The 56,996-nt window shown below is 66.7% G+C and carries 48 protein-coding genes, 2 tRNA genes, 3 pseudogenes and 1 riboswitch (2 of these 54 running past the window's edge); of the genes and pseudogenes, 17 read left to right on the forward strand and 36 right to left on the reverse strand.

Features of this window, described 5'->3' with window-relative positions; all coding sequences use genetic code 11:
- Positions 1–52 carry the 3' end of a hypothetical protein gene (locus FHS28_RS15895; protein ID WP_088452183.1) on the forward strand. The gene continues 317 nt to the left of window position 1, outside the view, so only the last 52 of its 369 coding nucleotides appear in the window; its start codon lies off the left edge, out of view; the stop codon is at positions 50–52.
- A 255-nt stretch (positions 53–307) separates the two neighbouring features.
- On the opposite strand, the gene FHS28_RS15900 is transcribed toward FHS28_RS15895, so the two are convergent.
- Positions 308–384 (reverse strand) — tRNA-Pro (locus FHS28_RS15900).
- Between the two features lie 113 nt (positions 385–497).
- Positions 498–1,427: a polyprenyl synthetase family protein gene (locus FHS28_RS15905; RefSeq protein ID WP_088452185.1), complete on the reverse strand. Its 930-nt coding sequence runs from the start codon at positions 1,425–1,427 to the stop codon at positions 498–500.
- A gap of 698 nt (positions 1,428–2,125) precedes the next feature.
- On the opposite strand from FHS28_RS15905, the gene rplU reads away from it, so the two are divergent.
- The 4 genes and pseudogenes from rplU to proB all read left to right on the forward strand — a co-directional run bounded on the left by rplU (position 2,126) and on the right by proB (position 5,426).
- Positions 2,126–2,437 (forward strand): 50S ribosomal protein L21, encoded by a 312-nt coding sequence (gene rplU / locus FHS28_RS15910; protein WP_088452187.1) that lies wholly within the window; start codon positions 2,126–2,128, stop codon positions 2,435–2,437.
- Positions 2,438–2,475: 38 nt separating this feature from the next.
- A complete protein-coding gene (gene rpmA, locus FHS28_RS15915) occupies positions 2,476–2,733 on the forward strand; it encodes a 50S ribosomal protein L27 (RefSeq protein WP_058934001.1) in 258 nt (85 codons plus the stop codon).
- A gap of 189 nt (positions 2,734–2,922) precedes the next feature.
- Positions 2,923–3,984, forward strand: a pseudogene (gene cgtA / locus FHS28_RS15920) (Obg family GTPase CgtA); the annotation flags it as partial.
- Between the two features lie 320 nt (positions 3,985–4,304).
- Positions 4,305–5,426: a glutamate 5-kinase gene (gene proB / locus FHS28_RS15925; protein WP_088452191.1), complete on the forward strand. Its 1,122-nt coding sequence runs from the start codon at positions 4,305–4,307 to the stop codon at positions 5,424–5,426.
- 371 nt (positions 5,427–5,797) lie between these two features.
- Here the strand turns inward: proB and FHS28_RS15930 are convergent.
- Positions 5,798–6,445, reverse strand: a pseudogene (locus FHS28_RS15930) (RNA pyrophosphohydrolase); the annotation flags it as partial.
- A 110-nt stretch (positions 6,446–6,555) separates the two neighbouring features.
- On the opposite strand from FHS28_RS15930, the gene FHS28_RS15935 reads away from it, so the two are divergent.
- From FHS28_RS15935 to FHS28_RS15945, 3 genes are all read left to right on the forward strand, one after another.
- Entirely contained in the window at positions 6,556–8,310 is a 1,755-nt protein-coding gene (locus FHS28_RS15935) for a proline--tRNA ligase (RefSeq protein ID WP_088452193.1), read from the forward strand.
- 115 nt (positions 8,311–8,425) lie between these two features.
- Entirely contained in the window at positions 8,426–9,532 is a 1,107-nt protein-coding gene (locus FHS28_RS24670; protein ID WP_184294999.1) for a DUF418 domain-containing protein, read from the forward strand.
- Between the two features lie 223 nt (positions 9,533–9,755).
- Positions 9,756–10,358 (forward strand): lytic transglycosylase domain-containing protein, encoded by a 603-nt coding sequence (locus FHS28_RS15945; protein ID WP_246410235.1) that lies wholly within the window; start codon positions 9,756–9,758, stop codon positions 10,356–10,358.
- 175 nt (positions 10,359–10,533) lie between these two features.
- Here FHS28_RS15945 and FHS28_RS15950 read toward each other — a convergent pair whose 3' ends face one another.
- The 6 genes from FHS28_RS15950 to hemA all read right to left on the reverse strand — a co-directional run bounded on the left by FHS28_RS15950 (position 10,534) and on the right by hemA (position 16,586).
- Positions 10,534–11,118, reverse strand: a complete 585-nt coding sequence (locus tag FHS28_RS15950; RefSeq protein WP_088452197.1) for a UbiX family flavin prenyltransferase — start codon at positions 11,116–11,118, stop codon at positions 10,534–10,536.
- 5 nt (positions 11,119–11,123) lie between these two features.
- On the reverse strand, positions 11,124–11,438 hold the full coding sequence (gene grxD / locus FHS28_RS15955) for a Grx4 family monothiol glutaredoxin (RefSeq protein WP_088452199.1): 315 nt from the start codon (positions 11,436–11,438) through the stop codon (positions 11,124–11,126).
- A gap of 374 nt (positions 11,439–11,812) precedes the next feature.
- Complete coding sequence (locus FHS28_RS15960) at positions 11,813–12,514, reverse strand: hypothetical protein (RefSeq protein WP_088452201.1); 702 nt, start codon at positions 12,512–12,514, stop codon at positions 11,813–11,815.
- Between the two features lie 245 nt (positions 12,515–12,759).
- Positions 12,760–13,611 carry a peptide chain release factor N(5)-glutamine methyltransferase gene (prmC, locus tag FHS28_RS15965; RefSeq protein ID WP_184295002.1) on the reverse strand — a complete coding sequence of 284 codons (852 nt, stop codon included), beginning with the start codon at positions 13,609–13,611 and terminating at the stop codon, positions 12,760–12,762.
- Entirely contained in the window at positions 13,611–14,696 is a 1,086-nt protein-coding gene (gene prfA / locus FHS28_RS15970; RefSeq protein ID WP_088452203.1) for a peptide chain release factor 1, read from the reverse strand. Before prfA ends, prmC begins: the two co-directional genes overlap by 1 nt.
- Positions 14,697–15,017: 321 nt before the next feature.
- Positions 15,018–16,586, reverse strand: coding sequence for a glutamyl-tRNA reductase (gene hemA, locus FHS28_RS15975; RefSeq protein ID WP_088452205.1), 1,569 nt, complete (start codon positions 16,584–16,586; stop codon positions 15,018–15,020).
- A 129-nt stretch (positions 16,587–16,715) separates the two neighbouring features.
- On the opposite strand from hemA, the gene FHS28_RS15980 reads away from it, so the two are divergent.
- Entirely contained in the window at positions 16,716–17,000 is a 285-nt protein-coding gene (locus tag FHS28_RS15980) for a hypothetical protein (protein ID WP_088452207.1), read from the forward strand.
- Here FHS28_RS15980 and miaB read toward each other — a convergent pair.
- From miaB to FHS28_RS15995, 3 genes are all read right to left on the reverse strand, one after another.
- On the reverse strand, positions 16,951–18,357 hold the full coding sequence (gene miaB, locus FHS28_RS15985) for a tRNA (N6-isopentenyl adenosine(37)-C2)-methylthiotransferase MiaB (RefSeq protein ID WP_088452209.1): 1,407 nt from the start codon (positions 18,355–18,357) through the stop codon (positions 16,951–16,953). The genes FHS28_RS15980 and miaB overlap by 50 nt on opposite strands.
- Positions 18,358–18,495: 138 nt before the next feature.
- The gene (locus FHS28_RS15990) at positions 18,496–18,966 is read right to left on the reverse strand and encodes a hypothetical protein (protein WP_246410167.1); all 471 of its coding nucleotides are present in this window, start codon (positions 18,964–18,966) and stop codon (positions 18,496–18,498) included.
- A gap of 65 nt (positions 18,967–19,031) precedes the next feature.
- On the reverse strand, positions 19,032–19,811 hold the full coding sequence (locus FHS28_RS15995; RefSeq protein WP_184295005.1) for a L,D-transpeptidase: 780 nt from the start codon (positions 19,809–19,811) through the stop codon (positions 19,032–19,034).
- A gap of 335 nt (positions 19,812–20,146) precedes the next feature.
- On the opposite strand from FHS28_RS15995, the gene FHS28_RS16000 reads away from it, so the two are divergent.
- The 4 genes from FHS28_RS16000 to FHS28_RS16015 all read left to right on the forward strand — a co-directional run bounded on the left by FHS28_RS16000 (position 20,147) and on the right by FHS28_RS16015 (position 27,949).
- The gene (locus FHS28_RS16000) at positions 20,147–23,371 is read left to right on the forward strand and encodes an efflux RND transporter permease subunit (protein ID WP_221194033.1); all 3,225 of its coding nucleotides are present in this window, start codon (positions 20,147–20,149) and stop codon (positions 23,369–23,371) included.
- On the forward strand, positions 23,361–24,626 hold the full coding sequence (locus tag FHS28_RS16005) for an efflux RND transporter periplasmic adaptor subunit (protein WP_088452213.1): 1,266 nt from the start codon (positions 23,361–23,363) through the stop codon (positions 24,624–24,626). Before FHS28_RS16000 ends, FHS28_RS16005 begins: the two co-directional genes overlap by 11 nt.
- Positions 24,627–24,637: 11 nt before the next feature.
- A complete protein-coding gene (locus tag FHS28_RS16010; protein ID WP_246410168.1) occupies positions 24,638–26,074 on the forward strand; it encodes an efflux transporter outer membrane subunit in 1,437 nt (478 codons plus the stop codon).
- A 450-nt stretch (positions 26,075–26,524) separates the two neighbouring features.
- Positions 26,525–27,949, forward strand: a complete 1,425-nt coding sequence (locus FHS28_RS16015) for a pectate lyase family protein (protein ID WP_221194002.1) — start codon at positions 26,525–26,527, stop codon at positions 27,947–27,949.
- A gap of 144 nt (positions 27,950–28,093) precedes the next feature.
- Here the strand turns inward: FHS28_RS16015 and FHS28_RS16020 are convergent, their stop codons facing one another.
- The 21 genes and pseudogenes from FHS28_RS16020 to FHS28_RS16120 form a co-directional block, all read right to left on the reverse strand.
- Positions 28,094–28,297: a hypothetical protein gene (locus tag FHS28_RS16020; RefSeq protein ID WP_088452219.1), complete on the reverse strand. Its 204-nt coding sequence runs from the start codon at positions 28,295–28,297 to the stop codon at positions 28,094–28,096.
- A gap of 68 nt (positions 28,298–28,365) precedes the next feature.
- Complete coding sequence (locus FHS28_RS16025) at positions 28,366–29,397, reverse strand: hypothetical protein (protein ID WP_088452221.1); 1,032 nt, start codon at positions 29,395–29,397, stop codon at positions 28,366–28,368.
- Between the two features lie 109 nt (positions 29,398–29,506).
- A complete protein-coding gene (gene cobT, locus FHS28_RS16030) occupies positions 29,507–30,553 on the reverse strand; it encodes a nicotinate-nucleotide--dimethylbenzimidazole phosphoribosyltransferase (RefSeq protein ID WP_088452223.1) in 1,047 nt (348 codons plus the stop codon).
- A gap of 119 nt (positions 30,554–30,672) precedes the next feature.
- A complete protein-coding gene (locus tag FHS28_RS16035; protein WP_088452225.1) occupies positions 30,673–32,133 on the reverse strand; it encodes a cobyric acid synthase in 1,461 nt (486 codons plus the stop codon).
- Positions 32,134–32,192: 59 nt separating this feature from the next.
- On the reverse strand, positions 32,193–33,551 hold the full coding sequence (locus tag FHS28_RS16040) for an aminotransferase class I/II-fold pyridoxal phosphate-dependent enzyme (protein ID WP_184295008.1): 1,359 nt from the start codon (positions 33,549–33,551) through the stop codon (positions 32,193–32,195).
- A gap of 116 nt (positions 33,552–33,667) precedes the next feature.
- Positions 33,668–34,702, reverse strand: coding sequence for an adenosylcobinamide-phosphate synthase CbiB (gene cbiB / locus FHS28_RS16045; protein WP_375140763.1), 1,035 nt, complete (start codon positions 34,700–34,702; stop codon positions 33,668–33,670).
- A gap of 10 nt (positions 34,703–34,712) precedes the next feature.
- Positions 34,713–35,282 carry a cob(I)yrinic acid a,c-diamide adenosyltransferase gene (gene cobO / locus FHS28_RS16050; protein ID WP_088452231.1) on the reverse strand — a complete coding sequence of 190 codons (570 nt, stop codon included), beginning with the start codon at positions 35,280–35,282 and terminating at the stop codon, positions 34,713–34,715.
- The gene (locus tag FHS28_RS16055; RefSeq protein WP_221194004.1) at positions 35,273–36,685 is read right to left on the reverse strand and encodes a cobyrinic acid a,c-diamide synthase CobB; all 1,413 of its coding nucleotides are present in this window, start codon (positions 36,683–36,685) and stop codon (positions 35,273–35,275) included. Before FHS28_RS16055 ends, cobO begins: the two co-directional genes overlap by 10 nt.
- A gap of 22 nt (positions 36,686–36,707) precedes the next feature.
- The gene (locus tag FHS28_RS16060) at positions 36,708–37,493 is read right to left on the reverse strand and encodes an ABC transporter ATP-binding protein (protein WP_088452235.1); all 786 of its coding nucleotides are present in this window, start codon (positions 37,491–37,493) and stop codon (positions 36,708–36,710) included.
- Entirely contained in the window at positions 37,490–38,506 is a 1,017-nt protein-coding gene (locus FHS28_RS16065; RefSeq protein WP_088452237.1) for a FecCD family ABC transporter permease, read from the reverse strand. Before FHS28_RS16065 ends, FHS28_RS16060 begins: the two co-directional genes overlap by 4 nt.
- Complete coding sequence (locus tag FHS28_RS16070; protein WP_088452392.1) at positions 38,506–39,420, reverse strand: ABC transporter substrate-binding protein; 915 nt, start codon at positions 39,418–39,420, stop codon at positions 38,506–38,508. The genes FHS28_RS16065 and FHS28_RS16070 overlap by 1 nt, the downstream gene beginning before the upstream one ends.
- A gap of 128 nt (positions 39,421–39,548) precedes the next feature.
- On the reverse strand, positions 39,549–40,106 hold the full coding sequence (cobU, locus tag FHS28_RS16075; RefSeq protein WP_088452239.1) for a bifunctional adenosylcobinamide kinase/adenosylcobinamide-phosphate guanylyltransferase: 558 nt from the start codon (positions 40,104–40,106) through the stop codon (positions 39,549–39,551).
- 33 nt (positions 40,107–40,139) lie between these two features.
- Positions 40,140–42,044 (reverse strand): TonB-dependent receptor plug domain-containing protein, encoded by a 1,905-nt coding sequence (locus FHS28_RS16080; RefSeq protein ID WP_221194006.1) that lies wholly within the window; start codon positions 42,042–42,044, stop codon positions 40,140–40,142.
- A gap of 108 nt (positions 42,045–42,152) precedes the next feature.
- Positions 42,153–42,446, reverse strand: a riboswitch (cobalamin riboswitch).
- A gap of 78 nt (positions 42,447–42,524) precedes the next feature.
- Positions 42,525–43,268, reverse strand: a complete 744-nt coding sequence (locus FHS28_RS16085) for a hypothetical protein (protein WP_184295011.1) — start codon at positions 43,266–43,268, stop codon at positions 42,525–42,527.
- Positions 43,269–43,516: 248 nt separating this feature from the next.
- Positions 43,517–44,128 (reverse strand): annotated as a pseudogene (gene pth, locus FHS28_RS16090) (aminoacyl-tRNA hydrolase); the annotation flags it as partial.
- A gap of 100 nt (positions 44,129–44,228) precedes the next feature.
- Positions 44,229–44,846: a 50S ribosomal protein L25/general stress protein Ctc gene (locus tag FHS28_RS16095; protein WP_088452247.1), complete on the reverse strand. Its 618-nt coding sequence runs from the start codon at positions 44,844–44,846 to the stop codon at positions 44,229–44,231.
- A gap of 110 nt (positions 44,847–44,956) precedes the next feature.
- Positions 44,957–45,919, reverse strand: coding sequence for a ribose-phosphate pyrophosphokinase (locus tag FHS28_RS16100; protein ID WP_058934026.1), 963 nt, complete (start codon positions 45,917–45,919; stop codon positions 44,957–44,959).
- Between the two features lie 68 nt (positions 45,920–45,987).
- Positions 45,988–46,064, reverse strand: a tRNA-Gln gene (locus tag FHS28_RS16105).
- A gap of 38 nt (positions 46,065–46,102) precedes the next feature.
- Positions 46,103–47,170, reverse strand: coding sequence for a 4-(cytidine 5'-diphospho)-2-C-methyl-D-erythritol kinase (gene ispE / locus FHS28_RS16110; RefSeq protein ID WP_088452249.1), 1,068 nt, complete (start codon positions 47,168–47,170; stop codon positions 46,103–46,105).
- 218 nt (positions 47,171–47,388) lie between these two features.
- A complete protein-coding gene (locus FHS28_RS16115; RefSeq protein ID WP_088452251.1) occupies positions 47,389–47,997 on the reverse strand; it encodes an outer membrane lipoprotein LolB in 609 nt (202 codons plus the stop codon).
- Complete coding sequence (locus FHS28_RS16120) at positions 47,997–49,982, reverse strand: tetratricopeptide repeat protein (protein ID WP_221194010.1); 1,986 nt, start codon at positions 49,980–49,982, stop codon at positions 47,997–47,999. Before FHS28_RS16120 ends, FHS28_RS16115 begins: the two co-directional genes overlap by 1 nt.
- 156 nt (positions 49,983–50,138) lie before the next feature.
- Between FHS28_RS16120 and mutM the strand changes: the two genes are divergently transcribed.
- The 3 genes from mutM to FHS28_RS16135 all read left to right on the forward strand — a co-directional run bounded on the left by mutM (position 50,139) and on the right by FHS28_RS16135 (position 52,608).
- Positions 50,139–51,005, forward strand: a complete 867-nt coding sequence (mutM, locus tag FHS28_RS16125; protein WP_088452254.1) for a bifunctional DNA-formamidopyrimidine glycosylase/DNA-(apurinic or apyrimidinic site) lyase — start codon at positions 50,139–50,141, stop codon at positions 51,003–51,005.
- A 28-nt stretch (positions 51,006–51,033) separates the two neighbouring features.
- Positions 51,034–52,095 (forward strand): A/G-specific adenine glycosylase, encoded by a 1,062-nt coding sequence (gene mutY / locus FHS28_RS16130; RefSeq protein ID WP_088452256.1) that lies wholly within the window; start codon positions 51,034–51,036, stop codon positions 52,093–52,095.
- A gap of 183 nt (positions 52,096–52,278) precedes the next feature.
- On the forward strand, positions 52,279–52,608 hold the full coding sequence (locus FHS28_RS16135) for a hypothetical protein (protein ID WP_184295015.1): 330 nt from the start codon (positions 52,279–52,281) through the stop codon (positions 52,606–52,608).
- A gap of 145 nt (positions 52,609–52,753) precedes the next feature.
- Here FHS28_RS16135 and rapZ read toward each other — a convergent pair whose 3' ends face one another.
- Genes rapZ through FHS28_RS16150 form a run of 3 tightly spaced genes read right to left on the reverse strand, consistent with a single transcriptional unit; the run spans position 52,754 to position 56,358 of the window.
- Positions 52,754–53,665 (reverse strand): RNase adapter RapZ, encoded by a 912-nt coding sequence (rapZ, locus tag FHS28_RS16140; RefSeq protein ID WP_088452260.1) that lies wholly within the window; start codon positions 53,663–53,665, stop codon positions 52,754–52,756.
- The gene (gene recN, locus FHS28_RS16145) at positions 53,662–55,443 is read right to left on the reverse strand and encodes a DNA repair protein RecN (RefSeq protein ID WP_088452262.1); all 1,782 of its coding nucleotides are present in this window, start codon (positions 55,441–55,443) and stop codon (positions 53,662–53,664) included. The genes rapZ and recN overlap by 4 nt, the downstream gene beginning before the upstream one ends.
- Positions 55,444–55,482: 39 nt before the next feature.
- A complete protein-coding gene (locus FHS28_RS16150; RefSeq protein WP_088452264.1) occupies positions 55,483–56,358 on the reverse strand; it encodes an NAD kinase in 876 nt (291 codons plus the stop codon).
- Positions 56,359–56,428: 70 nt separating this feature from the next.
- Between FHS28_RS16150 and hrcA the strand changes: the two genes are divergently transcribed.
- On the forward strand, positions 56,429–56,996 hold the 5' portion of the coding sequence (hrcA, locus tag FHS28_RS16155; RefSeq protein ID WP_088452266.1) for a heat-inducible transcriptional repressor HrcA. 461 nt of this gene lie beyond the right edge of the window; 568 of the gene's 1,029 nt are visible here — the first part of the coding sequence; the start codon lies at positions 56,429–56,431; its stop codon lies beyond the right edge, outside the window.

Below are 56,996 nucleotides of genomic sequence, written 5' to 3' on the forward strand. Positions count from 1 at the left end.
GAGAGCCGTGAAGCAGTTCTTTGACGCGCACCCTCTGCCGCCACGCGGGTAAGCGGCGTCTCCCGGCATGACCGGACGCTTACGCAGGGCTGCCATGAGATGTGCCCGCACATCAAGCTGGAGAATTCCCCGGCGGAGTTTGGGCTGCATCATCAAAGCATGAGCTCGCTGCCCCTAGTTCAGGTAAAGAGGTCGAGTAACCTTCAACCCGGATTGACGTCATGTTTGTACGGCGGAGCGGGCCGGTCAAACCCCAAACGCAAAAAAGCCCAAGCACTCTCGCACTTGGGCTTTCCTGAAAAATTCCTGGTCGGGGTGAGAGGATTCGAACCTCCGGCCTCTACGTCCCGAACGTAGCGCTCTACCAGGCTAAGCTACACCCCGATGGTGCCTGTCTCTCATTCAGCCAACCCGGTACTGCTTCGTCCCGAACCTGCCTCACAAGCCAACAGCTTTTGTCTCAATCCGCTTGAGTTGTCTTAAACCGATTCATCGCTTCAAGAACTTCTCTCTACCGACTGAGCCGCAAATTCTAGCAGACTTTCTCGCCACTTGTTAAGAGGCAAGTGAGACAAACATTCTTTCGCGTGTTCGATCTCCGCCCGCGCTGCATCCCGGGTCGCTTCCAGGGCCCCGGTGCGGCGCACGATGGCCACGATGTCCTTCAGTCGCTCCACCTCGCCATGCTCGATGGCATGGCGGATCAGCGCCCGTTCCTGCTCGGTGCCACGCTCCATGGCGATCAGCAGCGGCAGCGTCGGCTTGCCCTCGCGCAGGTCGTCGCCCACGTTCTTGCCCAGCGATTCGCTGCTGCCTTCATAGTCCAGCGCATCGTCGATCAGCTGGAACGCCGTGCCCAGTGCGCGGCCATAGCCGGCGCAGGCATCTTCCAGTGCCGTCGGCGCATCGGCCAGCACCGCGCCCAGGCGCGCGCTGGCTTCAAACAGCTTGGCCGTCTTGTAGCGGATGACTCGCAAGTAGCTGTCCACCGCCACATCCGGGTCATGCATGTTCATCAGCTGCAGCACTTCCCCTTCCGCGATCACGTTGGTCGCGTCCGCCAGCACTTCCAGCACCCGCATGCGGTTCACCGACACCATCATCTGGAAGGCGCGGGAATAGAGGAAGTCGCCCACGAGCACGCTGGCGGCGTTGCCGAACATCGCGTTGGCCGTCTGTTTGCCGCGGCGCAGTTCGGATTCGTCCACCACGTCGTCATGCAGCAGCGTGGCGGTGTGGATGAACTCCACCACCGCCGCCAGCTCGCGGCTGGCCGGGCTGTCCGCCCCCAGCGCATTGGCAAACATCAGCACCAGCTTGGGCCGCATGCGCTTGCCACCCGCATGGATGATGTAGGCAGAGATCTGGTTGATCAGGGCAACGTCGGAAGACAGGCGGCGCGCAATGACCGCGTCCACTTCTTCCATCTGCGCATTCAGCGCAGCGAGAACCTCGGCAACAGGGGTAGAGGCAATGGGCTGCACTCTTGGCTCACAAAAGGGGGAAGTGGCGATTATAGAAAGGTCGGCCGCCTCCCCGTGGGAGCTGGGCGGTTTCTCGCACGCTTCTTGATGGGACCCCCACAGTCCCCGCTCAGGGGCCGGGTCTTGTCAGCACCAGGAAAGACTCGGTAGGGCTGAATGGTTTGAAGCGGCTGTAAGGCTTGGGTCGGTGTCCACGGAGCCGGTGGCAGCCCGAGGCGACTGGAAGGCGAGGGTAGGGCGAGGGCGGCGAGGGGAAGGGTCGTCGCGGCGCCGATCCGTGATGAAGTGCACGGCCGCAATCCGGACCGCGATCCCGGCGGCTGACCGAACCCTGCGCTGGAATGATCCCCACCGTCTCCCGAAGGGCCGCCGCGCCCCGGCACGATTCCCCTGAAACCCCCGCCCTGCCGCCCCCGCAGGGCTTTTGGCTTGCCTGCGGGAAAGCCCTTGTGCTAGGATCTGCGGCTTCCGCGCTTTTAGCGGAAGTGTTGTCTTTGGCGAAGAAAAAGTACCAGTGACCTTGGCGCCGCATCGACCTGTGCATGTGCACATGTCAGTTGCAGCAGTTCCAAGCGCCTGGGAGCGCCGGCCTCCACAGGGGAGGCTGAGTGAAGTCAAAGCTGTATGTTGAAAGGGCTGATATGTACGCGGTCATAAAAACCGGTGGCAAGCAATACAAGGTTGCTGCTGGCGAGAAGATCAAGGTAGAACAGATTGCTGCGGAAGTTGGCCAAGAGATCGTGATCGAGCAGGTGCTCGCCGTGGGTAACGGCGCTGACCTGAAGATCGGGACTCCCTTGGTTGCTGGCGCAAGCGTGAAGGCCACCGTGGTGGCGCATGGCAAGCACGACAAAGTGCGTATCTTCAAGCTGCGTCGTCGCAAGCACTACAAGAAGAGCCAAGGCCATCGCCAGACCTACACCGAGCTGGAAATCAGCGCGGTCAACGGCTGAGCCCTCGGCTGATCCACGCAACCATTAAGGAGTAATCCATGGCACAGAAAAAAGGCGGCGGCTCAACACGAAATGGCCGCGATTCCAAGCCCAAGATGCTGGGTGTGAAGGTGTATGGCGGTCAAGCCGTGTCGGCTGGCTCCATCATCGTCCGTCAACGTGGCACCAAGTTCCACGCTGGCACCAACGTGGGCATGGGCAAGGACCACACGCTGTTCGCTCTGATCGACGGCGAAGTGTCCTTCACCGTCAAGGGCGAAAACAACCGTTCCACCGTCGTCGTTACGCCGGTCTGAATCTGTTGTTGAGTTCCTGATGCGCAGCCGCCGGGCTTGTCCCGGCCTGCGCAACGCCAGAGCCCCGGCATTGCCCGGGGCTTTTGTTTTTCTCACGAATGCGCCTTGCGTGATTCGTGAAACCTCGGGCCGCGCGGGAGCGCCGGACCATGAATTACGATTGTTCCGCTGCGGGACAGAAGGCCATCCATGAAATTCGTTGACGAAGCCACCATCGACATCGCCGCCGGCAATGGCGGCGCAGGCTGCGCGAGTTTCCGTCGCGAGAAGTTCATCCCCTTCGGCGGGCCGGACGGCGGCGATGGCGGCCGCGGCGGTAGCGTGTTCGCAGTCGCGGACCGCAACCTGAACACCCTGATCGACTACCGCTACGCCCGTCGCCACGAAGCGCGCAACGGCGAAGCGGGCCGCGGTTCCGACCAGTTCGGCGCCGCCGCGGAGGACATCATCCTGCGCATGCCGGTCGGCACCATCGTGCGCGACCTGGAAACCGACGAAGTCATCGCCGAACTGCTGGAGCCGGACGTGCCGGTGCTGCTGGCCAAGGGCGGTGACGGTGGTTTCGGCAACCTGCACTTCAAGACCAGCACCAACCGCGCCCCGCGCCAGAAGACCCCCGGCTGGCCCGGCGAGGTCAAGAAGGTGAAGCTGGAGCTGCGCGTGCTGGCGGACGTCGGCCTGCTGGGCCAGCCCAATGCCGGCAAGTCCACGCTGATCGCTGCGGTGTCCAACGCCCGTCCGAAGATCGCCGACTATCCCTTCACCACGCTCTATCCCAACCTGGGGGTCGTGCGCGTGGGCCCGGAAAAGAGCTTCGTCATCGCGGACATCCCCGGCCTGATCGAAGGCGCGGCGGAAGGCGCGGGCCTGGGCCATCAGTTCCTGCGTCACCTGCAGCGCACCCGCGTGCTGCTGCATGTGGTGGACCTGGCGCCGTTCAATCCTGATGTGGATCCGGTGGCGGAAGCCAAGGCCATCGTCAAGGAACTGCAGAAGTACGACCAGACCCTCTATGAGAAGCCGCGGTGGCTGGTGTTGAACAAGCTGGACATGGTGCCGGCCGAAGAGCGCGAAGCCCGGGTGAAGGACTTCATCAAGCGCTTCAAGTGGAAGGGCCCCGTCTTCGAGATCTCCGCGCTGACGCGTGAAGGTTGCGAGACGCTGATCCGCAGCATCTACGACCACGTGGCCGCCATCAAGGCCCCGCCGCCGGAAGATGCAGACGTGCGCTTTGACGAGCCGGTGCCGGAAGCGCCCAAGGCCTTCCAGGAAACCCGTGCCACCCGCGCTGCGAAGGCCAAGGCGCTGAAGCTGGCGAAGGAAACCGCCGCCGAGGCGAAGGCCGCGGAGGCCGCTGCTGCTGCGGAAGCGGAGGTTGACGCCGCCGATGCTGCACCGGCCAAGCCTGCCGCCAAGGCCGCCACGAAGTCGGCCGCCAAGCCCGCCGCCAAACCGGCGGCCAAGGCAGCCGCCAAGCCGACCGCCAAACCTGCAGCCAAGAGCGCCAAGGCCAAGAAAGCTGAAAAGGCGGAGAAGGCGCCCGAGCGCGATCCCCGTTTCGATCCCGCACCATGACCACCAGCGTGCTCCAGGGCGCCCGGCGCATCGTTGTCAAGGTTGGCTCTAGCCTGGTGACCAACGAAGGCCGCGGCGTGGATGCCGAGGCCATCGGCAACTGGTGCCGGCAGCTGGCGCAACTGGCGCTGGAAGGCCGTGAAGTGGTGATGGTGTCCAGCGGCGCCATCGCCGAGGGCATGAAGCGCCTGGGCTGGTCCACCCGGCCGAAAGAGCTGCACGAGCTGCAGGCCGCCGCTGCGGTCGGGCAGATGGGCCTGGCCCAGATGTACGAGACCAAGCTGCGAGAGCACGGCCTGACCAGCGCCCAAGTGCTGCTCACCCACGCCGACCTGGCCGACCGTGAGCGTTACCTGAACGCGCGCTCCACCCTGCTGGCGCTGCTGCAGCACCGCGTGCTGCCGGTGATCAACGAGAACGACACGGTCGTCAACGACGAAATCAAGTTCGGCGACAACGACACCCTCGGTGCGCTGGTGGCCAACCTGGTGGAAGCCGATGCGCTGGTCATCCTGACCGACCAGAAGGGCCTGTACTCCGCCGACCCTCGCAAGGACCCGACCGCCCGATTCATCGACCAGGCCGTGGCGGGCACGCCCGAGCTGGAAATCATGGCCGGCGGCGCAGGCAGCAGCATCGGCCGCGGCGGCATGATCACCAAGATCCTCGCGGCCAAGCGGGCGGCCAGCAGTGGCGCGTCCACCGTCATCGCCTGGGGCCGTGAGCCGGATGTGCTGCTGCGCCTGGCCCATGGCGAAGCCATCGGCACCGCGCTGACCGCCAGCACCGCCAAGCTCGCGGCGCGCAAGCAATGGATGGTGGATCACCTGCAGCTGCGCGGCTCGGTCCGGGTGGATGCCGGCGCAGCGATCAAGCTCAAGGACGAAGGCAAGAGCCTGCTGCCCATCGGGGTGCAGGACGTCGTCGGGGACTTCCATCGTGGCGACGTCATCGCAGTGCTGGATCCCGCGGGGCGCGAACTGGCGCGCGGGCTGACCAACTATTCCAGCGCGGAAGCCCGCCTGATTGCCCGCAAGCCGTCGTTCGACATCGAGCGGACCATTGGCTATGCGGCAGAGCCGGAACTGATCCACCGGGACAATCTGGTGTTGCGCTGAGCAGCGGACTGCGCGCCGAACATCCGGCGCGCGCCCAATAAAAAACCCGCCGAGTCTTCAGGACTGGCGGGTTTTTTTACGAGTGCAAAGTGCGCAGGGTCGATCGCTGATTTTCGTCAGTCGTCGTTGGGCGGTTCCGTCCGCCTCACCACGGGAAGCAGCGCATCCTCGGCGCCAGCCGAAGGGGTATGCGCCTCTGCACGTGGTGCTTCCACACGGGAAGGCTCGACGCGTGCCGCAGCCCTTTGAGGCGTCTCCATATGCGCATCCGCCGCACGTGCGGCAGCATCGCCCCGGGTGCTATTCGCATCGTGGGTTCCAGCGGCATCACGGTGTTCCGGCGCGTCATGCCGCGCCTGCACGTCGTGATGCCCAGGCGCACTGTGGTGCCCGTGCACATCATGCCGACCATGGCCCTCGTCATGCGACCCGCCAAACCCGTCAGGCGGTCCTCGCCCGCCGCCCTCGTGGCGATCATGCCGTTCCGGCCGATCGCCGCGCGGGGGCGGACGCATGCCCGCCCGCAGGTAGCGGTTGTGGTGGTTCAGCCGGGGCAGGAAGCGCGCCAATTCCGTCAGCGCCATCTGGTAGACGCCGCGTTTGAACTCGATCACGGCTTCCAGCGGCACCCAGTATTCGTTCCAGCGCCAGGCGTCGAACTCGGGGTGGTCGGTGGCGCGCAGGTTCATGTCACTGTCGCGGCCGGTCAGCTGCAACAGGAACCAGATCTGTTTTTGCCCGCGATAGTGCCCCCGTGCGTCCCGCCGGATGAAATGGTCTGGCACTTCGTAACGTAACCAGTCCCGCGTGCGCGCAATGATGCGCACATGGTCTGCAGTGAGGCCCACTTCCTCATGCAGCTCTCTGAACATCGCCTGCTCGGGCGTTTCGCCATGCTTGATGCCCCCTTGGGGGAACTGCCAAGAATGCGTGCGTATGCGCTTGCCCCAGAACACCTCGTTCTTGTGGTTGAGCAGGATGATGCCGACGTTGGGCCGGAAGCCTTCACGGTCGAGCATAATCACCTCAAATCATTCGTTGAGTCGATTATTGCACCGGGCTCGAGAGCCGGGGCGATTGTCGCTAACCCTCAGTCCCACCGCTCTTTTTTCCCGCGTGCCGACGGCCCATGAAAGCATCCCAGTTCTTCATTTCCACCCTCAAGGAAGCCCCCGCTGACGCGGAAATCGCCAGCCACAAGCTGATGATGCGCGCCGGCATGATCAAGCGCCTGGGCGCTGGCCTGTACAACTACATGCCGATGGGGCTGCGGGTGATCCGCAAGGTCGAAGGCATCATCCGCGGGGAAATGAACCGCGCCGGCGCGGTGGAACTGCTGATGCCGGTGGTCCAGCCCGCCGAGCTGTGGCAGGAAACCGGCCGCTTCGAGAAGATGGGCCCCGAGCTGCTGCGCGTGAAGGACCGCCATGGTCGCGACTTCATCATCCAGCCCACCTCGGAAGAAGTCATTACCGACATCGCCCGTCAGGAGCTGCGCAGCTACAAGCAGCTGCCCAAGAACTTCTATCACATCCAGACGAAGTTCCGGGACGAGCGCCGCCCCCGCTTCGGCGTGATGCGCGGCCGCGAATTCACGATGAAGGACGCCTACTCCTTCGACCGTGACGTGGAATCCGCCGGCCGCAGCTACGAGAACATGTACCAGGCCTACTGCCGCATCTTCGAGCGGCTGGGTCTGGAATACCGCGCCGTGGCCGCCGACACCGGTGCCATCGGCGGCGACCGTTCGCATGAGTTCCAGGTCATCGCCGAGACCGGCGAAGACGCCATCATCTACAGCCCCGAAGGTACCTACGCCGCCAACATCGAGCTGGCTGAGGCGCTGCCGCTGCTGTCCGAACGTGGCGCGGCGTCGCAGGCGTTGACCAAGACGCCGACCCCCGGCAAGTCCACCTGCGCCGATGTGGCCGAGCTGCTGAAGCTGCCGCTGACGCAGACGGTCAAGTCGCTGGTGCTGGCTGCCGACGAGACGAACGAAGCGGGCGAGATCGTCAAGTCCCAGGTCTGGCTGCTGCTGGTCCGGGGCGATCACGACCTGAACGAAGTGAAGGCCGGCAAGCTGGAAGGCCTCAAGGGCGGTTTCCGCTTTGCGACCGCCGCCGAGATCGACCAGCACTTCGGCTGCAAGCCTGGTTATCTGGGTCCGATCGGCCTCAAGCGGGAAGGCGAAGGCAGCGTCAAGGTGGTGGCGGACCGTACCGTCGCCCTGATGGCGGATTTCGTCTGCGGCGCCAATGAGGTCAACGCCCACTACACCGGCGTCAACTGGGGCCGTGACCTGCCCGAGCCCGACGTGGTGGCGGACATCCGCAACGTCGTCGCCGGTGATCCCTCGCCGGACGGCAAGGGCGTGCTGGCCATCCAGCGCGGCATCGAAGTCGGCCACGTGTTCTATCTGGGCACGAAGTATTCGGCGGCGATGAATGCCACCTACCTCGACGAAAACGGCAAGCCGCAGCTGATGGAGATGGGCTGCTACGGCATCGGCGTGACCCGCATCCTGGGTGCTGCGATCGAGCAGAACCATGACGAGCGCGGCATCATCTGGCCGGACGCGATTGCTCCCTTCACCGTGGTGGTGTGCCCCATCGGCATGGACCGCAGCGAAGAGGTGAAGACCGCCGCCCACAAGCTCTATCAGGACCTGATGGACCTGGGCGTGGACGTGCTGCTGGACGACCGCGGCGAGCGCCCGGGCGCGATGTTCGCGGACTGGGAGCTGATCGGGGTGCCGCACCGCGTGGTGATCTCCGACCGTGGACTGAAGGAAGGCCAGGTGGAGTACCAGGGCCGTCGCGATGCCGCCGCCACCAAGCTGGCGCTGGCCGACGTGGTGCCGCATCTGCAGCAACGCCTGAAGTGATGGCGCGCGAGGCGGGGGAGCGGCGTGTTCATCACGCCATCGTCCGCGCCGCCTCGCGTGAACCGCAGCGCGTACGTCGCGTCCCGCGTCATCAGCGAAAAGGCGTGCCCACCCTGTGAGCCACATCGCTTCATCGGCTCCCCGCATCGCGGTGATCGACGCCTTGCGTGCCTTGGCGCTGATGCCGGTGGTGATCGTCAACTGGGTCGGTTATCCGGCCTTGCCGGACATGGGGCCGCTGAGCCCGCCGGCACCGGCGGACTCTCCGTTGGCGCAAGGGCTGTCCTTCCTGCTGCATGCGCTGGTGGCAGGCAAGGGCATCAGCCTGCTGGCATTCCTCTTTGGCTACAGCCAGGCGCTCTCTCACCGCGCGCGGTCGGTGGATGCGCTGCCGCACCGGCAACAACGCCTGCAGCGCATGGCGGTGCTCGGTCTGCTGCATGGCTGCCTGATCTACATGGGCGACATCCTCACCACCTACGCCGTCTGCGGCTGGGTGATGCTGGGCTGGATGGCGCGCCGGCTGAGTGAGGTGCGGGTGCGGCTGCGGGTCATCGTGGTGCTCAATGGGCTGATCCTGCTGCTGGCGGTCGTGCTGGCGCAGATGCCGGTCACCACACCCACCTCCCTGCCGCTGACCACACCGATGTCATGGGCCAGCTGGGTCATCCAGAACGCGGCGCACTACCTGATCATGCTGGTGAGCTTTGTCATTCTGGGCTTGCCGCTGCCGCTGCTGCTGATGACGCTGGGCCTGATGGCGGGTCGGCTGCGGTTGTTTTCGCATCCGCGCTGGCGCCCGGCGCTGGCGGCCTGGGCGCGTCGCTGGGGCTGGCCGGCGGTGGTGCTGAACGTGGCCTGTGTCACGTTCCTGTGGCCTGGATTGTCGGTGGGCGATGTTCGGGACAGCAGTCGCTACGCGATCGGTTATCTTTATCCCACCCTGTTGCTGCTCAGCGCCGTCGTACCGGCGCTGGTGCTGATGTTGCATCGTCGGCCGCGGTGGCTGCGGCTGCTGGCGCCGATGGGTCGTCATACGTTGACGATCTACATTGGCAGTTCGGTCGTGAGCCTGCTGCTGTTCAGTGGCGCGGGCCTGGCCTGGCAGCCGGGGACCGCTGCGACCCTGCTGCTGGCGCTGATCTACTGGGGCGGCGGCCTGCTGCTGTCGCATCTGCTGGGCTCGCGGCGTCTGCCGCTGGAAGCGTGGCTGTCTCGCTGAACGGCCGATGAGCTGCCGTTGAACTGGCGATGAACTGCCACGGAACTGGCGATGAACAGCCCTTGAACTGCAATTGAACTGCAATCGACTTGCCGCTGAACTTGCGTTGAACCTGAGGAAGAACGTGTCTGGATTGCGATCGGTTCTGCAGCCGCTGAGCGGCGCTGCGCCTGCCGATGTGGAGGGCGGGCTGCCTGACAGCCCGGCCCGCCGCCGCCTGTTGCTGGGCGCTGGGGCCACAGTGCTGACGGCTGGTTTGGGCGGTCTGCCCGCGCCTGCGTGGGCGGGTGCCCAGGTGGAGGAGCCGCTGGCGGATGCGGTGCGCTCCGCCCTGTCGGCTGCGATCGCCTACGACGCGCCGCCGAAGCCGCATTTCGATGGCATCGAGTCGCGGCTGGTGTATTTGCGCTGGCTGGGCGAGATGAGTGAGCGGCTGAAGCGCCAGAAGGCGGAGGCGCAGACGCGGATCGAGTTTCTGGAGACCGTCTGGTATGAGAGCACCCGGGCGGGGCTGGAGCCGGCGCTGGTGCTGGGGCTGATCCAGGTGGAAAGCGGATTTCGCAAGTACGCCATCAGTGTGGCGGGCGCGCGGGGCTACATGCAGGTGATGCCGTTCTGGACGCGCCTGATCGGGGACGGTCAGGCCTCGCGGCTCTTTCACATGCAGACCAACCTGCGCTTTGGTTGCGTGATCATGCGGCACTACCTGGACCGGGAAAACGGTGACCTGTTCCTGGCGCTGGGGCGCTACAACGGCAGTCGCGGAAAGCGGGAGTATCCGGACCTGGTGTTCGGTGCCCGCAAGCGGTGGTTGCCGCCGGCGTGATTGCCCAGGCAGGTGCGTGCGACCCAGGGGCGGCGAGCTCGCTGACGGCTGAACTGGGCCGCTAAACAACTAAGCTGCTGAACCGCTGAACCGCTGAACCGCTGAACCGCCTGTGATTTGGTGAGCTTGAGTCGGTTGGCGCTGACAGGGCGCCTCGCCCGATCAGCCTTACCGATCAGCCTTGCTTGAGCCCCAGCCAGGCCTGTGGCGTCGCCCCGGGGAGCTGGCACAGGTCGAGCACCCGCTCAACCGTCTCGGCCACCATCTCGTCGATGGACGCAGGCTTGAGATAGAGCGCGGGCAGTGGCGGGAAGATGATGCCGCCCATCTCGGTCACCGCGGTCATGTTGCGCAGGTGGGCGAGGTTGAACGGCGTCTCGCGCACCATCAGGATCAGCCGGCGGCGTTCCTTGAGAGTGACGTCCGCCGCGCGGGTCATGAGGTTGTCCGAGAGACCGTGAGCGACGGCGGCCAGGGTGCGCATGGAGCAGGGCGCGACCACCATCGCGGCGGTGGAAAAGCTGCCGCTGGCGACACAGGCGCCGACATCCCCGGGCGCGTAGGACCGGTCGGCCTCGCGCTCGAGGGCATCGCGGTTGAGGCCCAGCTCGTGATGGGCGTTCAGAACGCCGGCGGGGCTCAGGATGAGATGGGTTTCGGCGCCGAGGGCGCGGGCGCGACGCAGCAGCTGCAGCCCGTACGCCGCTCCGGTGGCGCCGGTGATGCCGACGACAAGCCGGGGGCGGACGGGTGCGGTCATGCGGATCAGGCCTTGGTCAGCAGTTGCTGCAGTTCGCCGCTTTCGTACATCTCCATCATGATGTCCGAACCGCCGACGAATTCACCGCCGATGTAGAGCTGGGGGATGGTGGGCCAGTTGGCGTATTCCTTGATGCCTTGACGGACGGCTTCGTCTTCAAGGACGTTGAAGGTCTTGAGGTCGCTGGCGCCGCTGGCCTTCAGGATCTGGATGGCGCGGCCGGAGAAGCCGCACATCGGGAACTGAGCGGTGCCCTTCATGAACAGCATGACGCGATTGTTCTTCACCAGGTCATCAATGCGTTGTTGAACGTCGCTCATGGGGAATCCTTTCTTGAATGCGGGAGGGCCGGGGGCGGCCCATGGGCTCGATAGGGGGATTATCGGGCAGGCGCCATGTCCCGTGGCGGTGGGGGTGCTTGACCGCCTTTTGCCGCGTGCCAGGTTGGCTTGTAGGGCTGCCGATGGCGACCGATGACTTCGCTCAGAAAGGCGCCGGCCCAGGGCCCCTTTGCTCCATGTCATTCCTGTCCGGCTACGCCGGCCATTCCCTTCTTTACTTACGCAAAGGGGCCCCGGTCCGGCTTATTCTTCGAAACCGCTGACTTCGACGAGCGCGTTCTGGCGTCGGGCAACGCGTGTGGCCACCCATCAGCCCTGAATTGCGCAGCGTGCAGCGCTCGGACGACCAGGCGTCAGAAGCTGTAGCTCACGCCCAACTGCAGGACCGGCTTGAACCGCACATCCCGACTCATGTCATCCAGCGGCGCGCTGTTCCCCAGCCGAAGGCCAGGTGCACCGCCCGCCAACATGCCAAGGTCGGCGCTGAAACCCCAACCCCCTCGGAGGGAATAGCTGGTGTAGCCCAGCCCCACATACGACATCGACAGACTGGGCTCCCGCTCAGCCGCCGTCAGCAAACTCAGGCTGCGCTGCCCCACGGAGAGATAAGGCGACAAACTCGCCCCCCGCCCCAGCGCCATCCCCGAGCTGCTCTGCACCAGCGACAACGGCCCCACCAGCAAGCCGCCCGTCGCTCGCAGCCCTCCACGCGTGCCCTGACCCAGGCCAGAACCGGTGAGGTAATAGTCACCCAGCAGATTGGCGCTGAGAATGCGGCTGCCATTGCGTGCGTCATAACTGCCGCCCGCATCGTCCAGCGCCTGATTCATCTGCACCCGCGCCTGCCAATGGCTGGTCGTGCTGCCGGAGCCGCCCGGGCTGCCGTCATCCAGACTGGCGCCGCCGCCAAAGCCCTGGCCCCCATACGCTCGGCTCAGGCTGCCGCTGTAGGCGTTGGATTTGAGTTGCAGTCCCTGCTGGGCCCAGACGGCACCGGCCGACGTCATACCGGCCAGGACCAGAACCAGGCGCAGGAGCACAGGTGCGGCGCGCATTGGAGGTCTCCCATACAGGAACCGATCTCCAGCTCGATCACCGACGGGGTGGATCCCCGCTCAGTCGGCCGGATTCAAAGCTCCGATGGAAGTCATGCTACGCGGTGGTCCCGCGCTTGTGTAGCCCGAGTTGAAAGGGGATTCATCGGCTGTTGCAGTTTTGGCCGGCCAGGCGAAGCCGCAGCGTCCCGCCCATGGCGCCCACTGTTGCCCCGGCGCCTCAGCCTGTGGCGCGCAAGCCGCACTCACCGTCCGTCGGCCCGCCGAGCACCCGCCCAGCACCCACCGGTGACCCGCGGCTGGCCGCCCAGGTCGCGTCGAAGCGACACGTCCCCAAAACCCCGCTCATGCAGCAGCGACGCCACAGATTCCGCCTGATCCCAGCCATGTTCCAGGAGCAGCCAGCCCCCCGGAACGAGAAGCGCCGGCGCGTGCTGCGTCAAGTGACCAAGGTCACTGAGTCCGTTACCTTCCGGCGTGAGTGCCGAGCGCGGTTCGTGACGCAATGCACGAAGATGCTCGTCGTTCCCGGCGACATAGGGTGGATTGCTGACAATCAGATCGAACGGTGGCTGGCCCGACAGCGGTTCGAACCAGCTGCCCAGATGGGCCTGGACGGGCAACCCCAGCCGCTCGGCATTGCCGACGGCCACTTTCAAGGCACCGGCGCTGGCATCCACCATATGCACCGCCGCATCCGGACGCTGGGCGGCGATGGCCAGTGCAATCGCGCCGCTGCCGGTCCCCATGTCCACCACCCGCGGCGCGGTCAGGCCAGCCAGCCGCTCCAGCGCCCACTGCACCAGCACTTCCGTGTCCGGGCGGGGAATCAAGGTGTCGGGCGTCACCGCCAGTCGCAAGCCGAAGAACTCCTTCTCGCCAACGAGGTACGCCAGCGGTACCTCATCCAGCCGCTTCACCAGCCAGTCCTGGAAGCGTTCCAGCTGCGCCGGGGTCAGCGGGTCGGTGTCATGCGAGATCAGCCAGCTGCGCCCGCACTTCAGCACTGCCTGCAGCAGGTACTGAGCTTCTGCGCGCGGCAGCCCGGCCTGAATGGCTTGTTGCAGCGCCTGTGCGACGGTCAGGGGCATGTCCATCACCGCCCCTCCAGCGCCGCCAGCTGCTCGGCCGCCTGCGCCTGCTGCAAGCCTTGAATCACGTCGGCCAGGTCCCCGTCCATGATGGCGCCCAGCTTGTACAGCGTGAGGTTGATCCGGTGATCGGTCAGCCGCCCCTGGGGGAAGTTGTAGGTGCGGATACGGTCGCTGCGGTCGCCCGAGCCGATCAGGCTCTTGCGCTGCGCCGCTTCCTTGGCCGCCCGTTCATTGCGGTCCTTGTCCCGCAGGCGGGCCGCCAGCACGGACATCGCCTTGGCCTTGTTGCGGTGCTGGCTGCGGTCGTCCTGGCATTCAGCCACCAGCCCGGTCGGGAGGTGGGTGATGCGGATCGCGCTGTCGGTCTTGTTCACGTGCTGTCCGCCAGCGCCACTGGCCCGGAAGGTGTCGATGCGCAGATCGGCCGGATTCAGCTGAATCTCTTCCGCTTCGTCCGGCTCGGCCATGACCGCCACCGTACAGGCGCTGGTGTGGATGCGACCTTGCGACTCCGTGGCCGGCACCCGCTGCACCCGATGGCCGCCCGACTCGAACTTGAGCCGGCCATACACACCGTCGCCTTCCAGCCGCAGCACCAGTTCCTTGTAGCCGCCCAGGTCCGACACATTGGCGGACAGCACTTCATGCTTCCAGCCCTGTGTCTCGGCGAAGCGCATGTACATGCGGGCCAGGTCGCCCGCGAACAGCGCCGATTCATCCCCGCCGGTACCGGCCCGGATTTCCAGGAAGGCCGGGCGCTCGTCATCCGGATCCTTCGGAATCAGCGCCAGTTGCAGCGCCTGATCCAGCTCCGCAATGTCGGCCTCAGCGCTGGTGATCTCGTCGCGGGCCATGGCGATCATCTCCGCGTCCCCGCTGTCCAGCAGTTCCCGGGCTGCCGCCAGGTCCGCCTCGCGCTGCTGGTAACGCCGGTAGCGCTCCACCAGTGACGACACCTCCGCCTGCTCGCGGGTCAACGCACGGTAGCGCTTCATGTCGGCCGCGACACTGCCGTCCGCGAGCGTGTTGTCCAGTTCGACCAGACGGAAACCAAGGCGTTCGAATTGTTGGCGAAGGGTGTCGTTCATGGCCAGGAGGCGAGGGCGGAAGCCTGCGGTTGCGGTGCGCGGCGCTGCTCAGTGCAAGGCCGTGAGCGCTGTGGTTGTCGCCCCGACGGGGGGCGGGCAGGATCCCTGAAGGGGGAGGGCAGAGGCATCTGCAGTGAGGCATCACCGACATCGGGATAGGGTGTGCCAGGAATGCTGGAGGCCAGTGCTGGACGGGTGCAGCGATTCAGGTGCTGCGTCGGCAATGTGGCAGCGGCCGAGGCAATGTCAGCGCTGGGCGCCGGTGAAGCGCTTCGATCCATCGCTGGCGTCGCGGGCCGCCGGGAACATCGAGGGACGTCGCTAAGACTCGCGCGTGCGCAGTGGGCTGGGCACTGCGGTGCCATCGTCCGCCATCAAGGCGGCAACGATGGTGGAAGAGTTCGACGCCGAGCTTGTGCCGGCGGCAGCGGAAGAAGTGCCCGAGGAGCCCGAGGAGCCCGAATGACCTGAATGACCCGAGATGCCGGCTGTGCCGGTCATTCCGAAAGCGCCGCCAGCCGGGCCTGAAGCCGCTGGAACTGCCGACATCGGCAGGTCCGTTGGCGTGTTGCGCAGGAAGAGCCGGGACACCGTCTGCGCCATTGCCAGCCGGTGGTCGCCGTCGCTGGCGTTCAGCTCCGCCATGGCGCCGTGCAACATCTTCTGCGTCAGGCCGCGGGAGAGGGCTTCGAGCACGGTGTCGATGTCCTGGCCCTTGGCCAGCAGCTTGCGGGCGCGCTGGATCTCCGCCTGCCGCCAGCTGTCCGCCTGCTGATGCAGGGCCTGGATCAGCGGAACGGTGTGCCGCTGGCCCAGCCAGTGCACAAAACTCTGCACACCGTGTTCAATGATGGCCTCGGCCTGCTGCACCGCCGCCTGGCGCTTTTCGCCGGCGGTCTGCACCAGTTGCGACAGGTCATCCACCGTGTAGAGATAGATGTCGTCCAGCTGGGCGACTTCGGGTTCGATGTCTCGCGGCACGGCCAGGTCCACCATGAACATCGGGCGGTGCTTGCGGCGCTTGAGAGCGCGCTCGACAGCGCCGAGGCCAATCAGGGGCAGGCTGGATGCGGTGCAGCTGATCACCGCGTCAAATTCGTGCAGGCGCTGCGGCAGGTCCACCAGACGGATGGCTTCGGCGCCCAGATGCTGGGCCAGCTTCTCGCCGCGCTCCAGCGTGCGGTTGGCCACCGCCAGCCCCTTGGGACCCTTGGCTGCGAAGTGCGTGCCCACCAGTTCGATCATTTCGCCGGCGCCGACCAGCAGCACGCGGATGTCCGACAGGTTCTCAAACAGCTGGGACGCCAATCGCACCGACGCAGCGGCCATGCTGATGGAGTGGCTGCCGATCTCGGTGGAACTGCGCACTTCCTTCGCCACCGAGAAGCTGCGCTGGAAGAGCTGATGCAGCGTGGTGCCCAGCGTGCCGGCCTGATCCGCCTCGCGGACGGCCTGCTTGAGCTGACCCAGAATCTGCGGTTCGCCCAGCACCATCGAATCCAGGCCGCTGGCCACCCGGAACGCATGGCGGGCGGCCTTGCCGTCTTCGGCCACATAGGCGTGGTCCAGCAAGGTGGCGCTGCCCACGCCGCCAATGCCGGCCAGCCATTCCACCGCCGGGCGGACCATGTCCGGATGCCCGGCCACATAAAGCTCGGTGCGGTTGCAGGTGGAGAGCAGGGCGGCTTCGGGCAGCTGGGCCTGTCCGCCCGCCTGACCCCGGCCGGCGGACGACGACAGCAGCGCGCCCATGCCGCGGGAGGCGCCCTGGCCGAGCTGGTCGGTGAAACGCTGGAGGGTGGGAGCGAGCTGCTCCAGGGTGAACGCAAAGCGTCCGCGCAGGTCCAAAGGCGCGGACTGATGGTTCAAGCCAAGAGCAAAGACCGTCATGATGGCGCCGATTATAAAATTCCTGCCGAACTCACGCACCTGTCAGGGGCAACGCATCCGGGTGATCCGTCAAGGATGCGGCGACTTACCCCCGGACGGACCCCCGTCATCCAACCCAATGGGTCACTCTTGAACTTTCTGGACGTCGTCTGGCACCTGTGCAACCTCTTCCTGCCGGCCTGGGCCGTGGCGGCCCTGATGGCCGGGGCGCTCAAGCTGCTGTGGCGGGACCGGGCCCGCGGCATGACCTGGGCGCAGCTGGCGCTGTGGGGCGCGGCCGGCGGCTCGATGGCCGCCGTCTTCGCGGTGTTGCTGATCGGCCGGGACGGCAGCATGGCCGGTTACGCGGCCATCCTGCTCGGCGTCACGCTGCCGCAGTGGGGCCTGACGTGGCGAGCGTCTCCGCATAGCTGAGACCTTCCGCGCCGCCCACCGCCCTTTCGCCTTCCGCCAGCGGCACCTCGCCGCGCAGCGAGTGCGCGAAGGCTTCGGTGATGCGCAGCGGAATCAGCTGGTGCATCAGCCGCTCATGGCCCTTGAAGTTGACGATGCGGTTGCACTCGGTGCGGCCCATCAGCTCGGTGGCATCCCGGCGGGCGTGTCCTGACACCAGCACCGGCACCGTCTTGCCCACCAGTTCCTGGTTGTAGCGCAGGGCGGTGGCTTCGATCTCGGCCTGCAGTTCCTGCAGACGACGCACCTTCACCTCATGCGGCGTGTCGTCGGCCAAGTTGGCGGCCGGCGTGCCGGGGCGCGGGCTGAAGATGAAGCTGAAGGACGCGTCGAAACCGACGTCGCGCACCAGCTGCATCGTTTTGGCATGGTCCTCGTCCGTCTCGCCGGGGAAACCGACGATGAAGTCGCTGGCGATCCGGATGTCCGGCCGCACGGCCCGCAGGCGCCGCACGATGCTCTTGAACTGCAGGGCGGTGTAGCCGCGCTTCATGGCGCTCAGGATGCGATCGCTGCCGTGCTGCACCGGGAGGTGCACATGGTTCACCAGTTGAGGGATCTTCGCGTAAGCGTCGATCAGGCGCTGGCTGAACTCATTCGGATGGCTGGTGGTGTAGCGGATGCGTTCGATACCGGGGATCTCGGCCACATATTCCAGCAGCAGCGCGAAGTCGGCGATCTCGTCCGAGTCCCCCATGCGGCCGCGGTAGGCATTCACGTTCTGGCCCAGCAGCGTCACTTCCTTGACGCCCTGATCGACCAGGCCGGCCACCTCTTCCAGCACGTCCTCGAAGGGGCGGCTCACTTCCTCGCCGCGGGTGTAGGGCACCACGCAGTACGAGCAGTACTTGGAGCAGCCTTCCATGATGGATACAAAGGCGCTGGCGCCTTCCACCTTGGCGGGCGGCAGGTTGTCGAACTTCTCGATTTCCGGGAAGCTGATGTCCACCTGCGGCCGCAGTTGCTCCTGGCGCTGGGCCAGCATCTGCGGCAGACGGTGCAGGGTCTGCGGGCCAAAGACCACGTCCACATAGGGCGCGCGTTCGATGATGGCGGCGCCTTCCTGGCTGGCCACGCAGCCGCCCACGCCGATCAGCGTGCCCTTGGCCTTCAAATGCTTGATGCGGCCGAGGTCGGAGAACACCTTCTCCTGCGCCTTCTCCCGCACCGAGCAGGTGTTGAAGAGGATCAGGTCAGCTTGTTCCACATCGGTGGTCGGCTCATAGCCTTCGGCGGCGCGCAACACATCGGCCATCTTGTCCGAGTCGTACTCGTTCATCTGGCAGCCGAAGGTCTTGATGAAGACTTTCTTGGTCATGGCAAGGGCTCCAGGCCCGGTGCTGTGTCAGCCCGGGCCGTGCAGGAATTCAGCAGAAATCGCGAGAGTCAGCGAATGTCTGCGGCAAGCAGAAAAACGCCGGGGGGATTCACAGACGGCAGAGGCGGGAAGTCAGCGTCACCACCAGGACGACTTGGTCCACTTCTGGTTGGCCGCATCAAACGACCATTCAGAGGCTTCCTTGACGGTGGTCGGCCAGGGTTTGTTCTCAAGCTCGACGCTGTTGAGCACCCAGACGTCCATGATCAGTCCGCTGAGGTCGGTGGTGTAGTGCACCACCAGCTTCTGGCCGGAGAGGGTGGCCGACAGGGCCACCATGTCGTTGGCGTCCTTGATGCGGGCACCGGGCGCAAGACGGGCGTCGCGTCCGTTGAGGGTGACTTCAGGCGGCACGCCGACCACCAGCGTGCCCCGCAGGGCCTTGGCCGGGAAAAAGCGATGGCCGATGGTCGCCTGAGCCTGCGCGGTCTGCGGCAGGAGGGCGGTGCCAACGGTGGCGGTCAGGACGGCGATGCTGGCAGCCAGGGCGCTCATGGCACGACGAGGTGCGCGAAGGCCGGGCTGGGCGGGCATGGCACAGCGATACATGGGGTAGATCCAGTGGCTGCGAAAAGGCGTAAGTGTACCGGCTGTGCCCGCGCCAGGGGGCGCTGTCAGAGCCGCCCGGTGTCCTGGCGTAACACCGGACGCGACATCGGCGACAACCTGTCAGCGGCCGCCGGAGCGGCATTGAGCGCCACCGGCGGCTCGGCGGGCGGCAGCGGTTCGGGCAGCACATAGACCACGCCCGGTCCTGCGCCGAGCACCGGCCGGACCACCTGGTCGAAGAATTCGCCGGTGACGATCACGCAGCCCAGCGAGATCCGGTTGTCGTCCGGCGACGGCGAGGCCAGCCGTTCGGCACGTCGCTCGCTGGCCGGGGCGGGCCGCAGGCGGTGGATGGCGAAGGCGGCGTCGTAATCCACCCAGATGACGGTTTCGCCTTTGAGATTTGGGCCCGGCTGGCTGTCATAGCGGCCGGACGGGGTCGTGCGGAGTGCCGGCGGGATGCCGGTGGCCACCATCTGGCCGACATTGGGATCCAGCGTGTCGCCACGGGCGAGGCCGAGCAGGGCCGGCGCCGAGCCGGCGAGGCGGCCATCGGCGCGAAACACCAGCAGCCGGGCTTCCTTCTTGTCCACCACGGCGAAGGGCAGGCCATGCGCATCACCGCCTTGCAGGGCGACACGCACCATCTGCCGGGCTTCCGGCGACACGGCGGCCGCTTCCAGCTGCGCCTGCACGGCGGTGGCGGACAACCTCACGGCATGGGCCGGCTCTGCGGCCAGCGCCATGCTGATCAGGGCAGCGCCGATCAGCGTCTGCACCGGGAGCCGGGGCTCCCACTGGCGCCGCGAGTGATGGCGGCGTCCCAACAACTTCCAACCCTTCATGACGACTGCGGTCCTTGCAATGAAGACTGCATGGCCGTCTTCCGCGGCGGATATTAATGAGAGACGCGCTTTTCAACCCGGTGATCTGACCGCCGATCGCCCGGGAATGTCCCGAGGTTCCACAAGGTTGAACAAGCTGTCGGAAAGTACCGCCCGCGGTACGAAAAGCGCACGTCCGCGCAGCGCGTGCGCATGGTGCGCAAGACCTGCCTTGGGCGTGCTGCAATCGCGCAGCCGTCAGGGGGTGGCCGGGTGGCATTACCCGCCAGCAACAAGCCGGTCTGTCCGGCTACAGAGAATTCAAGAATGAGAAAAACCCGGGGAATCCAATCATGCTGATGGGTGCCGTCCATGTGGCGCTGAGGCGGCCCTATACCTTTCTGGTGCTGGCACTGCTGCTGCTGATCATTGGACCGCTGGCGGCACTGCGCACGCCGACGGACATCTTCCCGGAGATCCGGGTGCCGGTCATTGCGGTGGCCTGGCAATACACCGGTCTGCCGTCCGACCAGATGGCGGGGCGCATTTCCACGCTGTTCCAGCGCACCTTGACCACGACGGTCAATGACATCGAGCACATCGAGGCGAACAGCTATCCCGGCGTCTCGGTGGTGAAGATCTTCTTCCAGCCGGGCGTGAATGTGGCGGTGGCCAATGCCCAGGTGACGGCAGTGTCGCAGGTGGTCACGCGCCAGATGCCGGCGGGCATCACGCCCCCGCTGATCCTGAACTACAACGCGGCCACGGTCCCCATCCTGCAATTGGCGCTGTCGGGTCAGGGTTTGTCCGAGCAGCAGCTGTTTGACCTGGGTTTCAACACCATTCGCACCCCGCTGGTGACGGTGCCGGGCGCGGCCATTCCCCTGCCCTATGGCGGCAAGCAGCGGCAGGTGCAGATTGACCTGAATCCGGCGGCCTTGCAGGCGCGGGGCCTGTCCGCCCAGGATGTTGCCAATGCACTGGCCACCCAGAACGTACTGACGCCGATTGGCACGCAGAAGATCGGGGAGCTGGAATACACGCTGCAGCTCAACAGTGCGCCATCCGCGATTCAGGAGCTGGGGCTGCTGCCGGTGAAGGTGGTCAATGGCAGCACCCTCTATCTGAAGGACGTTGCCGACGTACATGACGGCAATGCCCCGCAGACCAATATCGTTCATGTTGATGGCGGCCGGTCGGTGCTGATGTCGGTGCTGAAGAACGGCGCGGCGTCGACGCTGGCGATTGTGGATGGTGTGCGCGCCAAGCTGAATGACCTCAAACCCGGCCTGCCGGACACGCTGGAGGTCAAGCCGATCAATGACCAGTCCATCTTCGTGCGTGCCGCCGTCAAGGGTGTTGCGATTGAAGGCGCGATTGCCGCGGCGCTGACCAGCGCGATGATCCTGCTCTTCCTGGGCAGCTGGCGTTCGACGGTGATCATTGCGGTGTCGATTCCGCTGTCCATCCTCGGCTCCATCATTGCGCTGGCTGCGGTGGGCGAGACGCTCAACCTGATGACGCTGGGCGGCCTCGCGCTGGCGGTGGGCATTCTGGTGGACGATGCCACCGTCACGATCGAGAACATCAACTGGCATCTGGAGCATGGCAAGGACGTGGAGACGTCCATCCTGGATGGGGCGCGGCAGATCGTCACGCCGGCATTCGTGTCGTTGCTGTGCATCTGCATCGTCTTCATCCCGATGTTCTTCCTGGAAGGCGTCTCGCGTTTCCTCTTCGTGCCGATGGCCGAAGCGGTGATCTTCGCGATGGTCTGTTCTTTCATCCTGTCGCGCACGCTGGTGCCGACGATGGCCAAGTATTTGCTCAAGCCGCATGCGCCGCTGACGGACGGTCACGGTCATCTCGCGAGTGCGCCGTCGCGCAATCCGCTGGTGCGGTTCCAGCGCAATTTCGAAGCGCGCTTTGAGCGGGTGCGCGAGTCCTATCGCGGCCTGCTCACGGCGGCACTGACCCACCACCGCGGTTTCCTCTTCGGCTTCGCTGTGCTGGTGCTGGCCTCGTTTGCGCTGGTGCCCTTCATCGGCAGCAATTTCTTTCCGCAAGTGGATTCGGGCCAGATCCTGATGCATGCGCGGGTGCCGGTGGGCACGCGAGTGGAGGAAACCGCGGCGCGCTTTGCGCAGATTGAAGCGGCCATCCGCCGGGTGATTCCGCCTGAGCACATCGAGACGCTGGTGGACAACATCGGCCTGCCGCCGTCCAGCATCAACCTCACCTACAACAACACCGGCGTCATGGGCTCGCAGGATGGCGACGTGCAGATCGCGCTCAAGGAAGGGCATGCGCCGACGGCGGACTATGTGCGCCAGCTGCGCGAAGTGCTGCCGCGTGAGTTCCCGGACACCACCTTCTCGTTTCCCCCGGCGGACATCGTCAGCCAGATCCTGAACTTTGGCTCACCGGCGCCAATCGACGTGCAGATTCGAGGACGGGATGTGGAGGCCAACTATGCCTATGCACAGCAGCTGCTCAAGCGCATCCAGGCGATCCCCGGTGTGGCGGATGCACGCATCCAGCAGTCCAACAAGGCGCCGACCTTCAACGTCAATGTGGACCGCACCCAGGCGCAATTGCTGGGCCTGAGCACCCGCGATGTGGCCAACAGTCTGGTGGTGAACCTGGCCGGCAGCAGCCAGGTGGCGCCGACCTATTGGCTCAATCCGGCCAATGGCGTGAGCTATGCCATCGTCATGCAGACGCCGCAGCATCAGCTCGACTCCCTGGCGGCGCTGGGCAATCTGCCGGTGGGCAACGGCAGCGCGCCGGGCACGACCACGCTGGGCGGCATTGCTTCCTTCGAGCGTGGGACCGGCAGCGCGCTGGTCAGCCAGTATGACGTGCAGACGATGGTGCAGATTCACGCCACCACACAAGACCGGGACCTGGGTGCGGTCGCCCGCGACATCCGCCAGGCGCTGGCGGACACGGCAGCCGCGGTGCCCAAGGGTTCGAACGTCCAGTTGCTGGGGCAGGTCAGGACGATGGACCGAGCCTTCTCCGGCCTGCTCTTCGGATTGCTGGGCGCGGTGGTGCTGATCTACCTGCTCATCGTCGTGAACTTCCAGTCCTGGCTGGATCCGGCCGTCATCGTCTCGGCGCTGCCGGCGGCGCTGGCGGGCATTGTGTGGATGCTCTTTGCCACCCACACCACGCTCTCGGTGCCTGCCTTGACGGGCGCCATCATGTGCATGGGCGTGGCCACGGCCAACAGCGTGCTGGTCATCAGCTTCGCGCGGGAACGGCTGGACGCGCTGGGAGATGCCACGGCAGCGGCACTCGAAGCGGGCTTCGTGCGTTTCCGTCCGGTGCTGATGACGGCACTGGCGATGGTCATCGGCATGCTGCCGATGGCACTGGGCCTGGGCGAAGGGGGTGAGCAAAACGCGCCGCTGGGCCGTGCGGTCATCGGCGGCCTGATCTTCGCCACCTTTGCCACGCTGGTCTTTGTGCCGGTCGTGTTCAGCCGGGTGCACCGTCACCATCGTCCCAGGACCTCCGATCCATCCGCCGAGGCAGCGCCGCTGCTGCCGGCAGGAGATGCTTTCCATGCGAACTGAAGCCCCTTCCACGCCGCGCCTTCGCGTGGCGGCCGCCGTCGCCGCCGCGGTGGCGGTGATCATCGTTGCCACGGGCCTGTGGGCCCGGCAGTCCAGTGCGCAGCAGCTCAAGGCGGCGGCTGAGGAACGCGGCCAGCCGACGGTGCGCCTCATTGCGCCCAGGCCCATGACGCAGGATGCACTGGAGCTGCCGGCGCGCATCGAGGCCTGGTCCCGGGCGCCGATTTATGCGCGGGTCAGCGGCTATCTCAAGCGCTGGCAGGCGGATATCGGGGCGCCGGTCAAGGCCGGGCAACTGCTGGCGGAAATCGAGACGCCGGACCTTGACCAGCAACTGGCGCAGGCCCGGGCTGAACTCACGACGGCGCGCAGCAATGCGGCGCTGGCGGCGAGTACGGCGAAGCGGTGGCAGTCGCTGCTGGAGTCGGATTCCGTCTCACGCCAGGAGGTCGACGAGCGCAGTGGAGACCTGGCGGCCAAGCAGTCGATGGTCAATGCCCTGCAGGCCAACGTGGACCGCATCCAGGCACTCAAGCAGTTCACCCGGCTCACGGCGCCGTTTGACGGCATTGTCACCGCGCGCAACACCGACGTCGGGGCGCTGATCAACATCGGCGGCGCGCCGGGTAGCGAGCTGTTTGTGGTGTCCGATGTGCGCAAGCTGCGGGTCTATGTGAATGTGCCGCAGCGGCAGGTCACGCGGGTGCAACCCGGCGCGAAGGCGCTGCTGTCGGTGCCAGAGCGACCGGGCCAGACCTTTGGGGCGACAGTGGAGTCGCTGTCTCGGTCGATCAACACCGGCACCGGCGCGATGCTGGTGCAACTGGTGGTGGACAACACGCGGGGTGAACTGCTGCCGGGTGGTTTTGCGACGGTGCGATTCTCCGGAGATGTGTCCGGCAGGACGGCAGCTGCCGTTCCGAATTCCGCCAACGCCAGCGCCACCGCAGCTGCCGGGGGCAAGGCAAGTGAGAACGCTGCTGCCGCCATTGCGCCGCCGACCAGCGTGAGCCTGCCGCCCAGCGCGGTGATCATCAACAAGTCGGGCGTCCAGGTCGCGACGGTGGATGCGCAAAACCGTGTCCAGCTCCGCAAGGTCACGATTGCCCGCGACCTCGGCACGGTGCTGGAGATTGGCACGGGCCTGACCGCGCAAGACCGGGTCATCGAGAACCCGCCGGACGGATTGGCGACCGGTGATGTGGTGCGAGTGAACGCCGACGGTGCGGTACCTGCTGCCAAGGGGCAGTCGTGAGGCGCCTGTCGATGAGCCCGATGGCTGCGGCGGTGCTGGTGCTGATGGCCGGTCTGACCGGTTGCGCCCAGGCGCCCCGCACGAAGATGCCTGCGATGGACCCGGCGCCGGCGTTCAAGGAAGCGAGAGGCGGCGAATCCTCGTGGGTCACCGCGTCCGCGGAGGCGCCGCTGACCTGGGACGGCTGGTGGAAGGCTTATGGTGACGAGGACCTCGACCGGCTGGAGCAGCAGCTGATCGCCAACAGCCCGGACCTGGGCGCCGCATTGGCGCGGTATGACCAGGCTCGTGCGGCCACTGAGACCTTGCGCGCGGTGCAGTCACCGACGGTCAACAGCTCGCTGAACGTCACCCGCAACCGGCAGTCCGAGCGTCGGCCGCTACGGGTGCTGGGCCCCACGTCGCCCGATTGGTACAACAGCGCCACGCTGGGCCTGGACGCCAGCTTCGAGCTGGACCTCTGGGGCCGGGTCCGCCAGCAGGTGGCGGCGGGTGTGGCGACGGAAGCAGCTTCGCAAGCGGATCTCGCCGCGGCGCGCCTGCAGTTGCAGGCCCAACTGGCCGACACCGTCATGGCGCTGCGCGGCCTGGACCGTGATGACACGCTGTTGAAGGAAGCGGAAGAGGCCTATGGCAAGGCGCTGGATCTGGTCCAGCGTCGTCACGGGGCGGGCATCTCGTCGGGCCTGGACCTTGCGCGTGCGCAGGGTCAACTGGAAGCGGCACGTTCGCAGAGGCAGCAGTCGCAGGCGCAGCGCGCGGTGCTGGAGCATGCGATTGCGGCGCTGGTCGGCGCCAATGCATCCGCCTTTGACATGAAGCCGCGGACTGAAGAGTTGCGTACGCCGGTGGTTCCGGTCGGCATTCCTTCCACGCTCTTGCAGCGGCGCCCGGACATTGCGGCCGCGCAGCGCCGTGTGGAGGCGGCGACGGCGACACTGGGCGTGGCCCGGACCGCGTATTACCCGTCGTTTGTGCTGGGCGGGCAGGGCGGATTTCAGACGAGTGATCTGAGCCGCTTCATTGAAGCGCCGAATCTATTTTGGGCGCTGGGTCCAGCCATCAGCTTCAATCTTCTGGATGGTGGTCGTCGCAAGGCGGAAGAAGCGCGGGTTCACGCGGTGCTGGAGGAAACGACGCAGCGCTACCGAAGCACGGTGCTGACGGCCTTCCAGCAAGTGGAAGACCAATTGGTGCTGCTGGACCGGTATGGGCAGGCATTGGAGAACGAGCGGGCCAATGTGGCTGCGGCGGACCGTTCACTGGCATTGGCCACCAACCGCTACAAGGCGGGTGCGGCCAATTATCTGGAAGTGGTCACCTCCCAGACGGCCGGATTGACGGCCAAGCGCAGCGCGAATGATCTGGCCACCCGTCAGCGCCGGGCGTCCATTCAGTTGATTCGCGCATTGGGGGGTGGCTGGCCGCCGCCTGACGGCAGGTCTTGATTGCTGAGCGCTTGACCATGATGGCATGGGTGTGGTGCGCGGTCCCGCCACACCAGACCACCTCCAGCCCACTCCCACCCCACTTCAAGCCACGTCGACCAAAGCCCCCACCTCGAGTGTCAGTATCCGTAAAACCCAAATCACTCGCGATACAAACACTGGCCGCGCGCCGTCTGTCCCGATAGCCTGCGCGTCGATCTCGGCAAGGCACCCTTAGGTCGCCGCTCCGAATCAAGGCCGACCCGCCTTTCAGCGCAGTCCGGTGGCCCCTGCAGAGCCGCCTTTCCAATGCGCTGACGGGACCGGTCATTCCCTGTCCACCAAGCAAGCCCGTTGAACTGTCTGGAGCGGCAGTCGCGGGTCTGACGCGAGCCATGGAGCGAATCCCTGATGGCTCGGGTCAGCGCGAGCGTGGGCGGATTACGAAACGACAGCACTCTGGGAGTTTTCATGAATGCAATGCAACCGCGCCACCGTCTGGCGCTGATCGCTATCGCTTGTGGCGCCTTGGCTCCGGCCGCTTTTGCGGCGGACTGGCCGTCTGGTTTTTCCAAGTGCGCTGAAGAGGGCGAGACCTGCAAGCTCGGCTCGACCAGTACCACCCGTCAGGTGAGTTTTGGCCTGAAGGACAAGTGGGTGTTGAAGACCTTCACTGGCACGTCCATCGCCTGCACCAGCGCCAACTTTGGCAAGGCTGACCCGAATGCCGGCAAGGCCGAGAAGTGCGCGGTGGGCCCTGTGAGCGCGGCACCGGCGCCGTCGCCCGCCCCCGCACCGTCGCCTGCTCCTTCGCCTGCACCGGCGCCGTCCCCCGCACCGGCGCCGTCGCCTGCCCCCGCACCTGCGCCTGCTCCGGCCGGCGCCAGCGGTGGTTTCGCCGGCACCGTCACCGGTGGCGGCAGCAAGGCTGCGATCACTGTGTCCAATGCCGCCGACATGCAGGCCGCCATCAACAACTACAGCGGCACTGGCGGCCTGGTCATCAACTACAACGGCACGTTTGACTTCAAGACCATTCCGGATCCTTGCACTCAGTGGAAGAAGCCGGCCGGCGCCATTGTTGAAATCAAGAACAAGAGCGACATCACCATCCAGGGCACCAACGGCTCTGCAGCCAACTTCGGTCTGGCGGTCAAGGCAGGCTCGAACAACATCATCATCCGCAACATGACCATCGGTCTGCTGCCCGGCTCCATCGATGCCATCGGCATCGAAGGCCAGAGCGGCAAGTATCCGGGTTACATCTGGGTGGACCACAACACCCTGTTCAGCTCCCTGGCCGAGTGCTCGGGCGCGGGTGACCTGGAGTTTGACGGTCTCATCGACAACAAGGCCGGCGCCCACCACATCACCTACAGCTACAACTACATCCACGACCACCACAAGGTCGGCCTGATGGGTTCCAGCGACAGTGACACCACCGACCGCTACGTCACCTTCCACCACAACTACTACTACAACGTCGGCTCGCGCGTGCCGCTGCAGCGTGGTGGTTACACCCACATCTACAACAACCTGTTCTCCAAGATCGTCACCTCCGGCGCCAACATCCGCATGGGTGGCTACTCGCTGATCGAGGCCAACTACTTCGAGAACTCGCAGAACCCGGTCACCTCGCGTGACAGCTCGGCCATCGGCTATTGGGAACTGCGCAACAACAATATCAAGTCCAAGGCCGACTTTGGCACCTACGGCATCACCTGGGTGGCCAGCACCTCGTCGCCGACCAAGGACGCGACCGACTGGGTGAGCACCGCCACCTTCCCGGTGGGCATCCCCTACAGCTACACCCCGCACGACCCGGCCTGCGTCAAGGCCAAGCTGCCGAGCGTGGTGGGCGCCGGCAAGTCGCTGGCGACGCTGAGCTGCAACTGATCGGCCCGCGATGCGTGTTCAATGCGCGATGGATGCGCGCTTGATGCGCGACTGATGCACCACGGGTTGGACTCAGGTTCACCCTGAGTCCAAATGAAACGGGGACCTGTCGAAGTGGACAGGTCCCCGTTTTTTCATGGACGGTCAGCCCCGCTGGTCCTTCGGATGGGCGGGTGGCGTCGAACGGCCGCCGGAAGGCCGGTCCGTGCTGGCGTGGCTGCGATCCACATCGCCCGGAGATTCCGGACCGGTCTGTCCGGTTTCACCCACGCGATGGTCTTCGTTGTCATGCTCCAGCCCGCCTTGCAGGCCGGGCGGGAAGTCGGAAGCGGAGCGGGGCTTGGTCATGGCAGTTCCTCGGTGTGGACGATGATGCGGAGGGGCTCCGGCGACCGGAGCGCCTCCCCCAGCGGCAATTACGCTGCCTGAGCCTCAAGCCGTGGCTGAACGCCCGGACGGGCCTGCGTCCCACCGGTGTCGCTCACAGCGGCGGCATCCCCGACACCAGACGCCGCAGCGCGCAACGCCCGCCGCCGCCACACCACCAGCGGCGCCAGCCCCAGCACCGCCAGCACCCAGGTGGCCGGCTCCGGCGTCACCATCGGCGCTGCCGACAGCAGATAGTTCACCCCCGTGCGCGACGACACCGAATAGCTCAGCAAGGAGCCATCCATCGTGGTCACCTTGGAGATCCCGTTCCAGAACAGCCCGGGGGATTCGTCGGTATAGGCAGCGCCATTGGTCGAGAGCCCGCCAAAATTCGCGTCGCTGGTCAGCAGCATGTACAGATCCAGCGGCACCTCCTGGCCCAGCGGAATCTGCGCGGAGAACTCGAACACGCCGTAGGTGCGGTCATCCGGACCGCCGTTGTTGTAGAAGCGCTCCAGCGTCGTGCTGCCGTCATAACGCAGCGTCTTCTTCGTTTCCCAGGCCGCGAAGTGATCGTCAATGCCCATCACGAACAATGAGTTCAGATCGCCAGCATTGCCGTTGGTCCCTGGCGGCACGGCGGTGCTGTCCAGGAATGTCTCGCTGGTGCCCAGCAGGGCCACGCTGAAATAGATGCGCGCAAAGGCGTCGCTGGTGTTGGCCGTGACCGTCAGCCCATCGCCAAAATACGCCTCAGCGCTGGCAGACGCCGTCGCCGGACCCGCAAAGGCTGTCCCGATCGACCCGGACACCGAACCAGGCCCCAGGGTGGTCCCCGCAAAGGCGCTGGAGACCGCCGGCTCCCCCGGCCCGCCGCCGATCACCGCGGCGGACGCGGAGGTCGGCGTGGTGCCTGCACCGGTGGACCCGTCCGATTGGGTCTGCCCGCCCGCCGTCACGAGCACCGACTGGAACGAATCCGGCGGCCGGTTGAACTGCGCCTGGGCCAGGCCCATGCAGAGGGTCAGCGGAACAGCGATCAGCAGCCGTCCCGGCCACTGGTGTGCAGTGATTTTCATAGGACTCCCTGAAGTACAGACGCACTCACCAGCAAGCGTGAGGCCCGGGCACCCGTTCGGGAATCCTGCAAATTGGGGGTGAAAGGACGTCCGGGACGTCCCGGCCGCCTCAGTGCTGGTCGCTCACCCCGGCGCTGTCGAAGCTGGCCATCTCCGACAGCACCTGACAGGCCGAGACCAGCAGCGGCCAGGCCAGCGCGGCGCCAGAGCCTTCGCCCAGGCGCAGCCCCAGGTCCAGCAGCGGCTGCGCCTTCAGCGATTCCAGCATCAGCCGGTGGCCGGTCTCCTGCGAGCGATGGGCAAACACACAGCGCTCCAGCACCGCCGGTTGCAGGCGCGAAGCCACCAGCACCGCCGCACCGGTGATGAAGCCGTCCACCACGATGATCCGGCGCTCCAGCGCCGCCTGCAGCACCGCGCCCACCATCATCGCGATCTCCAGGCCGCCCAGCGCCGCCAGGGCGGCCATCGGGTCGGTCGCGCGCGGATGGCGGTTCAGGGCGCGCGTCAGCACATCCAGCTTGTGCCGAAGCTGCGCATCGTCCAGCCCGGTGCCGCGACCGACGCAATCCACCAGCGCATAACCGCCCAGACGCGCCAGCAGCAGCGCCGCCGCCGAGGTGTTGCCGATGCCCATCTCGCCCAGCAGCAGCACATTGCCGGGACGCTTTTGCAGCAGCGTCTTGCCGGCGGCCACCGCGGTGCTGCACTGGTCGGCCGTCATCGCCGGGCCGGCCAGCATGTCCGCCGTGCCCATGGCGATCTTGGCGATCAGCAGCCCCGCACGCGGCTGGAACTGATGCTTCACGCCCGCATCCACCACGCTCAGGGTCAGGCCATGCTGACGCGCCAGCACCGACACCGCCGCGCCGCCCGCCAGGAAGTTCTCCACCATCTGCCAGGTCACCTCCGGCGGGAAGGCGGACACCCCATGCGCGGCCAGACCGTGATCAGCGGCAAACACCATCACCTGCGGTTCGTGGAGCTGCGGCGTCTCGCTGCCCAGGATCAGGCCCAGGCGCAGCATCAGGTCTTCCAGCCGTCCCAGGGAGCCCAGCGGCTTGGTCTTGCGGTCAATGCGATGCTGCAGACGGGCGGCCAGGGCCGGGTCTTGAATCGACGGGATTTCGGGGATCAGGTCTTGAGGGATCGACATAAGGTGACGAGGTAGCAAATCGGTTCCTGGGCGGGCCACCGGGTGTAACGCGGGTGGCGCGGCGGCGGCATTCAGGGCCTACCCGTAGAGGACGGGTCGGGCGGGCCTGAACCCTTGAGTCAGGGGGGCAGGGCCGGCGCCGGCGTGAGCAGCCCGGCCAGCACGCCGGGGGCGAAGTGGGTGTCGACGTAATCGGCCAGGCCTTCGAAGACCTGCTCCAGCGGGCGGACCGGCCGCTCGAAGAGGGCGGTGAGCACGGCGTCGTTCTCGAACATGCCGTGCAGGTAGTGGCCCAGCACCGGGCCATGCTGCCAGCCGATGACGTCCCCGCGGTCGTCCCACATCACCGGCGTGGCGGCGGGCAGGGAAGGATGCTGGGCGGTGCGGCCGTGATGGATCTCGTAGCCGCGCGCGGTCTGCTCACTGAGGGCGGACCAGGGGCCGGCCACGGCGGCACCGAATCGGGCGGCCGTGTCGCGCAGGAGCTTGTCGCGCTCGAACTGCGTCACCAGCGGCAGCAGGCCCAGGCCCGGGGCGTTGCCATCGAGCCCATGCGGGTCGATCAGCGCTTCGCCCAGCATCTGCAGGCCGCCGCAGATGCCCAGCACCGGACGGCCCGCCGCGGCATGGTCGGAAATGCAGCGATCCAGGCGCTGCTCCCGCAGCCAGGCAAGGTCCGCTGCGACCGCCTTGGAGCCGGGCAGGATGATCCAGTCCACATCCACGAGGTCCGCCGGGGTGCGGGCCCATTGCAGGCGCACGCCGTCCAGCTGCCGCAGCGGCTGGAATTCATCGAGGTTGGACAGGCGTGGATACGCCACCACCGCCACGCGGCAACGGCTCCCGCTGCCGGTGCTGCGGTCGTCAAACACGCCGTCTTCTTCCGGCAGGCCATGGCCACGCCACATCGGCAGCGTGGCCACGGTCGGCACGCCCGTCAGTGACTGCAGCATCTCCGGGCCGGGAGCCAGCAGCGAGGCATCGCCGCGGAAGCGGTTCAGCACAAAGCCGCGGATCAATGCGCGCTCATGCGCAGGCAGCAGCTGGTGCGTGCCGAAGAGATGGGCGAAGGCGCCGCCGCGGTCGATGTCGCTCACCAGCAGGCAGGCGGCATCGGCGGCGAGGGCGGTGCGCATGTTCACGTAGTCGCTGCTGTGCAGGTTGATCTCGGCGGGCGAGCCGGCGCCTTCGATCACCACCACGTCGTTGTCGGCCAGCAGGGCATCAAGGGCCTCGCGAGCGCGGGCCCACAGGGATTCGCTGCGTGCCCGCCAGGGGGCGCGCGTCAGCGCTTCATCCACCTCGCCCAGCACGACGACCTGCGAGGCGGTGTCCTTCTCCGGCTTGAGCAGCACCGGATTCATCCGCACGTCCGGGCGGGCACGTGCCGCCAGTGCCTGGAAATACTGCGCCGATCCGATCTCGCCGAGGCGACCGTTCAGCCCTGGCACCACACGGGCGTTGTTGCTCATGTTCTGCGCCTTGAACGGCGCGACGCGCAGACCCTGACGGGCATACCAGCGGCACAGCGCCGTGGTCAGAAAGCTCTTGCCGGCACCGCTGGTGGTGCCCAGCACCATCACGGCACGTCCGCGCGGGCGGTCGGACGGTGGGCTGGCGCAAAGGTCGGTCGGGTCGGTCACGAGGGATCCTTCGGAGCGATGGCGGTGCGCGCGTGGTGCGGGCCCAGAACCTGATGGAGGGCAGAAACCAGCGTCATCACGGCCGCAGGGGTCTGCACCGACAGCCGGACCCAGCCGGGGTATCCGAAGCTGGTGGCGTCGCGCAGCTTGATGCCGTGGTGGCGCAGCGCCGCGAGCAGCGCGGCGTGGGTCGCGGGCGGCACATGTTGAGAGGGAGGAAGCGTCCCGGGCAGCGGATTCGGCAGCGGCTTGTTCAGCGGCGCAGGCAGCGGCCCCGGCAGTGCGTTCGCCCCTTGCGTCTGCAGCGGGAGGGTCTGCGGTGCAGTGAAGGGATGCGTCTGTGAAGCGGGCTGCGGATGCGTGGGCCGCGACGGCATCGTCATCGCGCTGGAGGCCAGCTTGCGCCGTGTCGCGCCGAGATCCAGGTCCAGATCGAGGTCCAGATCGAGGTCCGGGTCGAGATCGTCGCTCGCGTCCAGCGCCGGCAGTCGAGCCATCCAGAAATTCGTGACGCTGCCCGGCATCCGCTGGAAACCCCAGGACGCCAGGCGGTCCTGCTGCGCCTGGACCCATTCGCGCAGCAGATCGTGGGAGTCGGCCAATTCCTCCTGCACTTCATCGTCCGCCCAGGCCCTCAGCAGGGCCTCGCCCTCGGCCGACAGCACCCAGCTGGCGGCCAGCGCTGCCACGCGCGGCGTGAGGGCATCGTGCCGTGGCGCCAGCAGATAAGCAGCGCGCACGCCGGTCAGGCCCAGGGCCTTGTTGGGGCAGACCAGCCGCCACACCTGCTCGCTCAAGGACGGTGGCAACGCAGACGCGCCGACCAGCCGCAGCGCTTCGTAGGCCTGATCCACCACCAGGCGACTGCCGGTGCGGCGCTGCGCGTCGTCGAGGGCGACCCATTCGGCGGCGTCCAGCGTGCGGCCGGTCGGGTTGCACGGATCGCAGATCCACACCAGGCACGGGCCTGCGCTGTCCATGAGCCGCAGCAGGGTGGCGACGTCCGGCCAGCCGAGTACCTTCAGGCCCAGGGCCTGGGCCGCAGCGGCATAGTCGCCGAAGCCGGGTTGCGGCACGCAGACGGTCTGGATGCCGTCGAGCAGGGCCGCGAGGCTCAAACGGCGGATCGCTTCCGAGCCGCCGGCGGTGGGCAGCACGCGCTCGGTCGTCACATCGTGCCAGCGGGCGAGATGGCCCCGCAGGGCGGCGTAGGTCGGGTCCGGATAACGCTGGCGGTCCGCAGCCAGGACGGCGTCCAGCACCGCAGGCGGCGGACCGAGCGGATGGGCGTTGGTTGAGAAGTCACACAGCACCGGCGGACCGGCGTCGGTGCCACCGTGCTCCGGCACTGGCATCGGCCCTGGCGCTGGCACTGACGCTGACGCTGACGCTGACATGGGCAGCGTTGCCTCCTTTGAGGACGGCGCTGCTGGTGGTGGGCCCGTCCCTTCCGTCTTGTTTTCCCGGTCGCTCATGCCCCCACTCCCCGCAGCGCTGCGGCCAGGGCGCCCAGCACGAGCACGCATCCCCACAGCGTCTGCGTCGCGAGCCGCTGTGCGGTGGCCATGTCGCTTGTCTGCACTTCGGCGCCTTCCGCATTCAGTTGATAGTGGCCGGGCTTGGTCAGCCGACGATTCAGCCGCAGCGCCATCGCGCCCATTGGCCAGCCGCCGTTCGGCGACGGCGTCCGTCCGGCCTCCCGCCACAGCTGACCCAGCAGTCGCGGTCGCGCTGCCATCAGCACCAGGCCCGTCAGACGCGCCGGCACCCACGACAGCACATCGTCCACCCGCGCCGCCCACTTGCCGGCCCATTCCCATCGGTCCCGGTAGCCCCACATCGCATCGGCAGTATTGGCGAATCGATACAGTGCGGCCCCGGGCAGCCCCGCAATCGCAAACCAGAACAGCGGCGCGACGACCGAATCGTTCAGGTTCTCCGCCAGCGTCTCGATGGCCGTCTCCCGCACTTCGGTCGCGCTGAGGACCGTGGTGTCGCGACTCACCAGCCGCGACAACTGCTGCCGTCCCTGGTCCAGCGATTGACTCAGTTGCGTCTCCACGGCCGCCACTTCTTCGCGCAGCATGCGCCACGCCAGCAAGGGCTTGAGCAGCAGGCCGAGCACCACCACAAACGCCAGCGCCATGCCCAGGCCGCGCCAGGGCGGCATGGCCCACCACAGCAGCGACTCGAGGCCCACGGCGATGGCCACCACGCCGCAAGCACCGATCATCCAGGCCAAGGTCCCGGCTGCCAGCGCGCGGCGGGGCGCCAGGCGGGTCAGCCAGCCACTCCACAGGCCCAGGTAACGTCCCATGGCCACAACCGGATGCAGCGTCACCGGTGGCTCACCCCACAGGCGGTCCACCGCCAGGGCGACCAGCATCGCCATGGGCAACAGCAGAGGCTGGGCGGACATCGCGCCCATCGCGGCCATTGCGGGTATGGCCGGCAAGGCAGCAAGGGCGTCCACAGCGGGCAGCCAGGAGAGCAGGGGGGCGGTCATCGTCCGGGTCTCAGTCCTCGATGCCGCGCTGCGCAGGCACCCCTGCAGTGAAGTGATGCTTCACCTGGGTCATCTCGGTGACGGTGTCGGCCAGATCGATCAGCTCCTGCGGCGCATTGCGCCCGGTCAGCACCACATGCACATGCGAGGGCCGCTGGCGCAGCGTCTCCAGCACCGGCTCCAGCGGCAGCCAGCCATATCGCAGCGGATACATGATCTCGTCCAGCACCACCAGAAAGTGCTCACCGGCTTCGATGGTCGCGCGGGCGCGCTCCCAGCCGTCGCGGGCCAGTTGTGCGGAATGCTCCAGGTCCTTGCTCTTCCACGAGAAACCGTCGCCCAGGCCTTCGATGGGAATGCCGAGGGTTTCGAACATGCGGTGCTCACCGAAGCGGGCGCTGGGCACCTTCATAAACTGATAGATGCGCACCTGCTTGCCGCGACCATGGGCGCGAAGCGCCAGACCAAAGGCGGCGGTGCTTTTGCCTTTGCCATTGCCGGTGTGCACCAGGATCAGCCCGCGGCGTTCGCCGCTGGGGATGATGCGTTCACGGTTGACGGGAGGTTGTTCTATTTCCATGGATGCAGACTCACGTACGGCGAAAAGAACTTCGCGATGGCGGCCGGGTTGGACGGGAAGTAGTGATGCAGATAGCTGGCACGCAGCGATCCCTGCTGATACAGCGGCTCCGCGGTGCGCCCACCGTTGGGATTGCTCGCGACGGCCACCGGCGCCAGCGGCGTTTCCATCGTGGAGTAGTGGAAGCTGTGTCCGCGCAGCAGGCCTTCGGGCCAGTCCACCGATTGCAGTCCCAAGGCGGCAAGGCGCGCCTGCAGCCGCGCGTTGCCGGGCATCAGGCCGGCCATCGCGTGGCTGTGGCCGTCCGCGTCGGTCAACTGGTCCAGCAGCACCAGCATGCCGCCGCATTCGGCGAGCAGGGGGCGCCGGGCGGCGAGGTGCTCGCGCAGGCTGCTGAAGAAGGTGGGATGCGCCTGCAGCGTCGGCGCATGAAGCTCCGGATAGCCGCCCGGCAGCCACAGGCTGTCGCAGCTGGGCAGCGGGTCGCCAGCCAGTGGGGAGAAGCAGAGAACCTCCGCGCCAAGTTCACGCAGGGTGTCGAGGTTGGCGGGGTAGATGAAGGAGAAGCAGGCGTCCTGGGCGACGGCGATGCTCACGCCTTCAAGCCGCTTGGGATGCGACGGGGATGACGACAAGACGGCAGCTGCTGCTACCGATTGCGCTCGCGACTCGGGCTCCGACGCAGGCTCCGCCACCGCCACCGCCACCGCCGCAGCCTGCGCTGCCGCATCCTGACAGGACGCCGTCAAACTCTGGAGCCCCGCCCCCAGTGCCTCACCGGCTTCCCACGCATCCGCCCAGGCGTCCAGCCGTGCGTCGATGTCGTCCAGTTCCAGGGCCTGCACCAGCCCGAGGTGACGCTCAGGCAGGCTCAGCGCCTCCTGCCGCTGCACCGCAGCCACCAGTGGCAGATCCGCCGGCAGACCGTCCCCCACCATGCGCGCATGGGCGGCGCTGCCCACGCGATTGGCCACCACACCGGCCACCCGCACATCTGGCCGAAAACGCGCCAGCCCCGTCGCCACCGCGGCAAAAGTCTGGGCCATCCCCGAAGCGTCCAGCACCACCAGCACCGGCAGCCCAAAACGCGCCGCCAGATCGGCACTGCTCGGCGCGCCGTCAAACAGTCCCATCACGCCTTCCACCAGCACCAGATCCGCCTCCTGCGCCGCCTTTGCAAGCAGCGCCCGGCAGTGCGTCTCTCCACCCATGAAGAGATCGAGCTGATACACCGGATGACCGCAGGCGCGGCTCAGCACCATCGGATCCAGATAGTCCGGGCCGGTCTTGAACACACGCACCCGCAGGCCGCGCCGCTTCGCGGAGCGGGCGATGGCCGCCGTGATGCTGGTTTTGCCCTGGCCGGAGGCCGGAGCGCTGATCAGGAGCGTGGGACAGGTCATCGGTCGATCTTGTGCGGGTTTGTCATGCATTGAGCGCCACCCAGCGTCCCTGTACCTGAAGAATCATCAGCCGATGCTGGAAGACGTCCTGCAGCGCGGCATGGGTGTCGGCGTCGCGCGGCGACCCCTGATGGACGATGCGGCCGTCCGCCATCACCACCAGACGGTCCGCCTGCAAGGCCATGTTGAGTTCATGCAGCACGCTGACCACTGCGCCGCCCTGGCTCACGCGCTCACGCACCAGGCGGACCCAGTCGCTCTGATGCGGCGGATCCAGATGCGCCAGCGGTTCGTCCATCAGCAGCAGGCCGGACTGCACCGCCAGCGCCCGCGCCAGCAGCACCCGCTGCCGCTCGCCGCCGGACAGCCGGCTCAGCGGACGATCCCGCCAGTCCCAGCTCTGCGTCTGTTGCATCGCCTGCTCCACCGCAGCACGGTCCGCCGTACTGGCGGGCGCGAGCCAGGCCTGATGCGGCAGGCGGCCCAGCATCACCACGTCATAGGCACTCAAGTCCTCGGCGGTGATCTCCTGCTGACCCAGCCAGGCGATGTGCTGGGCGCGTTCGCGCGCAGGCCAGTCGGCAGCGTCGCGGCCGTCCAGCATCAGGCGGCCGTCAAACGGCAGCAGCCCCGCCATGGTGCGCAGCAGGGTGGACTTGCCCGCACCGTTGGGGCCGACCACTGCCATCCATTCGCCAGGGACTGGCGCCAGTGCGAGCGGATGCAGCACCGCCCGCCCCCCCAGGGACAGGGTGGTCAGCTCGATATGCAGACGCGGCACCACCGACAGGCTGTGGGCACGGATCATCGCGCGCCTCCCAGCACGCTGCCGCGGCGGTGCATCAGATACAGCAGATAGCTGCCGCCGAGCAGCGCGGTGATGATGCCCACCGGCAATTCCTGCGGCGCGATCACCCAGCGCGCGCCGATGTCGGCCGCCAGCAGCAGGGCACCGCCGGTCAGCGGGGCCAGCAGCAGCAGGGCGCCATGCGGCGTCGGGCCCCAGCTGCGCACCAGATGCGGCGCGATCAGCCCGACGAAGGCGATGAGGCCGCATTGCGCCACCGCAGCGCCGGTGGCCAGAGAGAGCGCCGCAATCAGCAGCAGCCGGATGAGGGTCAGGCGCTGACCGAGCGAACGGGCCGTGTCTTCGCCCAGCGTCAGCGCGTCCAGCGTGCGGCTGCATCCCAGGCCCACCAGCAGGCACACGCCCAGCGACAGCGCCATCACCTGCACCGCACTCCAGCCCACAAAGCCGGTGCTGCCCAGCATGAAGGCCTGCATCGCGCGCAGGGCATCCTGATTGATCAGGGTGAGCAGCGCCGCGCCGGAGCCCAGTACCACGCCGACCACCACGCCAGCCAGCAGCAGACGCAGACCATGCTCCACCCCGCGGGCCAGCACCAGCGACAACACCACCGCCAGCACCGCGCCGCTGAAGGCCGCACCGGTCATGCCGATGCGCAGTGCCAGCGCTGTCGCGGTGGGCGACAGGCCGATGGCAAACAGCAGCGCCGCCACACCCAGGGACGCGCCTGCGGAGCAGCCCAGCAGATAGGGATCTGCCAGCGGATTGCGGAACAGCCCTTGCGCCATCGCCCCCGCCAGACCCAGCAGCGCACCGGCGAGCCAGGCCCCCACCGAGCGCGGTGCGCGGATGTCCCACAGGATCTGGCGCATCGTGTCGTCCGGGAAGGCTTGCGCGCCGAACCACGGGCTCCATCCGGTGCTGCCGACACACAGGCCCAACCCCAGCAGCAGCGCGCCGAGGGCCAGCAGCATCAGGAGCTGCAGGGCGGTGCGGGAGCTCACGGCAGGCATCAGCGCATGCCTCCGGGCGGGGCGCTGAAGGGCACGCTGGGCCAGGTGACCGGACCGGCCGATGCTTCACGCAGGCAACGGGCCATCAGCGCCGCCGCTTCGGCCATGCGCGGGCCTGGACGCACCAGCACGTCGGACTCCGCCGGCACCCAGACGCAGATTTTTTGCTGGCGCACCGCGCGGATCACCGACCAGCCGGGCCGCTGCGGCAGGCCGGTGGCATTGCGCTGGCCCACCATGATGACCTGCGGGTCCGCCCGGACGATGAATTCCGGATTGAGCTTGGGGAAGGGCCCCAGCTCGGGGGGCAGGATGTTGCGGGCACCCAGGCGGGACAGGATCTCGCCGATGAAGGAATTGCTGCCTGCGCCGTAGGGGCCGGCATCCACTTCGTAATAGACGGTCAGGCCGCGGGCGGCCGGGGGCAGCGTTGCGGCGCTCTGGGCGATGTGGCCATCGATGCGGTTCCACAGGCGCCGCGCCTCTTCCGGCTTGCCCAGCACCTGGCCCACCTTGCCCAGCACCCGCTGCACGTCGGTCATGCTGCGCGGCTCCAGGGCGATGACCTTGACGCCGAGGGATTCGAGTCGGTCGATGACGCGGGCGGAGACGCCGAGCAGCACCACGTCCGGCTTGAGCGACACCAGCAGCTCGATGGAGGTGTCGTCCAGGCCGCCCAGCTTGGGCAGCGTCTGGGTGCGGGCCGGGTAGTTGGAATAACGATCGACGCCGACCAGCTTGTCGCAGTCGCCGAGTTCGCAGACGGTCTCGGTGAGGGACGGCAGCAGGCTGACGATGCGGCGCGGGGGGGACTGCAGCTCGACGGTGACGCCGCGGTCGTCCTTGATCTGCACCGGGGCGGCGGGCGCAGCCGGGGCCAGTGTCGGCATGAGGGCCGTGAAGCACAACCCCATCCATGTGGCGATGAGGGGTGCGAGGGTCCACGGCTGTGAGCCCGTCGAAGGGCTCAGTGGGAAGCTGTCGATCTTCATCGTCATCGTGGGAGTGAGGCCCACCGAGCGGGCCCAGGCGGCGAAGCGCTTCATTCGAGATCCTTCTGCACCGGCTGGCTCCACGGCTGGCCGGCGACCATCAGCGTCAAGGTGTCGCACTGCCGCGCGACCCGCTGGTTGAGACGGCCCAGCTCATCCACATAGGCCCGCACCTCGCGGCCCATCGGCATCACACCCCAGCCCACCTCGTTGGAGACGAAGAGGACCGGGGAGGTGAGCGACGGCAGCAGCTGCTGAAGGGCGGCGCATTCGGTCCGCCAATCCTCCAGCCGCGGCTCGCCGGACATTGGCATCAGCCAGTTGGTCAGCCACAGGGTCAGGCAGTCCACCACCAGCAGGCGGCGTGGCGACGCATGGGTCCGCAGCGCCTCCGTCAGCTGAAGCGGCACCTCGATCGTGTCGAAGCCTTCCGGCCGGTCCGCCTGATGGCGGGCGATGCGCTGACGCATCTCGTCGTCATGCGCCTGCGCCGTGGCGATCACGCTGACCTGATGGCCGGGGGTGGCGGCCCAGTGCAGGGCCAGCCGCTCGGCCTGCCGCGACTTGCCGCTGCGTTGACCCCCGACGATGAGCTGATGTGACGCCATGGATGAAGTCCCTGTGGAGGCCGCCGGGTTCGGTCAGAACGTCGGCGAATAACGCAGCGTCACCATCCAGGTCCGAGGCGCCTGGGCATAGTAGGTGGTCGTCTGATAGCTGCGGTTGAAGGCATTGTCGACGTTGAACTGCACCCGCCAGTCCGGGGCAAAGCGGTAGCCCGCATCCAGATTGAGCAGACCGTAGCCAGCCAGGCGGGTCTTGTTGGTGGCATCGTTCCATCGCGCGCCGGAGGCCTGCAGCGTCGCGCCGAAGGTCCAGGCGGCCAGCTCGGTGTCGGCCCGCAGGCTGCCGAAGCGGCGGGCGCGTCGGGCGAGCGTGTTGCCGGTGCTGTCGTCAGTCGGGTCGCTGAAGTCCAGGTGGCCGCTCAGATGCACGAGGCCGAGCTGGGTGCCGGCCTTGAGGCTGGTGCCCTTGAGGGTGGCCCGTGCGACGTTGCCGTAGCAGCCCACCGTCGAGGGACAGGTGCCCGCCGCACCAAACGCAATCAGGTCGCGGACTTCATTGCGATAGGTGGTGATGGTGAACTCATGACCCGCAGCGGACCAGTTCAGCCCCAGCTCCGCACTGTGGGCTCGTTCGGGACGCAGCGCCTGCACGCCGGGCAGATTGAGGTCGGGACCATAGGTGCTGCCGCGCTGATACAGCGTCGGTGCCCGGAAGGCATTGCCCACCGAGGCGGTGGCCCGCCAGCCCGCACCCAGCTGATATCCCGCCGCAGCGGTGCCGGTGTTGGTGCCGCCGAATTGCTGATCGTCGTCATGACGGCCATGCAGCTGCAGACTGGCGGCGCCGGCCTTGAGCAGATAACTCAGGCCGAAGGCGTTGTCGTAGCGGTCGTCCTTGCCGTTGTTCACCAGGCTGTTGTTGACCAGCTGGTCTTCCCGCCGTTCCAGCAGGGTGTTGATCTGCTGATGCTCATCGAGCTTGTAGAAGGCCAGCAGCGTGGCGGTGCGCAGACGGGTGCGGGTGAGGTAGAGGGAGGTCGGACGGGTCTCGAGCTCGGAGCGCGACTCGGACAGGCTCAGCTCGGTGCTCAGTGCCGGGGACCAGACACCGGTCCAGGCCAGGCGGCCGCTCTCGGTGGTCGTGATGTTGCGGTCGTCGGCGGTCTTGCTGGCGTCGTAGCCGCTGTTGGTGCGGCTCTTGAAGGCCACGGCCTCCAGACGATGCGCGTCGTTCAGCCATCCGCCCAGGCGGACGCTGCCGCTGTAGTTGCGCCAGCCGTCCTTGTCTGGATTGGAGCTGCTGGTGCCGGTGCGGACATAGCTGTTGAAGCCGGTGCCGCGATCCATCGCCAGCGTGGCGGCGTAGTCGAAGCGACGGCTGCCGCCGGTGATGCTGGCGTCGGCGCGGCTGGCTCCGAGGTTGCCGCCGCCCAGGCCCAGCTCCAGCTGCGTCCGGCCATTGCCGCGACGGGTGAAGATCTGCACCACGCCGCCGATGGCGTCCGAGCCGTACAGCGCGCTGGCCGGGCCCTTGAGGACTTCGACGCGATCGATCTGCGAGAGGGGAATGTTCTGCCAGTCGGCGCCGCCGGTGGATTGGGAGTCGACGCGCACGCCGTCGATCAGCACGACGGTGTGACGGGTCTCGGCGCCACGCACGAACAGGCTGGTGTTGGCGCCGGCGCTGCCGTTGCGGGTCATTTCAATGCCGGCGACATTGCGCAGCAGGTCCGGCAGGCTGCCGTAGGCCTGACGTTCGATGTCGTCGCGGGTGATGAGGGTCAGGTCGCCCAGGGCATCGGCCAAGCGCATGGGGCTGCGGGAGCCGGTGACGGTGATGTTGTCCAGCTTGCGGCTGGTGGGGGAGGGGGCGTCTGTGGCGTCGCTGGCTTTGCTGGTGTCGGCATTTGCCGTGGCGGCTTGGATCGGGCCGGACAGAAGCGCAATGAGCGCAGTCAGCGACGTGAGGGCAGGCAGCACGCGGGCACGAGGCCGGGCGCTTGAGGAGCAGCGGGACATGGAAACGATCAGCAGGCGATACGGCCGCCAGCTTCCCCGCAGGCGTCCGTGACACGGCCCAACGCTTGCGCAATGGACCTCCTGTTGGCCGGTATCCGGGCTGGTGGCGCGATGTCTGCGGCCTTCCCAGTGCGACGCACCAGTGGACATGAGAGCAGACAAGGCCGGACGACGGTGTCACTGCCGGTCCCGATCCGCGCGCAGGGCGGGATGGAAACAGCGGTGAACGGTCGGCCGACGGCCACTTACCGTTGCGGGGACAGCTCAGGTTGGCGGAGGGTCCGAAGGACCAGCCACTTCCTGATTCCCGTTTAACTGCACAGGCGCAATGCCTGCACGAGCACCAACGGGGCGGATTCTAACGGCGGGGCCGCATGCAGCGCGTCGGGGTCGGGCGCTTTGCTGACGGGCTGAGGGTGCTCGCCTTGCGGAGTGGCGTGCTTACAGCTCCTGGAGCGATTCTGGGTCCTTCGGCGCCTTGGGGGCTTTGGGCGCTTTTGGCTTCTTCGGCTCTTTCGGCTCTTTCGGCTCCTTGGTCGCCTTGCGTTCCTTTGGCTCCTTAGGTTCCTTGGGCGCTTTGGGCGCTTTGGGCTCTTTTGGCGGTTTGGGTTCCTTGGGTTCCTTGGGTGCCTTCGGAGCTTTCGGAGGCGTGGGCGGCTTGGGTTTGTTCTTCGCCTTGTCCTTGGCGTGCCGAGCGGCGGCTTCTGCTGCGGGCGCGAGTGTGCTCAGACCGTTGATGCCCGCAGCGCCAGCGCCGCGCTGGGTGGAGGGGTTCTCGCGTGCCCGCTGCAGTGTGTTGAGATCCCGCGCCTCTTGAAGCGTGCGCTCCCGCGCCGCTCGCTGCTGGTCCGGCGTGACGCGGTCCTGCGGGAGGTCATGCTCGCGGCTTTCCACACCGGGCGGGCAGGGCGTGTCTCGCAAGTCCTGGCCCTTGGGTCCACAGCGGTAGTACTTGCCCGGCGCGGTCCGCGCTGGTGACTGCGAGGTTCTCACCGAGCCGGAGCCGGAGCCGGTGCCCGCGCCAGCGCCAATGCCAGTGCCAATGCCAATGCCCGCACCCGTGCCCGTGCCCGTGCCCGCACCCGCGCCTCCACCGGCTGTCCCGCTGCTTCCTGCTGTTTGAGTGATCCCCGGCGGGGACATGGCGAACATGACGATCGCGAGCAGGCAGGCAGCGGGCTTCATCACTAATTCTCTCGAGAAGGGTTGGTGTCGTTCCTGGTCGACGACGAGGGCGTCGTGCCGGCACTGGCAGCGGAAGCAGTCGAAGCAGTCGGCCCACCGGATGCAGATACAGCCGAAGCACCGATTGGCGATGCAGCCGAGGCACCAGTTGGCACTGCAGCCGAAGCGCCAGCGCCAGCGCTAGCGGCTCCGGACGCAAGCGCGTCCTTGCCCAGATCTTTGCCAGATTCCTTCCCCGTTCCCGTCTCGGCCTTCGGCGGTTTGGGCGGCTTGGGTCGCGGCGGCTTCGCATGGATCTTGGTCAGCGCCTTGGCCAGATCACCCTGCAGCATCAGCGGCACCGCGTCCATCGACTTGCCAATGCAGTCCTCGATCAGCTGCCGCTCCGACAACGGCGGCTTGCGCAGCACATAGTTGGCCACCTCCGCCTTGTGGCCCGGATGGCCGATGCCCAGCCGCAGACGCCAGAAGTTGGGCGAGCCCAATTGCGCCTGCATGTCCTTCAAGCCGTTGTGGCCGCCGTTGCCGCCGCCTTGCTTGAACTTCATCTCGCCGGGCGGAATGTCCAGCTCGTCATGGATCGCCAGAATCTCTTCCGGAGCGATCTTGAAGAAGCGCGCCAGCGCCGCCACCGATTTGCCCGACAGATTCATGTAGGTCATCGGCTGCAGCAGCCAGATGGGGCCGGAGGTGCCGGGCGCGTTGTTCACGCGAGCGACCAGTCCGTGATAGTTGCGGTCCGCCTGCAGCGTGGCGCCCAGGCCGCGTGCCAGCGTGTCGATCCACCAGAAACCCGCGTTGTGGCGGGTGTCTTCGTATTCGGCGCCTGGGTTGCCCAGGCCAACAAAGAGTCGAATCATGAGGCGATTATCGAGTGGTGCGGCCATGAAAAAGGCCCCGCTGAGCGGGGCCTTCGATGCCCTTTGAAGAGGGCGTTCCTTTGGGGGAACCGCAAGAAGATTACTTCTTCTTCTTGCCCTTGGCTTCCGGTGCCGGAGCAGCGGCCACCACGATCTCTTCCACCACGGCCGGGACCGGCGTGGCGACCACGGGGTTCGGCTTGCCGTGGGTGACGATCTTGATGTGCGGAGCCACCTTGATGTCGTTCACGTGCACCGAGTGACCCATGGTCAGGCCGCTCAGGTCCACTTCGATGAACTCGGGCAGCTGTTGTGCCAGGCAGGTGATCTCCAGTTCGGTGATCACGTGGTTCACGGTGCCCTTGTCGGTCTTGACGGCCGGCGATTCGGCTTCACCCACGAAGTGCAGCGGCACCTTCTTGGTGATCTTGGTGGTGGCGTCCACGCGCTGGAAGTCCACGTGCAGCACTTGCTGCTTGTACGGGTGCATCTGGTAGTCACGCAGCAGCACCTTGGTGGTGGCACCGGCCAGTTCCATGTCCAGCAGGGAGCTGTGGAAAGCTTCCTTCTTCAGGGCGTGGAACAGGGCGTTGTGGTCCAGCTCGATCGAGACGGGTTCACCAGCACCGTAAACGATGCCAGGCACCTTGCCAGCGTGACGCAGGCGGCGGCTCGCTCCGGTCCCCTGCAGCTTGCGCTCAAAAGCGACGAATTTCATAACTTACTCCAATGTGGCGGAATGCCCCCATGGCATTCCGTTTGAAGGCCCCGCGACCAGGCGCCTTCTGCTTGATGAAGGCCTGAGGGCCTTCACCAGAACTCGGTGGATCAGAAGTTGTTGTTCTGCTCGGAGAAGAGCGAGGTCACCGATTCGCCGTCGGAGATGCGACGGATGGTTTCGGCGAACAGGAAGGCAACAGACAGCTGACGGATCTTGCCGCAGGCCTTGGCGGCCTCCGACAGGGGAATGGTGTTGCTGATCACCACCTCGTCCAGCTGCGAGCTCGAGATGCGCTCGATGGCCGGGCCGGAGAGGATGGGGTGGGTGCAATAGGCGAAGACGCGCTTGGCGCCGCGGTCCTTCAGGACTTCCGCAGCCTTCACCAGCGTGCCGGCGGTGTCGATCATGTCGTCCATGATCACGCAGTTGCGGCCGTCGATGTCGCCGATGACGTGCATCACTTCCGAGACGTTGGCGGCAGGACGACGCTTGTCAATGATGGCCAGGTCGCAACCCAGCTGCTTGGCCAGCGCACGGGCACGGACCACGCCGCCCACGTCGGGGCTGACCACCACCAGGTTCTCGTAATTGCGGGCCTTCAGGTCGGACAGCAGCACCGGCGAGGCGTAGATGTTGTCCACCGGGATGTCGAAGAAGCCCTGGATCTGGTCGGCGTGCAGGTCCATCGTGAGCACGCGCTCGACGCCGACGGTTTCCAGCAGGTTGGCCACGACCTTTGCCGAGATGGGCACCCGGGTGCTGCGAGGACGACGGTCCTGGCGGGCATAACCGAAATAAGGAATCACCGCGGTGATGCGACGAGCGCTGGCGCGCTTGAGGGCATCCACCATGATGAGCAATTCCATCAGGTTTTCGTTGGTGGGCGCGCAGGTGGGTTGAATCACAAAGACGTCGCGAGCGCGGACGTTTTGCTGAATTTCAACGGTGACCTCACCGTCAGAGAAACGGCCGACCACAGCTTTACCGAGCTCAAGGCCCAGGTGGGTGGCGATTTCTTTGGAGAGGGACGGGTTAGCGTTACCCGTGAAGAGGACGGTATTGAGCAGCACAGCGGGCCATCCAAAAATTTGTGGCCCGGTGGCCAACCCAGCGGGTCCCGGATTGAAACTAAGAAATTTGGCAGGGGAGGAAGGACTCGAACCCTCGCATGTCGGAATCAAAATCCGATGCCTTAACCAACTTGGCGACTCCCCTACACAGGACATTGTGCGTGGCACAACACCCCTTAACCTTCAGTCATCAGCCCAACCGAGTAACGGGTGAACCTCAAGACTGCGACACATTCTACCAGCCCATTTCGGAGGTAAATCAAATGGAAGACTATTATTTAGTGAACCATTTGCTTTTGCTTCCGATGTCGCCTTGGAATTACTTCCTAAGCTGGCATTTGAGTCATCAGCATCCTGCTGCGAAGCCGAGAGTATAGCAAATACTGCGCTGCCTGAACCCGTCATTCGACTATTGCCGTAGCGAGTTTGCAACCAGTGCAACGCGTCTGAAACTTCAGAACTCGCAGCTTCAGCGGGAGGTTGCAGATCATTTCTGCCCCAACCGGAAACTGCATGCTCAATGAGTTTCTCCAGCGTTGCTTCACCCTCGGTGTCTAGTATCTCATTGGCCATTGTGATGGCCGAATTACCGGGACTGCCCAGCGTGTTGCCTGGAATCTCAACTCCGCCGTGATTGGTATTGCGACCGTTCACTGCAGGAGAGCCCGCGACTATAGCCACACTCCTGGATCTTTGCAACAGGGGGCTCGAAAAAATTTCCTTCGTCCCGATACTGACCTGCGGCTTGACCACCGCCAGCCGCGTGGGGGGCACCCGCACGGCGTGAAGAATCTCACCGATGCCTTCGACGAAGGCGTTGCGCCCACCCACGAAGAACGGCACATCCGCGCCGAGCTTCAGCGCCAGTGGCAGCAGGCGAGAGCGCGGCCAGTTCAGCCCCCACAGGCGATTGAGCGCCAGGAGGGTGCTGGCCGCATCGGACGAGCCGCCCCCCATGCCCGCACCGGCCGGCAGCCGCTTCTCGATATGGATGTCCGCGCCGAAGGACACGCCGCTGGCCGACTGGAGCGCACGCGCGGCGCGCAGGCACAGGTCGTCGGCGGGCAGCGCATCGCCCTGGTCATGACGATGCAGAGCGCCGTCGCTGCGACGCTCGAAGTGCAGCGTGTCGGCCCAGTCGATCAGCACAAAGAGCGACTGCAGCAGGTGATAGCCGTCCGGCCGCTTGCCCACGACATGCAGGAAGAGGTTGAGCTTGGCCGGTGCAGGGACGTCGTAGAGAGCTAACACGGGGAGCGGCGATGAAGGCAGTTTGTTGGCCGTTGCTGGAGGGCGCGTCCGGCGGGAAGTGGGCAGACGAGAGGCGCTTGCCCCGAAGTCGTTGAAGTCAGGCGGGCGAGGAAAGCCCATCGAGGGGTGTTTCGGCTGCAATATTGTCCGCCAGGGGCGCAGTCAAGCGGTAAGGTGCTAACGCGACAACGGCACAACGCCGCAGCGCCACAGCGCTGCTACTGCGCTTCGTCCAGCTTCAACCGTAGCGTCGCCAGCGGCTCGGTCCCCGTAGCACTCAGCCGCTGCGCCACGATCAGTCCGTTGCTGAATCGCCGCAGGTCCACCTGCCAGCCGAGTTGCTCAAAGCCCTGGTCGCCAGACGCGCGGTGGGCGATACCCGGCCAGGGTTGCCCCTTGAGCCAGTCAAACAGCGCCTGCACCGGCAGCGCTTCTCCCAGCAGCTCCTCGGTGAGGGCATCGAGCGTGTCGTAGCTGCGCTCCTCCTCCGGCGTACGCAACTGGGCGACGCCCGGCTGCCACGACACCCGCGCAATCAGGCTGCCCATCGGCGTGCTCATCTCGAGCCGGCCGCGCGTCGGATCGCCCAGCAGTTCGAAGTTGGCGGTGACGTTCTGCCCACGTGGCTGCCCGCCCGGGCCCGCCGGCACCACCAGTCCGAAGCGGCCCGTGAGCCGCGGCGCCTGCGCCAGTGCGGAGGCTTCCTGCGCCGTCACCTTGGGCACCGTGCTGCAGCCACTGAGGCTGCCGACCGCGCCCAGGCTCATGCCCACCGTTGCCACCATCGCAGCGCTCATCGGCGCCGCCAGAAACGCTCGACGCTGCATCAGGGACGCACCTTCAGCCGCTGCAGCGCGTTCTTCACCGATTCATTCTCCGGATCGCGCTTCATCGCATCCGCAAAGATGCGGCGCGCTTCGTCCTGCTGGCCGGCTGCCCAGAGCACCTCGCCCAGATGGGCCGCGATTTCCGGATCCGGCCGCGAGCCATAGGCCTGACGCAGCAGACGCTCTGCTTCGCCCATGCGGCCCAGGCGGAACTCCACCCAGCCCATGCTGTCCATGATGAAGGGCTCGCCCGGCGCAAAGCTCAGGGCTTTGGAGATCAGATCGCGCGCTTCTTCCAGACGCTCATTGCGATCCGCCAGTGCATACCCGAGCGCGTTGTAGGCGTGGTAGTGCTGGGGCCTGATCTGGATGACCTTCTGCAGCAGCGCTTCCATCTCCTTCATCCTGCCCAGCTTCTCGGCCATCATCGACTGCTCATAGAGCAGATCGGTGTCGTCGCCGTTCGCGGCCACCGCCTGGCCCAGCAGGTCGTAAGCCGCCTGCCACTGACGGTTCTCGCGCAGCAGCTGAGACTCGGCCAGCAGCTTGGCGCGGCGGTCCTTGGCATCGTCGCTGGGGAGCGCCTGCAGCAGCTTGCGGCCGTCTTCCAGCTTGCCCTGACGCGCCAGCAATGATGCGCGGCGGTAGGCGATGTCCAGATTGCCGGGTGCGGCGTCGATCTGGCCCAGACGCTTTTCGGCGGAGCGCAGGTCGCCGCGCATTTCCGCCGCCTGCGCCAGCAGCAGCAGACCCTGCTGACGGGCTTCCCGCTCACTCAGTTCCAGACGCTCACGCTGCGCCGGTTGATCGTCCAGCAGGCGCATGTAGCGCTGGATGGCGGTCTCCGCCGCATCCGGATGCTGCAGGTCCAGCTCCAGGGAACCCAGGGCCAGCCAGGAGGTCAGGTTCTCCGGGGACTGCTCGGTGATCAGACGGAATTCCCGTGCGGCATCCGCCGGACGCTGCGCACGTGCCAGCGCGCGGGCATAGGCCAGGCGCAGGGCCTGCTTGTCCGGGTGGGCCTTCAGCTCGGTCGTGATCAGCGATTCCGCTTCGGGGCGCTGCGGCAGCAGGTCCACCGCCATCAGTAGCGGCTCTTCGCGATCCGGGAATTCCTTCAACGCAGTCCGCACGTTCATCAGCGCCGCTTCGGAGTTGCCAGCCATCTGGGCCAGGCGGGCCAGCACCATCAGCGACACAAAGCGGGTTTCAGGACGGGCGGCCGTTTCCTGAAGCAGCGGCTCCAGCCCTTCCAGCACCTTCTTCGGCTCCGGGCTGCGGGCAAAGAGCTGCGGAATGCCGGCGAGGAATCCGGCGCGGGCGTCGGGTGCATTCAGGGCGAGCAGCGCACGCAGCGGCGGCGCCACTTCAGCCGGACGATTGAGCAGCGCCAGCAGCTGGATCAGCGTGCGATGCGCTTCCTGCGAGGTCGGCAGTGTGTCGCGCCAGGCGCGGGCGGCCACCACCGCCTGGTCACCGGCCCGGGCCTGCAGGGCGATGGCCACCACGCGTCTGAAAAGGCTCTCGTCTTCCGAACGACGGGCGGCATCCAGCAGCACCTGGAAGGCAACGCCGGGCTGGTCGTTCTGCAGCTCCATCTCGCCGATCAGCAGCTGGTAGAACATCGGCGCGTCGAGCTCCGAATTCCGGACAGGCTCCGGCGCGGAGGCTGCAGAGGCGGCCGGATCTGCTGCAGCCGGTGCGTCCGGCAGGCGTTGCTCGGTCGGACCGGCAGGAGCGGACGCTGGAGCGGCCGACGGTGCTGGCGTCGTCGAAGAAGCGGGGGCGGCGGACGATGCAGGGACCGCAGGCGCCTGCGGCGCGACTGGCGCTTTGGGCTTGGCTGCCGCCGGCTTACCGGCTTGTGCGGCAGGGCGTTTGGCGGGCGGAGCTGGCTGAACAGGCGGAACCGTCTGGGCGTGGGCAGCGCAGCTCAGGGCAAGGGCGGTGGGAATCCACCAGGAACGACGCACGGAGGCGGGCATGAAAAAACTCCTGAACTGACGCGAGGGAGGCAAAAAAGACTCCGGACCATTCTAGGGACCCCAGGCATCCTCGTCCGGCGTGCGTCGGCCCCTCGATGCCAAGGGGCGGAACTGCCCGGTCAAGACGCCTCAAAAGGCCCCCTTTATCATTGAGCCATGCCTGAGTTGCCAGAAGTTGAAGTTACACGTCTGAGCTTTGCCTCCGCCATTGAGGGGTCTCGTGTGCTGGATGTCCGGATGGGCAAGCCGCTGCGCTGGCCGCTGGGGGTGGACGCCGCGCGGCTGGTGGGCCGCCGGGTGGGGGCCGTCCTGCGGCGAGGCAAATATCTGTGGTTGCCGCTGCGGACCGAAGCGGATGCCATCGACATCCAGGATCCCGCACGGCCGCTGCCGCCCGAGGGCGGTTTGTTGTTGCACCTGGGCATGTCCGGCTCGCTGGCCTTCCGGGAACAGCCGCCGATGTCCGGCCCGCATGATCACTTCGAGCTGATCACCGACCGCGGCGTGCTCCGCCTGACCGATCCGCGCCGTTTTGGTGCGGTGGTGTGGTCGGAGGGACTGGACGTGGCACCGGCTGCGAAGCTGCTGGCCGGCATGGGGCTGGAGCCGTTCGACGAAGCCTTCGACGGCGCACATCTGCATCGCGGATTCAAGAACCGCCGGGTGGCCATCAAGCAGGCCATCCTGGCGGGCGACGTGGTGGTGGGTGCGGGCAACATCTACGCCTGCGAGGCGCTGTTCATGGCCGCCATCGACCCGCGGCTGCCGGCCGGCAAGATCAGCCGGCCCCGGGCGCAGAAACTGGCGCAGGCGCTGACCCAGGTGCTGGGTGAAGCGCTGGAGGCCGGCGGCAGCACGCTGCGCGACTTCAAGGATGCGCACGGCGTGGCGGGCAGCTTCCAGATGCAGGCGCGGGTGTATGGACGTGAAAAGGAGCCCTGCCGCGTCTGCGGCACGCCGATCCGGCGCATCGTGCAGGGGCAGCGGTCCACGTTCTTCTGCCCGACCTGTCAGAAGCGCTGATCGCGAACACGCGATACTTCGCCCCCTGATGACTGACGAAGAACTCCAATCCCGAGTCGAGGCCTTGCGCGGCGACTTTGCGCCGCTGCTGCTGGCCTGGCAGCGCCAGGACGGCCGGCATGACCTGCCATGGCAGAACACCCGCGACCCCTACCGGGTGTGGCTCTCCGAAATCATGCTGCAGCAGACGCAGGTGACGACGGTGCTGGGCTATTACAAGCGCTTCCTGGAGCGCTTCCCGGATGTCGCCGCGCTGGCCGCCGCGCCGCAGGACGAGGTGATGGCCGCCTGGGCGGGGCTGGGCTACTACAGCCGCGCCCGCAACCTGCACAAGTGTGCCCAGGCCGTGATGGAGCGCCACGGCGGCGCCTTCCCCCGCACCGCGGCCGAGCTGGCCGAGCTGCCAGGCATCGGCCGTTCCACCGCCGCTGCGATCTCCTCGTTCTGCTTCGGCGAGCGCGTGGCCATTCTGGATGGCAACGTCAAACGCGTGCTCGGCCGGCTGCTGGCCTTCGATGGCGACCTGGCTCAGCAGTCCCAGGAAAAGCGGCTGTGGCGACAGGCCGAAGCGCTGCTGCCGGCCACTGAGGCCGACATGCCGGCCTACACCCAGGGCCTGATGGATCTCGGCGCCAGCCACTGCTCGCCGCGCCAGCCGCAATGCCTGCTGTGCCCGGTCTCCGGCCTGTGCCACGGGCGGGCGCAGGGCGATCCGACGCTCTATCCCATCAAGACCCGCAAGCTCAAACGCGGCCAACGGGAGAACTGGTGGCTGTGGATGGAACATGAGGGACGGGTCTGGCTGCAGCAGCGCCCGAGTGAAGGCCTGTGGGGCGGCTTGTGGACCCTGCCGATGTACGACAGCGAAGAAGCGCTGGATGCGCATCGCATTTCGCTGGGCGTCCCCGCGCTGGAGACGCTGCCCCGGGTGCAGCATGCGCTGACGCATTTCGACTGGGTGCTGCATCCGCGCCGGGTGGTGCTGGACGGCGGCGCGCCGGATTGGTCGGAGCGACCTGGCGTGTGGGTCGCGCGAGAACAGCTGAGTCAGTACGCGCTGCCGGCGCCGCTGAAGAAGCTGCTGGATTGACGGCGGACGCTTCCGCGTCCCTCCCCTAGAGCCCCTATGTCCGGATCGGGCGGACTGGGATATCCTCAGCCCCCATCGTCCCACCTCGCCCCTCATCGCCCCCTCATCGCCTCCATGGGCCCGCCTCCACCGGAGACCGCGCGGCAATAGCACCGCCGGCCCTGTTTGCACCTGCCGCTCACCATGTCATCCGCCGTCAAACCTCCCATTAAAAGTGCGCTCGAGTCAGCGCTGGTCGCTTTCGTGATCTTCGCCGGCTGCCTGTGGCTGCTGGTGTCGGGCACGCAGGAGGAGGAGATTTCGGCAGGCCGTGGGGTGTTGTGCGGGCTGGGCATGTCCATCGGGCTGATCGCCCATTGGGCCTACATGGCGATCGCCGCCCGGCGCGCCGGGCGCAACGCGGTGGGGTGGACGCTGCTGATGGTGCTCACCTTCCCGATTGCATCGGTGGTGCTGGCCGTTTTGCTCACCAGCCAGACGGACGAGTCGGAGCAGGGCAGCCGCGCTGCGTAACCCTGCACGGCCCGTCGGCCACGATGGCCTGCGCCGGTCTTGCTGAACTTGCGCGCCGGCTGTAGCCGGTGCACCGGTACGCCCAGTCCACACGGCCGTTGATGCAGACCCTTCAGCGGCGTGAGTGCGCCCGGGGTCGCGCAAGTTAGCGCGCGTCCAGCTCCCGATGCCGCTTGAGCACCTGCCCGTGATAGGCAAATTGCTTGGCCAGCGTCTCCACCAGATACACCGACCGATGCTGCCCACCGGTGCAGCCGATGGCCACCGTGAGGTAGCTGCGCTGGTCCGAGCCGAAGCTGGGCAGCCACTGCGCAATGAAGGCACCGATCTGGCTCAGCATCAGCCGCACCTCGGGCTGCTGCTCCAGATAATCGGACACCGGCTGGTCGCGCCCGGTGAGCGGGCGCAGCTCGCGGTCGTAATAAGGGTTGGGCAGCACCCGCACGTCGAAGACGAAGTCGGCGTCACTCGGCACGCCATGCTTGAAAGCGAAGGACTGGAACACCAGCGTCAGCGACGATCCGCTGACCCGCACCAGATCACGCACCCAGGCGCGCAGCTGGGCGGGACGCAGCTGGCTGCTGTCGATGACGGTGGACTCCATCCGCAGTGGCGTCAGCAGCTCGCGCTCCAGCGCGATGGCCTCCTGCAGGGCGCGGTGGGTGTCGCTGTCGTCCACGCCGGCCCGCAGCGGATGCGGGCGACGCGTTTCGGAGAAGCGGCGCAGCAGCGTGTCGTAGTCCGCATCCAGAAAGATGCTGCGCAGGGCCACGCCTTGCAGGCGCATCTCCTTGATGTGCAGTAGCAGCTGGGGCAGCGAGCCGGCACTGCGCACGTCCACCGCAATCGCCACGCGGCGGCGCGAGCCGCTCTCCTGCTCCAGCTTGAGGAAGTGCGGCAGCAGCTCCGGCGGCAGGTTGTCGACACAGAAAAACCCCGCGTCCTCCAGCGCATGCATCGCGATGGACTTGCCGCCGCCGGACATGCCGGTGACCAGCACCAGCTCGGTGGTGTGGGCGGCGTGGCTGGCGACGGTGTTCTCTTGCGGGGGCATCATGGTTTGACCTTCCGGCCCTTGTTGGCGGCGGCTGCGGCGGCGGCAGCATGGCCTGCACCGGCGGCGCTCCCAGCGTGAGGCGGGTTTGCTGCGCCGGCATCATCGGCCGGAGGCAGCGCCCGCGCCGAATGGGCCAGCATCTCCTGCGCATGGGCCAGGCTGGTGGACGACAGGCGTTCACCGCCCAGCATGCGCGCGATTTCCGCGGTGCGGGCTTCGCCGTGGATGGGCTGCACATCGGAACTGGTGACGCCGCTCTTGGCGGCCTTGGCCACCAGGAAGTGATGGTCCGCGCAGGCGGCGACTTGCGGCAGGTGCGTCACGGCCAACACCTGGACACGTTGGCCCAGTTGCTTCATCAAACGTCCCACGGTCTCGGCCACGGCACCGCCGACGCCGGAATCGATTTCGTCGAAGATCAGCGTGCCCGCGCCGCTGTTCTGCTGGCTGGTGGTGACGGCAATGGCCAGCGCAATCCGCGACAGCTCACCCCCGGACGCCACTTTGCCCAGCGGACGCGGCGTGCTGCCGGCATGGCCGGCCACAAGGAACTCGGCGGATTCCAGTCCGAAGGCTTGCGGCTCTTCCTGCGGCTGCAGGGCCACTTCGAAGCGACCGCCGGCCATGCCCAGCTGCTGCATGGCCTGCGAGACCGCGGTCGACAGCGCAGGCGCCGCCTTGGCGCGGGCGGCACTGACGCTCTTGGCTTCCTTCTGATAGATCTTGAGGGCTTGCGCCTGCCTGGCCTGCAGACCTTCCAGATCGGTGGCAGCATCCAGCTGCGCCAGTTCCGCCTTCCATTCGTCCAGCAGCGCCGGCAGTTCCGCCGGCGGCCGGCGATACCGGCGGGCCAGCGTCACCCAGGCGGACACCCGCTCATCCAGCTGCTGCAGACGGTCCGGATCCAGCTCGGCGCCGTTCAGGTAGCTGCTCAGGCTGTGGGCGGCGTCCTGCAACTGTGCCTGTGCGCCGATCAGGGCATTGACGGTTTCCTGCAGGCCGGCGTCGTAGGTCAGCACATCCTGCAGGCTGGAGAGGGCGTCCTCGGTCAGCGCCTGGGCGTTGATTTCGGCTTCGCTCAGGCGGTCCAGCGCGCCCCGCGCCGCATCCATCAGCGACTGGGCATGGGAGAGGCGCTGATGCTCGGCATTGAGGTCTTCCCATTCGTCGGCGGTGGGCGCCAGACGGTCCACCTCACCGATCTGCCAGCTCAGCCGCTCATGTTCACGCGCCAGATCGGCCTGACGGGCCTGGGCGGTGGTAAGCGCTTCGCTCGCCTGGCGCCATTGGCTGTAGGCCAGGGCGACCGGGCGGTCGTCGATCTGGCCGAACTCGTCCAGCAACTGACGGACACTGGCCGGACGGGTCAGGCCTTGCCAGGCATGCTGACCGTGAATGTCCAGCAGATGTTCGGCCAGTTCACGCAGTTGCGCCACGGTGGCGGCGCTGCCGTTGATCCATGCACGGCTCTTGCCTTGGGCGTCGATCACCCGGCGCAGCAGCAGGCTGGCGTGTTCGTCGTCGGTGGCGAAGCCGCCTTCTTCCAGCCAGCTCAGCACCGCTTCGGGCCGGTCGAATTCAGCGGTGATCTCCGCCTTGGCGGCGCCTTCACGGACTACGGCGGCGTCCCCGCGGCTACCCAGGGCAAGCTGCAGCGCGTCGATGAGGATGGACTTGCCGGCACCGGTTTCCCCGGTCAGCGCGGAAAAACCGGCGGCGAAGTCCAGTTCCAGTTCCGGCACGATCACGAAATCTCGCAGGCTCAGTCGGCGAAGCATGTCGGTGAGTCCTTCAATGGCTCAAATCGGGTCGTTGAATCAGCTCACGCCTTCATACCAGCGCAGCTTGCGGCGCAGCGTGGCGTAGTAGCTCCAGCCGTGCGGATGCAGGAATTGCGCCCGGTGGGCCGAGCGGCGCACGGTGATGCAGTCGCCGTGCAGCAGGCTGGCCAGACTTTGCATGTCGAAATTGACGCTGGCGTCGCGCCCGGCCACGATGGTCAGGCGCACTTCGCCGGCATCCGGCAGCACGATGGGCCGGTTGGACAGGGCGTGGGAGGCGATCGGCAGCACCACCCAGCCGGCGATGCCGGGATGCAGGATGGGGCCGCCTGCGGACAGGGCGTAGGCGGTGGAACCGGTGGGCGTGCCGACGATCACGCCGTCCGCCCGCATGTTGGCCACGAATTCGTCGCCGACATCCACCCGCAGTTCCACCATCGAGGCGGTGGCGCCGCGGCTGACGACGACGTCATTCAGGGCCACGCCGGAGAAGATCTGCTCGCCATCCCGAAGGACGGCGCCTTCGAGCATGGAGCGGTGGTCGCTTTCGAAGTCGCCGGCGAAGATGGCGGCCAGCGATTCCTTGTATTGGTCGGCGGAGATGTCGGTGATGAAGCCCAGACGACCCTGGTTGATGCCGACGAGCGGCATGCCGTAGCGGGCGACTTCGCGGGCGAAGCCCAGCATGGTGCCGTCGCCGCCGACCACCACGGCCAGGTCGCACTGAACGCCCATCTCGGCGTGGGAGAGGGCGGGGAAGGCGGAAATGCCGGTACTGTCGGCTGTTTCCTGATCCAGGGAAACATCCAATCCCTGGCCGGCCACAAAATCGGCAATTTCCTCCAGGAGCGGACGGATGCCGCGAGCCTGAGGCTTGCCGACGATGGCCACATGACGGAAGCGCTTGGACATATGCGCAGAATTACACCACAGCACCACGGACCCACCCGGGGACGGGCTGGGGATTCAATACAATCAAAAGATGCTCGACGAGCGCGCCAAAACACTGCTGAAGACCCTGGTTGAACGCTACATCGCGGACGGACAACCGGTGGGCTCGCGCACGCTTTCCAAGGCCTCGGGCCTGGAACTGAGCCCGGCGACCATCCGCAACGTGATGGCCGACCTGGAAGAACTAGGGCTGATCGCCAGCCCGCACACCAGCGCCGGGCGCATTCCGACGGCTCGCGGCTACCGGTTGTTTGTGGACACGCTGCTGACGGCCAAGGCCAATACGGCGGCGGAAGTGCCGTCGCTGGAGTCGCAGTTGCTGCCGGATCAGCCGCAGCGGGTGATCGCCAACGCGGCGCAGCTGCTGTCCAGCCTCTCCAGCTTTGTGGGGGTGATCACGGCGCCGCGCAAGAGCAGCGTCTTCCACCACATCGAATTTTTGCGGCTGGGTGAGCGGCGGGTGCTGGTGATCATGGTGTCGCCGGAAGGGGATGTGCAGAACCGGCTGGTCTTCACCGCGCAAGACTTGACCCAGTCGGAGCTGACGGAGGCGAGCAATCGGCTCAACGCCCACTATTCCGGCTTGAGCCTGGACATGG

The organism is Roseateles terrae, assembly GCF_014192155.1.
In the GTDB taxonomy this organism is placed as follows: Bacteria; Pseudomonadota; Gammaproteobacteria; order Burkholderiales; family Burkholderiaceae_C; genus Roseateles; species Roseateles terrae.

Excerpts from the sequence above, each read along its gene's own strand:
- FHS28_RS16035 (WP_088452225.1), bottom strand. The coding sequence starts at position 32,133 with ATGGTGCTGGGCACCACCAGCGGTGCCGGCAAGAGCTTTCTGACCACG.
- prmC (WP_184295002.1), bottom strand. The coding sequence starts at position 13,611 with ATGGACATGCCCCTGACCGTCGCACAGGCGCTGCAACAAGCCATTCAG.
- cobT (WP_088452223.1), bottom strand. The coding sequence starts at position 30,553 with ATGTCGATCCCTCAAGACCTGATCCCCGAAATCCCGTCGATTCAAGAC.
- cobO (WP_088452231.1), bottom strand. The coding sequence starts at position 35,282 with ATGGAAATAGAACAACCTCCCGTCAACCGTGAACGCATCATCCCCAGC.
- FHS28_RS16060 (WP_088452235.1), bottom strand. The coding sequence starts at position 37,493 with ATGATCCGTGCCCACAGCCTGTCGGTGGTGCCGCGTCTGCATATCGAG.
- FHS28_RS16135 (WP_184295015.1), top strand. The coding sequence starts at position 52,279 with ATGTCATCCGCCGTCAAACCTCCCATTAAAAGTGCGCTCGAGTCAGCG.
- mutM (WP_088452254.1), top strand. The coding sequence starts at position 50,139 with ATGCCTGAGTTGCCAGAAGTTGAAGTTACACGTCTGAGCTTTGCCTCC.
- FHS28_RS16120 (WP_221194010.1), bottom strand. The coding sequence starts at position 49,982 with ATGCCCGCCTCCGTGCGTCGTTCCTGGTGGATTCCCACCGCCCTTGCC.
- mutY (WP_088452256.1), top strand. The coding sequence starts at position 51,034 with ATGACTGACGAAGAACTCCAATCCCGAGTCGAGGCCTTGCGCGGCGAC.
- FHS28_RS16065 (WP_088452237.1), bottom strand. The coding sequence starts at position 38,506 with ATGCCTGCCGTGAGCTCCCGCACCGCCCTGCAGCTCCTGATGCTGCTG.
- FHS28_RS15995 (WP_184295005.1), bottom strand. The coding sequence starts at position 19,811 with ATGAAGGGTTGGAAGTTGTTGGGACGCCGCCATCACTCGCGGCGCCAG.
- FHS28_RS16020 (WP_088452219.1), bottom strand. The coding sequence starts at position 28,297 with ATGACCAAGCCCCGCTCCGCTTCCGACTTCCCGCCCGGCCTGCAAGGC.
- FHS28_RS16005 (WP_088452213.1), top strand. The coding sequence starts at position 23,361 with ATGCGAACTGAAGCCCCTTCCACGCCGCGCCTTCGCGTGGCGGCCGCC.
- FHS28_RS15950 (WP_088452197.1), bottom strand. The coding sequence starts at position 11,118 with ATGACCGCACCCGTCCGCCCCCGGCTTGTCGTCGGCATCACCGGCGCC.
- grxD (WP_088452199.1), bottom strand. The coding sequence starts at position 11,438 with ATGAGCGACGTTCAACAACGCATTGATGACCTGGTGAAGAACAATCGC.
- rapZ (WP_088452260.1), bottom strand. The coding sequence starts at position 53,665 with ATGATGCCCCCGCAAGAGAACACCGTCGCCAGCCACGCCGCCCACACC.
- FHS28_RS16055 (WP_221194004.1), bottom strand. The coding sequence starts at position 36,685 with ATGACCTGTCCCACGCTCCTGATCAGCGCTCCGGCCTCCGGCCAGGGC.
- FHS28_RS16115 (WP_088452251.1), bottom strand. The coding sequence starts at position 47,997 with ATGCAGCGTCGAGCGTTTCTGGCGGCGCCGATGAGCGCTGCGATGGTG.
- proB (WP_088452191.1), top strand. The coding sequence starts at position 4,305 with ATGACCACCAGCGTGCTCCAGGGCGCCCGGCGCATCGTTGTCAAGGTT.
- FHS28_RS15905 (WP_088452185.1), bottom strand. The coding sequence starts at position 1,427 with ATGGAAGAAGTGGACGCGGTCATTGCGCGCCGCCTGTCTTCCGACGTT.
- cbiB (WP_375140763.1), bottom strand. The coding sequence starts at position 34,702 with ATGACCGCCCCCCTGCTCTCCTGGCTGCCCGCTGTGGACGCCCTTGCT.
- FHS28_RS15935 (WP_088452193.1), top strand. The coding sequence starts at position 6,556 with ATGAAAGCATCCCAGTTCTTCATTTCCACCCTCAAGGAAGCCCCCGCT.
- miaB (WP_088452209.1), bottom strand. The coding sequence starts at position 18,357 with ATGACCAAGAAAGTCTTCATCAAGACCTTCGGCTGCCAGATGAACGAG.
- FHS28_RS16015 (WP_221194002.1), top strand. The coding sequence starts at position 26,525 with ATGAATGCAATGCAACCGCGCCACCGTCTGGCGCTGATCGCTATCGCT.
- FHS28_RS16070 (WP_088452392.1), bottom strand. The coding sequence starts at position 39,420 with ATGGGGTTGTGCTTCACGGCCCTCATGCCGACACTGGCCCCGGCTGCG.
- FHS28_RS16085 (WP_184295011.1), bottom strand. The coding sequence starts at position 43,268 with ATGAAGCCCGCTGCCTGCCTGCTCGCGATCGTCATGTTCGCCATGTCC.
- recN (WP_088452262.1), bottom strand. The coding sequence starts at position 55,443 with ATGCTTCGCCGACTGAGCCTGCGAGATTTCGTGATCGTGCCGGAACTG.
- rpmA (WP_058934001.1), top strand. The coding sequence starts at position 2,476 with ATGGCACAGAAAAAAGGCGGCGGCTCAACACGAAATGGCCGCGATTCC.
- FHS28_RS16025 (WP_088452221.1), bottom strand. The coding sequence starts at position 29,397 with ATGAAAATCACTGCACACCAGTGGCCGGGACGGCTGCTGATCGCTGTT.
- FHS28_RS16150 (WP_088452264.1), bottom strand. The coding sequence starts at position 56,358 with ATGTCCAAGCGCTTCCGTCATGTGGCCATCGTCGGCAAGCCTCAGGCT.
- FHS28_RS16095 (WP_088452247.1), bottom strand. The coding sequence starts at position 44,846 with ATGAAATTCGTCGCTTTTGAGCGCAAGCTGCAGGGGACCGGAGCGAGC.
- FHS28_RS15990 (WP_246410167.1), bottom strand. The coding sequence starts at position 18,966 with ATGTATCGCTGTGCCATGCCCGCCCAGCCCGGCCTTCGCGCACCTCGT.
- prfA (WP_088452203.1), bottom strand. The coding sequence starts at position 14,696 with ATGAACGACACCCTTCGCCAACAATTCGAACGCCTTGGTTTCCGTCTG.
- FHS28_RS16010 (WP_246410168.1), top strand. The coding sequence starts at position 24,638 with ATGAGCCCGATGGCTGCGGCGGTGCTGGTGCTGATGGCCGGTCTGACC.
- FHS28_RS15960 (WP_088452201.1), bottom strand. The coding sequence starts at position 12,514 with ATGCGCGCCGCACCTGTGCTCCTGCGCCTGGTTCTGGTCCTGGCCGGT.
- rplU (WP_088452187.1), top strand. The coding sequence starts at position 2,126 with ATGTACGCGGTCATAAAAACCGGTGGCAAGCAATACAAGGTTGCTGCT.
- cobU (WP_088452239.1), bottom strand. The coding sequence starts at position 40,106 with ATGGCGTCACATCAGCTCATCGTCGGGGGTCAACGCAGCGGCAAGTCG.
- hemA (WP_088452205.1), bottom strand. The coding sequence starts at position 16,586 with ATGACGGTCTTTGCTCTTGGCTTGAACCATCAGTCCGCGCCTTTGGAC.
- FHS28_RS16040 (WP_184295008.1), bottom strand. The coding sequence starts at position 33,551 with ATGCCAGTGCCGGAGCACGGTGGCACCGACGCCGGTCCGCCGGTGCTG.